54 protein-coding genes, 21 tRNA genes, 2 rRNA genes, 1 riboswitch and 1 other annotated feature (1 of these 79 cut by a window edge) are annotated in these 57289 nt (G+C 42.3%); of the genes, 23 read left to right on the top strand and 54 right to left on the bottom strand.

The features are described from left to right. Positions 1 to 4230, bottom strand: the 5' portion of a protein-coding gene (gene gltB / locus LQ203_RS13190) for a glutamate synthase large subunit (protein ID WP_230158794.1). The gene continues 315 nt to the left of window position 1, outside the view; the window shows 4230 of its 4545 coding nt (coding positions 1-4230); the start codon lies at positions 4228 to 4230; its stop codon lies beyond the left edge, outside the window. Positions 4231 to 4363: 133 nt separating this feature from the next. Here gltB and LQ203_RS13185 point away from each other — a divergent pair, with 133 nt between their 5' ends. The 4 genes from LQ203_RS13185 (at position 4364) to LQ203_RS13170 (ending at position 7139) form a co-directional block, all read left to right on the top strand. Continuing rightward, positions 4364 to 5266 (top strand): LysR family transcriptional regulator, encoded by a 903-nt coding sequence (locus LQ203_RS13185; RefSeq protein WP_230158793.1) that lies wholly within the window; start codon positions 4364 to 4366, stop codon positions 5264 to 5266. 282 nt (positions 5267 to 5548) lie between these two features. After that, a complete protein-coding gene (locus tag LQ203_RS13180) occupies positions 5549 to 5989 on the top strand; it encodes a spore coat protein (protein ID WP_230158792.1) in 441 nt (146 codons plus the stop codon). 123 nt (positions 5990 to 6112) lie between these two features. Then, a complete protein-coding gene (locus LQ203_RS13175; protein WP_230158791.1) occupies positions 6113 to 6712 on the top strand; it encodes a hypothetical protein in 600 nt (199 codons plus the stop codon). 319 nt (positions 6713 to 7031) lie between these two features. Beyond that, positions 7032 to 7139 (top strand): hypothetical protein, encoded by a 108-nt coding sequence (locus LQ203_RS13170; protein ID WP_230158790.1) that lies wholly within the window; start codon positions 7032 to 7034, stop codon positions 7137 to 7139. 77 nt (positions 7140 to 7216) lie between these two features. Here LQ203_RS13170 and LQ203_RS13165 read toward each other — a convergent pair whose 3' ends face one another. The 5 genes from LQ203_RS13165 to LQ203_RS13145 all read right to left on the bottom strand — a co-directional run bounded on the left by LQ203_RS13165 (position 7217) and on the right by LQ203_RS13145 (position 14860). Continuing rightward, positions 7217 to 7735 carry a hypothetical protein gene (locus LQ203_RS13165; protein ID WP_230158789.1) on the bottom strand — a complete coding sequence of 173 codons (519 nt, stop codon included), beginning with the start codon at positions 7733 to 7735 and terminating at the stop codon, positions 7217 to 7219. Between the two features lie 147 nt (positions 7736 to 7882). Further along, on the bottom strand, positions 7883 to 10804 hold the full coding sequence (locus LQ203_RS13160) for a S8 family serine peptidase (protein ID WP_230158788.1): 2922 nt from the start codon (positions 10802 to 10804) through the stop codon (positions 7883 to 7885). Positions 10805 to 11139: 335 nt separating this feature from the next. After that, entirely contained in the window at positions 11140 to 13554 is a 2415-nt protein-coding gene (gene leuS, locus LQ203_RS13155; protein WP_230158787.1) for a leucine--tRNA ligase, read from the bottom strand. Between the two features lie 53 nt (positions 13555 to 13607). Next, positions 13608 to 13839: a binding site (T-box leader), on the bottom strand. A gap of 154 nt (positions 13840 to 13993) precedes the next feature. Further along, entirely contained in the window at positions 13994 to 14257 is a 264-nt protein-coding gene (locus LQ203_RS13150; RefSeq protein WP_230158786.1) for a DUF2524 family protein, read from the bottom strand. 96 nt (positions 14258 to 14353) lie between these two features. Continuing rightward, positions 14354 to 14860, bottom strand: coding sequence for an SMI1/KNR4 family protein (locus LQ203_RS13145; RefSeq protein ID WP_230158785.1), 507 nt, complete (start codon positions 14858 to 14860; stop codon positions 14354 to 14356). Between the two features lie 169 nt (positions 14861 to 15029). Between LQ203_RS13145 and LQ203_RS13140 the strand changes: the two genes are divergently transcribed. The 3 genes from LQ203_RS13140 (at position 15030) to LQ203_RS13130 (ending at position 17094) form a co-directional block, all read left to right on the top strand. Continuing rightward, a complete protein-coding gene (locus LQ203_RS13140) occupies positions 15030 to 15986 on the top strand; it encodes a TIGR01212 family radical SAM protein (RefSeq protein WP_230158784.1) in 957 nt (318 codons plus the stop codon). Position 15987: 1 nt separating this feature from the next. Next, positions 15988 to 16560, top strand: coding sequence for a class I SAM-dependent methyltransferase (locus tag LQ203_RS13135; RefSeq protein WP_230158783.1), 573 nt, complete (start codon positions 15988 to 15990; stop codon positions 16558 to 16560). Positions 16561 to 16698: 138 nt separating this feature from the next. After that, positions 16699 to 17094, top strand: coding sequence for a hypothetical protein (locus LQ203_RS13130; RefSeq protein ID WP_230158782.1), 396 nt, complete (start codon positions 16699 to 16701; stop codon positions 17092 to 17094). Positions 17095 to 17166: 72 nt separating this feature from the next. On the opposite strand, the gene LQ203_RS13125 is transcribed toward LQ203_RS13130, so the two are convergent. Then, complete coding sequence (locus LQ203_RS13125; protein ID WP_230158781.1) at positions 17167 to 17970, bottom strand: alpha/beta hydrolase; 804 nt, start codon at positions 17968 to 17970, stop codon at positions 17167 to 17169. Between the two features lie 211 nt (positions 17971 to 18181). Here LQ203_RS13125 and LQ203_RS13120 point away from each other — a divergent pair, with 211 nt between their 5' ends. Continuing rightward, a complete protein-coding gene (locus LQ203_RS13120; RefSeq protein ID WP_230158959.1) occupies positions 18182 to 18700 on the top strand; it encodes a gamma carbonic anhydrase family protein in 519 nt (172 codons plus the stop codon). A gap of 44 nt (positions 18701 to 18744) precedes the next feature. Here LQ203_RS13120 and LQ203_RS13115 read toward each other — a convergent pair whose 3' ends face one another. Continuing rightward, positions 18745 to 18975 carry a hypothetical protein gene (locus LQ203_RS13115; RefSeq protein ID WP_230158780.1) on the bottom strand — a complete coding sequence of 77 codons (231 nt, stop codon included), beginning with the start codon at positions 18973 to 18975 and terminating at the stop codon, positions 18745 to 18747. 149 nt (positions 18976 to 19124) lie between these two features. After that, positions 19125 to 20318, bottom strand: a complete 1194-nt coding sequence (gene metK, locus LQ203_RS13110) for a methionine adenosyltransferase (protein WP_230158779.1) — start codon at positions 20316 to 20318, stop codon at positions 19125 to 19127. Positions 20319 to 20481: 163 nt separating this feature from the next. Beyond that, a riboswitch (SAM riboswitch) is annotated at positions 20482 to 20645 on the bottom strand. Positions 20646 to 21061: 416 nt separating this feature from the next. On the opposite strand from metK, the gene pckA reads away from it, so the two are divergent. Further along, complete coding sequence (gene pckA / locus LQ203_RS13105) at positions 21062 to 22648, top strand: phosphoenolpyruvate carboxykinase (ATP) (protein WP_230158778.1); 1587 nt, start codon at positions 21062 to 21064, stop codon at positions 22646 to 22648. 285 nt (positions 22649 to 22933) lie between these two features. Here pckA and LQ203_RS13100 read toward each other — a convergent pair whose 3' ends face one another. Genes LQ203_RS13100 through LQ203_RS13090 form a run of 3 tightly spaced genes read right to left on the bottom strand, consistent with a single transcriptional unit; the run spans position 22934 to position 26817 of the window. Continuing rightward, the gene (locus tag LQ203_RS13100) at positions 22934 to 24235 is read right to left on the bottom strand and encodes a nucleotide sugar dehydrogenase (protein WP_230158777.1); all 1302 of its coding nucleotides are present in this window, start codon (positions 24233 to 24235) and stop codon (positions 22934 to 22936) included. Positions 24236 to 24276: 41 nt separating this feature from the next. Then, positions 24277 to 25593: a glycosyltransferase gene (locus LQ203_RS13095; RefSeq protein ID WP_230158776.1), complete on the bottom strand. Its 1317-nt coding sequence runs from the start codon at positions 25591 to 25593 to the stop codon at positions 24277 to 24279. 18 nt (positions 25594 to 25611) lie between these two features. Then, on the bottom strand, positions 25612 to 26817 hold the full coding sequence (locus LQ203_RS13090) for a glycosyltransferase family 4 protein (protein ID WP_230158775.1): 1206 nt from the start codon (positions 26815 to 26817) through the stop codon (positions 25612 to 25614). Between the two features lie 196 nt (positions 26818 to 27013). On the opposite strand from LQ203_RS13090, the gene wecB reads away from it, so the two are divergent. Next, a complete protein-coding gene (gene wecB, locus LQ203_RS13085; protein WP_230158774.1) occupies positions 27014 to 28150 on the top strand; it encodes a UDP-N-acetylglucosamine 2-epimerase (non-hydrolyzing) in 1137 nt (378 codons plus the stop codon). A gap of 230 nt (positions 28151 to 28380) precedes the next feature. On the opposite strand, the gene LQ203_RS13080 is transcribed toward wecB, so the two are convergent. From LQ203_RS13080 to LQ203_RS13070, 3 genes are read right to left on the bottom strand one after another with little or no spacing between them, the layout of a single operon-like run. After that, positions 28381 to 29721: an MATE family efflux transporter gene (locus LQ203_RS13080; protein WP_230158773.1), complete on the bottom strand. Its 1341-nt coding sequence runs from the start codon at positions 29719 to 29721 to the stop codon at positions 28381 to 28383. A gap of 25 nt (positions 29722 to 29746) precedes the next feature. Next, positions 29747 to 29983, bottom strand: a complete 237-nt coding sequence (locus LQ203_RS13075) for a hypothetical protein (RefSeq protein ID WP_230158772.1) — start codon at positions 29981 to 29983, stop codon at positions 29747 to 29749. 45 nt (positions 29984 to 30028) lie between these two features. Beyond that, positions 30029 to 30247: a TetR/AcrR family transcriptional regulator gene (locus tag LQ203_RS13070; RefSeq protein WP_230158771.1), complete on the bottom strand. Its 219-nt coding sequence runs from the start codon at positions 30245 to 30247 to the stop codon at positions 30029 to 30031. A 239-nt stretch (positions 30248 to 30486) separates the two neighbouring features. Here LQ203_RS13070 and LQ203_RS13065 point away from each other — a divergent pair, with 239 nt between their 5' ends. Beyond that, the gene (locus tag LQ203_RS13065; RefSeq protein WP_230158770.1) at positions 30487 to 30894 is read left to right on the top strand and encodes a VOC family protein; all 408 of its coding nucleotides are present in this window, start codon (positions 30487 to 30489) and stop codon (positions 30892 to 30894) included. Between the two features lie 111 nt (positions 30895 to 31005). Here the strand turns inward: LQ203_RS13065 and LQ203_RS13060 are convergent, their stop codons facing one another. The 4 genes from LQ203_RS13060 to LQ203_RS13045 form a co-directional block, all read right to left on the bottom strand. After that, positions 31006 to 31776, bottom strand: a complete 771-nt coding sequence (locus LQ203_RS13060; RefSeq protein ID WP_230158769.1) for a TSUP family transporter — start codon at positions 31774 to 31776, stop codon at positions 31006 to 31008. A 40-nt stretch (positions 31777 to 31816) separates the two neighbouring features. Next, complete coding sequence (locus LQ203_RS13055) at positions 31817 to 32281, bottom strand: DUF523 domain-containing protein (RefSeq protein ID WP_230158768.1); 465 nt, start codon at positions 32279 to 32281, stop codon at positions 31817 to 31819. 161 nt (positions 32282 to 32442) lie between these two features. Continuing rightward, positions 32443 to 32685 carry a DUF2584 domain-containing protein gene (locus LQ203_RS13050; protein WP_230158767.1) on the bottom strand — a complete coding sequence of 81 codons (243 nt, stop codon included), beginning with the start codon at positions 32683 to 32685 and terminating at the stop codon, positions 32443 to 32445. 47 nt (positions 32686 to 32732) lie between these two features. Further along, the gene (locus LQ203_RS13045; RefSeq protein WP_230158766.1) at positions 32733 to 33563 is read right to left on the bottom strand and encodes a prolyl oligopeptidase family serine peptidase; all 831 of its coding nucleotides are present in this window, start codon (positions 33561 to 33563) and stop codon (positions 32733 to 32735) included. A 141-nt stretch (positions 33564 to 33704) separates the two neighbouring features. Between LQ203_RS13045 and LQ203_RS13040 the strand changes: the two genes are divergently transcribed. The 3 genes from LQ203_RS13040 to LQ203_RS13030 are packed head-to-tail and all read left to right on the top strand — an operon-like array spanning position 33705 to position 36239. Further along, positions 33705 to 34661: an ABC transporter substrate-binding protein gene (locus tag LQ203_RS13040; protein WP_230158958.1), complete on the top strand. Its 957-nt coding sequence runs from the start codon at positions 33705 to 33707 to the stop codon at positions 34659 to 34661. A gap of 26 nt (positions 34662 to 34687) precedes the next feature. Beyond that, the gene (locus LQ203_RS13035; RefSeq protein WP_230158765.1) at positions 34688 to 35458 is read left to right on the top strand and encodes an ABC transporter ATP-binding protein; all 771 of its coding nucleotides are present in this window, start codon (positions 34688 to 34690) and stop codon (positions 35456 to 35458) included. Further along, a complete protein-coding gene (locus tag LQ203_RS13030; protein ID WP_230158764.1) occupies positions 35448 to 36239 on the top strand; it encodes an ABC transporter permease in 792 nt (263 codons plus the stop codon). Before LQ203_RS13035 ends, LQ203_RS13030 begins: the two co-directional genes overlap by 11 nt. Positions 36240 to 36397: 158 nt before the next feature. Here the strand turns inward: LQ203_RS13030 and ytkD are convergent, their stop codons facing one another. Next, positions 36398 to 36868, bottom strand: a complete 471-nt coding sequence (ytkD, locus tag LQ203_RS13025) for an RNA deprotection pyrophosphohydrolase (protein WP_290370581.1) — start codon at positions 36866 to 36868, stop codon at positions 36398 to 36400. 122 nt (positions 36869 to 36990) lie between these two features. Next, positions 36991 to 37341 carry a hydrolase gene (locus LQ203_RS13020; RefSeq protein ID WP_230158763.1) on the bottom strand — a complete coding sequence of 117 codons (351 nt, stop codon included), beginning with the start codon at positions 37339 to 37341 and terminating at the stop codon, positions 36991 to 36993. Positions 37342 to 37576: 235 nt separating this feature from the next. Between LQ203_RS13020 and LQ203_RS13015 the strand changes: the two genes are divergently transcribed. Next, positions 37577 to 37834: a DUF6154 family protein gene (locus LQ203_RS13015; RefSeq protein WP_230158762.1), complete on the top strand. Its 258-nt coding sequence runs from the start codon at positions 37577 to 37579 to the stop codon at positions 37832 to 37834. Positions 37835 to 37942: 108 nt separating this feature from the next. On the opposite strand, the gene LQ203_RS13010 is transcribed toward LQ203_RS13015, so the two are convergent. Continuing rightward, positions 37943 to 38383, bottom strand: coding sequence for a DNA starvation/stationary phase protection protein (locus LQ203_RS13010; RefSeq protein ID WP_230158761.1), 441 nt, complete (start codon positions 38381 to 38383; stop codon positions 37943 to 37945). Between the two features lie 124 nt (positions 38384 to 38507). Here LQ203_RS13010 and ytzI point away from each other — a divergent pair, with 124 nt between their 5' ends. Beyond that, positions 38508 to 38663, top strand: a complete 156-nt coding sequence (gene ytzI, locus LQ203_RS13005; RefSeq protein WP_230158760.1) for a YtzI protein — start codon at positions 38508 to 38510, stop codon at positions 38661 to 38663. Between the two features lie 46 nt (positions 38664 to 38709). Here the strand turns inward: ytzI and LQ203_RS13000 are convergent, their stop codons facing one another. Then, the gene (locus tag LQ203_RS13000; RefSeq protein ID WP_116821104.1) at positions 38710 to 39183 is read right to left on the bottom strand and encodes an S-ribosylhomocysteine lyase; all 474 of its coding nucleotides are present in this window, start codon (positions 39181 to 39183) and stop codon (positions 38710 to 38712) included. A 176-nt stretch (positions 39184 to 39359) separates the two neighbouring features. Here LQ203_RS13000 and yidD point away from each other — a divergent pair, with 176 nt between their 5' ends. The 3 genes from yidD (at position 39360) to LQ203_RS12985 (ending at position 41232) form a co-directional block, all read left to right on the top strand. Beyond that, on the top strand, positions 39360 to 39599 hold the full coding sequence (gene yidD / locus LQ203_RS12995) for a membrane protein insertion efficiency factor YidD (RefSeq protein ID WP_230158956.1): 240 nt from the start codon (positions 39360 to 39362) through the stop codon (positions 39597 to 39599). A gap of 124 nt (positions 39600 to 39723) precedes the next feature. Further along, positions 39724 to 40659: a zinc ABC transporter substrate-binding protein gene (locus tag LQ203_RS12990; RefSeq protein ID WP_230158759.1), complete on the top strand. Its 936-nt coding sequence runs from the start codon at positions 39724 to 39726 to the stop codon at positions 40657 to 40659. 216 nt (positions 40660 to 40875) lie between these two features. Next, positions 40876 to 41232: a hypothetical protein gene (locus LQ203_RS12985; RefSeq protein ID WP_230158758.1), complete on the top strand. Its 357-nt coding sequence runs from the start codon at positions 40876 to 40878 to the stop codon at positions 41230 to 41232. A 60-nt stretch (positions 41233 to 41292) separates the two neighbouring features. Here the strand turns inward: LQ203_RS12985 and LQ203_RS12980 are convergent, their stop codons facing one another. Next, a complete protein-coding gene (locus LQ203_RS12980; RefSeq protein ID WP_230158757.1) occupies positions 41293 to 42357 on the bottom strand; it encodes a DctP family TRAP transporter solute-binding subunit in 1065 nt (354 codons plus the stop codon). Between the two features lie 141 nt (positions 42358 to 42498). Here LQ203_RS12980 and LQ203_RS12975 point away from each other — a divergent pair, with 141 nt between their 5' ends. After that, positions 42499 to 44109 carry a sensor histidine kinase gene (locus LQ203_RS12975; protein ID WP_230158756.1) on the top strand — a complete coding sequence of 537 codons (1611 nt, stop codon included), beginning with the start codon at positions 42499 to 42501 and terminating at the stop codon, positions 44107 to 44109. Beyond that, positions 44102 to 44797, top strand: a complete 696-nt coding sequence (locus LQ203_RS12970; protein ID WP_230158755.1) for a response regulator — start codon at positions 44102 to 44104, stop codon at positions 44795 to 44797. The genes LQ203_RS12975 and LQ203_RS12970 overlap by 8 nt, the downstream gene beginning before the upstream one ends. A 51-nt stretch (positions 44798 to 44848) precedes the next feature. On the opposite strand, the gene LQ203_RS12965 is transcribed toward LQ203_RS12970, so the two are convergent. The 7 genes from LQ203_RS12965 to LQ203_RS12935 form a co-directional block, all read right to left on the bottom strand. After that, positions 44849 to 44995 carry a hypothetical protein gene (locus LQ203_RS12965; RefSeq protein ID WP_230158754.1) on the bottom strand — a complete coding sequence of 49 codons (147 nt, stop codon included), beginning with the start codon at positions 44993 to 44995 and terminating at the stop codon, positions 44849 to 44851. Positions 44996 to 45336: 341 nt separating this feature from the next. Further along, positions 45337 to 46440 carry an o-succinylbenzoate synthase gene (menC, locus tag LQ203_RS12960; protein ID WP_230158753.1) on the bottom strand — a complete coding sequence of 368 codons (1104 nt, stop codon included), beginning with the start codon at positions 46438 to 46440 and terminating at the stop codon, positions 45337 to 45339. Next, positions 46437 to 47918: an o-succinylbenzoate--CoA ligase gene (locus LQ203_RS12955; RefSeq protein WP_230158752.1), complete on the bottom strand. Its 1482-nt coding sequence runs from the start codon at positions 47916 to 47918 to the stop codon at positions 46437 to 46439. Before LQ203_RS12955 ends, menC begins: the two co-directional genes overlap by 4 nt. A gap of 85 nt (positions 47919 to 48003) precedes the next feature. After that, positions 48004 to 48822, bottom strand: a complete 819-nt coding sequence (menB, locus tag LQ203_RS12950) for a 1,4-dihydroxy-2-naphthoyl-CoA synthase (protein WP_230158751.1) — start codon at positions 48820 to 48822, stop codon at positions 48004 to 48006. Next, positions 48823 to 49644, bottom strand: a complete 822-nt coding sequence (gene menH / locus LQ203_RS12945) for a 2-succinyl-6-hydroxy-2,4-cyclohexadiene-1-carboxylate synthase (RefSeq protein WP_230158750.1) — start codon at positions 49642 to 49644, stop codon at positions 48823 to 48825. Continuing rightward, a complete protein-coding gene (gene menD / locus LQ203_RS12940; protein ID WP_230158749.1) occupies positions 49641 to 51392 on the bottom strand; it encodes a 2-succinyl-5-enolpyruvyl-6-hydroxy-3-cyclohexene-1-carboxylic-acid synthase in 1752 nt (583 codons plus the stop codon). The genes menH and menD overlap by 4 nt, the downstream gene beginning before the upstream one ends. After that, positions 51385 to 52794, bottom strand: a complete 1410-nt coding sequence (locus LQ203_RS12935) for an isochorismate synthase (protein ID WP_230158748.1) — start codon at positions 52792 to 52794, stop codon at positions 51385 to 51387. The genes menD and LQ203_RS12935 overlap by 8 nt, the downstream gene beginning before the upstream one ends. Positions 52795 to 53093: 299 nt before the next feature. Between LQ203_RS12935 and LQ203_RS12930 the strand changes: the two genes are divergently transcribed. Then, positions 53094 to 54014, top strand: coding sequence for a 1,4-dihydroxy-2-naphthoate polyprenyltransferase (locus LQ203_RS12930; RefSeq protein WP_230158747.1), 921 nt, complete (start codon positions 53094 to 53096; stop codon positions 54012 to 54014). 140 nt (positions 54015 to 54154) lie between these two features. After that, the gene (locus tag LQ203_RS12925) at positions 54155 to 54904 is read left to right on the top strand and encodes a TraR/DksA C4-type zinc finger protein (protein ID WP_230158746.1); all 750 of its coding nucleotides are present in this window, start codon (positions 54155 to 54157) and stop codon (positions 54902 to 54904) included. Between the two features lie 41 nt (positions 54905 to 54945). On the opposite strand, the gene LQ203_RS12920 is transcribed toward LQ203_RS12925, so the two are convergent. The 23 genes from LQ203_RS12920 to LQ203_RS12810 form a co-directional block, all read right to left on the bottom strand. Then, positions 54946 to 55017 (bottom strand) — tRNA-Glu (locus LQ203_RS12920). A gap of 3 nt (positions 55018 to 55020) precedes the next feature. Further along, a tRNA-Ser gene (locus tag LQ203_RS12915) sits at positions 55021 to 55111 on the bottom strand. Between the two features lies 1 nt (position 55112). Beyond that, a tRNA-Asn gene (locus LQ203_RS12910) sits at positions 55113 to 55187 on the bottom strand. Positions 55188 to 55199: 12 nt separating this feature from the next. Further along, positions 55200 to 55276: transfer RNA gene (locus tag LQ203_RS12905), tRNA-Ile, on the bottom strand. Between the two features lie 5 nt (positions 55277 to 55281). Next, positions 55282 to 55355 (bottom strand) — tRNA-Gly (locus tag LQ203_RS12900). Positions 55356 to 55359: 4 nt separating this feature from the next. Next, positions 55360 to 55435: transfer RNA gene (locus tag LQ203_RS12895), tRNA-His, on the bottom strand. Between the two features lie 16 nt (positions 55436 to 55451). Continuing rightward, positions 55452 to 55527 (bottom strand) — tRNA-Phe (locus LQ203_RS12890). Positions 55528 to 55548: 21 nt separating this feature from the next. Further along, positions 55549 to 55624: transfer RNA gene (locus LQ203_RS12885), tRNA-Asp, on the bottom strand. A gap of 6 nt (positions 55625 to 55630) precedes the next feature. Next, positions 55631 to 55704, bottom strand: a tRNA-Met gene (locus tag LQ203_RS12880). Positions 55705 to 55809: 105 nt separating this feature from the next. Beyond that, positions 55810 to 55902: transfer RNA gene (locus LQ203_RS12875), tRNA-Ser, on the bottom strand. A 22-nt stretch (positions 55903 to 55924) separates the two neighbouring features. Continuing rightward, positions 55925 to 56001, bottom strand: a tRNA-Ile gene (locus LQ203_RS12870). Positions 56002 to 56011: 10 nt separating this feature from the next. After that, a tRNA-Met gene (locus LQ203_RS12865) sits at positions 56012 to 56088 on the bottom strand. Positions 56089 to 56116: 28 nt separating this feature from the next. Continuing rightward, positions 56117 to 56192, bottom strand: a tRNA-Ala gene (locus LQ203_RS12860). A 17-nt stretch (positions 56193 to 56209) separates the two neighbouring features. Further along, positions 56210 to 56286 (bottom strand) — tRNA-Pro (locus LQ203_RS12855). 11 nt (positions 56287 to 56297) lie between these two features. Next, positions 56298 to 56374 (bottom strand) — tRNA-Arg (locus tag LQ203_RS12850). A gap of 9 nt (positions 56375 to 56383) precedes the next feature. After that, positions 56384 to 56472: transfer RNA gene (locus LQ203_RS12845), tRNA-Leu, on the bottom strand. 12 nt (positions 56473 to 56484) lie between these two features. Next, a tRNA-Gly gene (locus tag LQ203_RS12840) sits at positions 56485 to 56559 on the bottom strand. A gap of 8 nt (positions 56560 to 56567) precedes the next feature. Beyond that, positions 56568 to 56649, bottom strand: a tRNA-Leu gene (locus tag LQ203_RS12835). Positions 56650 to 56657: 8 nt separating this feature from the next. After that, positions 56658 to 56733 (bottom strand) — tRNA-Lys (locus LQ203_RS12830). A 21-nt stretch (positions 56734 to 56754) separates the two neighbouring features. Beyond that, a tRNA-Thr gene (locus tag LQ203_RS12825) sits at positions 56755 to 56830 on the bottom strand. Between the two features lie 10 nt (positions 56831 to 56840). Continuing rightward, positions 56841 to 56916: transfer RNA gene (locus LQ203_RS12820), tRNA-Val, on the bottom strand. 10 nt (positions 56917 to 56926) lie between these two features. Continuing rightward, positions 56927 to 57042, bottom strand: a 5S ribosomal RNA gene (rrf, locus tag LQ203_RS12815). Positions 57043 to 57162: 120 nt separating this feature from the next. Next, positions 57163 to 57289 (bottom strand): 23S ribosomal RNA (locus LQ203_RS12810); the annotation flags it as partial.

Raw genomic sequence — 57289 nt, 5'->3', positions numbered from 1 at the left:
TGCATCATCAGCTAGTACATAAGCGATACCGCCTGACATGCCTGCTGCGAAGTTTTTGCCGACGTCGCCCAGAATGACCACACGTCCGCCTGTCATATACTCACAGCCATGGTCTCCAATTCCTTCAACGACAACATTGACTCCACTGTTCCGGACCGCGAATCGTTCTCCAGCACGGCCATTAATGTAGGCCTCGCCGCTTGTTCCGCCGTATAAGGCGATATTTCCTGCAATTACATTGTCCCCGGCCTCAATCTGATTCCCAGCAGGTGCCGTGATAACGATTTTTCCGCCAGATAAGCCTTTCCCAACATAGTCATTGACATCGCCCGTCAAATACATCGACATCCCATTTGGAATGAAGGCACCGAAGCTCTGGCCCGCCGATCCCGTAAAACGAAGGATGATCGTATCTTCAGGCAAGCCCAATTCTCCATAACGCTTGGATACTTCACTGCCGACAATCGTTCCAACAACACGATTCACGTTTGTAATCGGGAAGCTGACATCCACTTGGGTTTGATCATGTAAAGCAGGCTGCACCACAGGTAAAATCTCACGGATATCCAAGGATTCTTCAATTTTATGGTTTTGCGGAAGTTGGTACGTACGTATTCCCTCCGGTTGGAAAAGAAGTGTCGTCAAGTCCAGATGCTTCGCTTTCCAATGGTTTTGTGCCCGCTCGCTCACTTGTAAAACATCAGTACGGCCGACCATTTCTTCCAGTGTTCTAAAACCAAGCTCAGCCATCGTTTCCCGCACTTCCTCAGCTATGAAGCGCATGAAATTAACGACATGATCCGGATCTCCAGTGAATTTGCTGCGAAGCTCAGGGTTTTGAGTAGCTACCCCGACTGGACATGTGTCCAAATGGCAAGCACGCATCATGACACAGCCAAGGACCACAAGCGGTGCTGTAGCAAAACCGAATTCTTCCGCTCCAAGGATTGCTGCCATGACCACATCGCGCCCCGTCATTAACTTACCATCCGTTTCAAGGATTACACGGCTGCGCAGGCCATTCAGCATCAATGTTTGGTGTGCTTCGGCAAGGCCCAGCTCCCAAGGAAGACCAGTATGTTTGATACTCGTTTTTGGTGATGCACCCGTACCGCCATCATATCCACTAATAACGATGACATCCGCGGCACCTTTGGCGACACCGGCTGCAATCGTGCCTACTCCAGCTTTTGAGACAAGCTTGACGCTGATCCTGGCATCACGATTCGCATTTTTCAAATCATGGATCAGCTGTGCCAAATCTTCAATTGAATAGATATCATGATGTGGAGGCGGTGAAATCAGACCAACACCTGGTGTGGAACCACGGACCTCTGCGACCCAAGGATATACTTTGTTCCCGGGCAGCTGGCCGCCTTCGCCCGGCTTTGCACCTTGTGCCATTTTGATTTGAAGTTCATCGGCATTAACAAGGTAATGGCTTTTCACACCAAAACGACCAGATGCAATTTGTTTAATTCCGCTGCGGCGGTTATCGCCGTTTTCATCCACTTGGTAACGGCTAGGGTGCTCCCCGCCTTCACCACTATTGCTTTTTCCGCCTAAACGGTTCATTGCTATCGCTAATGTTTCATGTGCTTCCTGACTTAGTGAACCGAATGACATCGCGCCCGTTTTAAATCGGCTGACGATGGATTCAACGGATTCGACTTCATCTATCGAAATGCTTTGGCGCTTTTGATCGAACGAGAATAAATTCCGTAAAAACCCGAGTCTTTCTTCATTCGCCAAGTTTGAATATTGTTTAAATAAATTATAATCGCCTTTGCGGCAAGCCCATTGTAGCGTATGGATCGTTTTAGGATTGAAAGCATGATGTTCCCCTGTTTTTCTCCACTGAAAATCGCTTCCGCTTTCAAGTGTTTGGTCATAAGAATCAGCTGCAGCCTTCCTATGGCGAATCAACGCTTCATCCGCGATCGTTTCCAAATGGATCCCACTAAGCTGCGATGCCGTACCGCTGAAATAGCGTTCGATCACATCAGCACCGATTCCGACCGCTTCGAAAATTTGTGCGCCGCGGTAACTTTGAATCGTGGAAATCCCCATTTTCGACATCACTTTTACGATGCCTTCTGTCAACGAGCGTACATACTTCCTTACCGTTTCTTCGTAGCTGATGGCTAAACTGCCTTCCAATACAGCCTGCTTATATGTTTCATAAGCAAGGTACGGGTAAATCGCATCCACTCCATACCCGATTAGGGATGCGTAATGATGGACTTCCCTTGCTTCCCCCGATTCAACGATAATGCTCACTTTCGTACGGTTCCCATGACGGATCAGCTCTTGATGAAGGGAGCTAGCAGCCAGCAGGGAAGGAATCGCAGCCTTATCTTTGCTCATATCCTTGTCAGATAGTATCAAAAGGCTGACACCATCAGCGATCGCTTGTTCCGCTTCACGACAGATGCGATCAAGTTCGCTCTCTAAATCTTCTGAAAATAAAGTGTGAATGACTTTGCTTCTGAATTCCGGATAGGCATTTTCTTTCAACTGCTGCATTTGACCTGGCGTCAAAACAGGTGAATCCAATTGAATGCGGCGGCTGTTCGTTTCATCCGGTTTCAGCAAATCTCCTTCCGCACCCAGAAATGTCATCGTTGACGTGACGATTTGTTCACGAAGCGAATCGATTGGCGGGTTGGTTACCTGTGCAAAGGATTGCTTGAAATAGTTGAATAGTGATTGCGGGCGATCAGATAAGACCGCTAACGGAATGTCATTCCCCATGCTTCCCAGTGGATCTTTACCTTCGTTAATGACCGGCAGTAAATATTTTTGGACATCTTCATATGTGTATCCGAAAGCTTTTTGCCTGAATAATAAATCATTCAATGGCTCCCCTTTGAATACTGGTTCTTCGTCACATAATTGAACAAGCTGTTCGTCCAGCCATTGCTGGTATGGTTTTTCCTGAGCCATTTCCGACTTGATTTCTTCATCGGAAACAATACGGCCTTCCTCTAAATCTATTAAAAGCATTCTGCCTGGGCTTAAACGATCTTTATATAATACATTCTCCGGCTCCACATCGATCACGCCGACTTCAGAGGAGAAAATGATGTAATCATCTTTTGTCACATAATACCTTGCAGGCCTTAGACCATTTCGATCCAGGATGGCACCGATTTGCTTGCCATTCGTAAAGGATATGGCTGTCGGTCCATCCCATGGCTCCATGAGCATGCTATGATATTCGTAAAATGCCTTCTTTTCCTTCGTCATATGCGGGTTTTCCGTCCACGGTTCAGGAATGAGCATCATGGCAGCATGTGCCGGTTTACGACCAGCAAGCACGAAGAATTCAAGTGCATTATCAAGAATCGAAGAATCACTTCCGTCTATATCCAAAATAGGCAGGACCTTTTGCAGGTCATCTCCGAATGCTTCCGAAACAAACTGCTGCTCACGCGCCTTCATCCAATTCACATTGCCTCTAAGCGTATTGATTTCGCCATTATGGATCAGGTAACGGTTTGGATGTGCCCGTTCCCAACTAGGAAAAGTATTCGTGCTGAAGCGGGAATGCACTAAAGCGAAGGCCGAAACGAAAGCCTCCTGTTGAAGGTCAAGATAAAAAGCGTCCACCTGCTCTGGCGTCAACAATCCTTTGTATACGATCGTAGCACTTGAAAGGCTGGCAAAATAAAAACGATTGCCACGTTCACGAGCCCAGTTTTCAGCTTGTTTTCTAATAATGAACAATTTACGCTCAAAAGCTAAATCATCGGTAATCCCAACGCTTGCCCCGATGAATACTTGGCGGATCGTCGGACATGTCTCCTTGCCGACCTCCCCAATTTTAGTTGCATCAACAGGAACCGTTCTCCAGCCTAATAGCGTTTGGCCCTCTTGTTCGATAATTGCATTCAAACGAGCTTCTATTTCATTCCGTTCATCATCATTGTTAGAGAAAAAGAGCATGCCTACACCATAGCGTCCTTTTGCCGGCAAGTTCATTTCCGGGCATGCCAGCCTGAAATATTCATCAGGAATCTGCACCATTAATCCTGCGCCATCTCCTGTAAGAGGATCACTGCCCTGTCCGCCGCGATGATCTAATTGGCACAGCATATTCAGTCCTTGTTTGACGATGTCATGTGTAGCAAGCCCTTTTAAATGAGCGTATAAACCGATCCCACATGCATCATGTTCAAATTCAGGATGGTAGAGCCCTTGTGCCTTTGGTATTTGGTTGTATGTCATATTAATCGCCCCCATCGTATTCTTACACCGTTATGTCACTTACATTTATTCTAGGTTTTCAAATCGATATAAACAATATATAATTCTAATAGAATCTATCTCAATTTGAGATGAATGGCAGGAGGATGAATAAATGGAACTACGGCAATTACGTTATTTTGTTGAAGTCGCCGAGCGAGAACACGTCTCTGAAGCCGCAGAGCACCTGCATATCGCACAATCAGCAATCAGCCGGCAAATCTCCAGACTGGAAGATGAACTTGGCGTTCTTTTATTCGAAAAGGTGGGTCGAAATATTCAGTTAACCCCAATCGGTAAAATATTCTTGATTCATGCAAAGACGGCGATACAGGCGATAGAATATGCCAAATACCAAATTAAGGAATTTTTGGATCCTGAACACGGAACCATTAAGATCGGGTTTCCAACCAGCCTTTCCACCCATTTGCTGCCTACCGTCATTTCCGCTTTTAAAGATGAGCAGCCTAATATTGCGTTCCACTTAAGACAAGGTTCTTATTCCGCTTTAAAGGAAGCTGTCAAAAATCGCGAAATCGGATTAGCCTTTCTTGGACCAATACCGACAAACGATCCCGACATAGAAGGGCATATCCTATTCACGGAAAGCCTTTCCGCTTTACTGCCCATCACTCACCCATTAGCTGAAAAGAAGAGTCTGCGTCTCAATGACTTACGAAATGATCCATTCGTCTTGTTTCCAAAAGGATACATCCTTCATAGTATCGTCATCGATGCATGTAAGGCAGCAGGTTTCACACCGAACATTGCATCGGAAGGTGAAGACATGGATTCCATTAAAGGGCTCGTATCAGCAGGAATAGGAGTCAGTCTGCTTCCTGAAAGTACCTTTTATGAAGTCACTCCAAGACTGACTGTCAAAATCCCGATCGATACACCCGAAGTCAAACGGACTGTCGGCATCATCACACCAAAAAACAGGGATCTGGCACCATCCGAAAAGGTTTTTTACCAATTTGCGAAAAAGTTTTTCTCTGTTCTCGAGCAATATCAATAATTCATGGTTTGTGAATGTTCCATTCGTCCGTCCTTAATGCACTCAGCCCCATCAGTGAATTTGAATGATGATGTATATGAAAGAATGGAGCGTTTGCCCTACCCCTCTTTCAGAAAAGTTGTGGACGAATTTTGGAAAGCTATATCCATAAATGATTTCACTAGACAACTTACAAATAGTCCACTGTTCGAGTAACGTATCAAGATTATTCGTTCAGGAGGATTTTAAATGAAACCCACTCATCCACATCTTGCTTAGCATGAAACACTCAAGCTTCATGAGTTGGTCACGGCCCAGTCCAATGCCCTTATGAAATTTAAAAGAGCTTATCCAAAAATAAAAGACCCCATTTTAAAAACGATATATAGGCAAACGATTGATGCCCTTACCCAAAACATCACGGAGCTGCTGCAATTTTACCCATTGACGCCTAAGACAGGTCGGGATGACGATGTATTAAAAGATGACGCATCGGCCGCTGCTGCCGGGGAATTACTGGGCTTTGCCAAAACATCCATCAAAAGTTATGCCCTTGCCATTACTGAAACAGCCACCCCTTCTCTTCGAAAAGTATTTAAGAAACATTTAAATGGAGCCATCGATACCCATGCCAAGATTTTCAACTGCCTATATGAAAGAAACCTCTATCCTGCTTACGACTTAAACCAATTGCTTCAAAATGACGTCGATGTTGCCAATAAGGCTCTTTCCCAACCATTCTAAATGCAAAAAAGGCAAGCATATAGATTGCCTTTTTGCCGTGTTCCGATTCCGATTTTTATTATAATGTTATAATATATAAGAATTGGTTTTAATTAGGTTAAAAGTATTCAAGAGGTGAAAATCATGAAAAAGATCTTTTTGTCCATCATCCTATCCCTACTCTCACTTTCTTTAGTCGCCTGTAAGGCTAATGATCCAAAATCCGAGAATAACCTTTCAGTTCCTGAGCTGACAGCAAGGGAAAAGGCCATCTTGGAGAATACAGCTGAACATTCCTTTCTTATCGATTTCAATGTAGATGATACATACAAGGAGATGTCCGTCTGGGTCGAAAAATATGAATTTGGCAAACTAGTCGAAGATGAAAAAGGCCGAATGACAACTGGGATTGAAAAAAATGGGACGATCATCTTCACCACATCCAAAACGGATGAGGAACAAGACCAATCGATGTTCAATATCAGCATTCAAAATGATGATGGTACGACTACAGCGACGTACCCTGAAAAGATTGAGAAGATGGCTGCAAGCGTATCGGGCAGTACAGGTAAGATCGATATACATACCACAAACAAGCCTGTATTGGCGAGCATTTGTTATTCAAGCGGAGATGAAGGCATACATTCACTTTCCACTGATTTTTACAATGATATGGATAGACATATCGACGAATTAAGGGAATACGATGTTGTCTACCTTTTGAGAAGTGAATTTACAAAATGAGCGAACGGTGTAAGAAAGGAGCCTGCGGGGGACTTTAATGCTAATCTATCAAGAAATCTTAGCCGGCTTATCATACGATATTGATAGGTGGGGTAATGAGGATTCCAGATAAGGTTTATCTTGCATGGATGATAACCACAAAAGCAGCCATTGCTCTTAGAACATGGCTGCTTTTCCCTGATGAGGGGTATGCGTTCATTTTAATGAAGTAGCAGATATGTTTGTGACGTTTTTTCAACACCTGTAACAAGCCTATTGAAGGAAGAGAAATATCGGTGTAACCTTTTAAAATGAAAAAAAGAGAAAGAAGATTATTGAATTGAAGAAAATCATCCTTCTCTTTGCAGCAGTAGTCATTGCCAGCTCTCTCGGACATCAAATAAACAGCGGATATAAGGCCCCACGTAAATTCCGTCCTAAAGTATAGGGAAATTCATTTTAAATAATTAGATTGAGAAACCTTACTAAATAAAAAAGAGAAAGGGATTCCCCTCTCTTAACATGTTAAAAGTCCTTCACTTCTAAATTAATTCCATCTACTTGATCATTATAGATAAAAAATGAAATGAATATATCATTATCCCGATCAATATATTCAATTATTTTGTCAGTTTGATCACTTGAACGCTCTATATAGTTTTCCCCATAGATATTAATAAAATCCTTTACAGATGTACCAATTGAAACATTTTTGGAAGTCTTGGAGCTAGAATCGAAAGTTTCAATTCTATATATACGTTTATTTTTTTTACTCTTATCTACAGTAATACGTTTATTTATGTTTTTATCAATGTTATACATTTTATAGCCAGGATGGCTAACATCTTTAGCGATAGAAAAGAAATGGTTCTTTCGATATTTATCCATAGTTTCCAATAGATAAATATGATCTATATTTTCTTTTGATAGATCAGTCGTTTTTGTTTTATATTCATAAAACTGAAACCCTACAACAAAACTGAATACTGCCAATATGATTATGGTAAATAAGAAAACAACGTTTACTTCTTTTATTTTTTCCAATTATCGATACTCCTAAACGAAAGTTTTGCAAGTGAAACACGAAGGGCTCAGCACGTTCTAGTCAATGTAGCTTGCATTATTTATACCCTTCTAAGCTAATGGACAAAAAAAGACCGCTTAACAATTAAGTTAAACGGCCTTCACCACTTACTTTTTAGATTTCTTAACGGTTACTTTTGTTGCTTTTCCTGTATTGCCCGCTTTGTCTTTTGCTGAGACATATAATACGGATCCCGCTTTTTTCTTGCTGATTTTGATGGAGAAGTTCCCCTTCTTATCAGCTTTTGCCGTTCCGATGTTTTTATTGTTGTACTTCACTGTAACTGATGAACCCAATTCGGCTTTACCAGTTACTTTTGTTGCTTTGTCATTTACTTCATTCACTTTCGGTGCTCCTGGAGCGGTTTTATCGAGAACAGTTACGGTTGCCGCCTTGCTTTCACGTTTAGCTAAGTCTGTAGCTGTGACTGAAAGTTTAGTACCAGCCTTTTGCTTGCTGATTTTCACTTTGAAATTCCCTTTGCTGTCCGTGTTACCTGAACCAATCACTTTTTTTGCGCTATTTTTGATTGTGATTTTCATGTCTGCTTGTGATTGACCCGTTGCATACGTATCTTTGTCACTTACCGCTTTAACAGTTGGCTTATTGGGCGTTTGACCCTTCTTCACATATACTTTAAATGAAGTTATTGCTAGTTTTGAAGAATCAGAGATATTCACAGTAAGCAGTTGCTCCGCTTTTTGGACCGGAATAGTAACGGTGAACGTTCCGTTAGCTGCCGCCGTGCCTTTACCGAGCGTTTTGTTTCCGCTTTTCACTTCGATTACTGAACCTTTTTTAGCTGAACCAGTCAGTTTTGTTTGCGTATCCATCACAAGATTGACTTTAGCTTGTAAATCCACTGCACTAAGTGCACTGTAAGCATTCAGTCTTCCAAATCCAGATACCAAATCTTTTCCGACAGGCAGTTCTTCTTCTGGGATTATAATCTCGCCATCTTCAGGTTGATAATCCTCATAAGGGTCTACATTATCTTCTTCTTCAAACGCGACATATTCCGATGTCTGATGAAGGATTTCCCTTACTTCATTCACTTTCAACCCGGGATTCCCTGACAACAACAAGGCTGTAGCTGCCGCAACATGCGGGGCTGCCATTGATGTTCCATCCATGTAAGTAACATTCCCATTAGGTACAATGCTCGGAATGCCTGTCCCTGGAGCGACCATGTCCAATTTCGATCCATAATTGGAATAATCGGATACTAAATCAAGGGCATTGGTTGCACCGACGGATATCGCGTATTTAGATGAAGCAGGATAAGATAGACCATCCATCCCATCATTACCACTTGCTACGACAACCATTACATTCTTGGCGGCGGCATGTTTCAAGGCGTATTCAATCGTTCTGCTATATTCTCCGCCCAAGCTAAGGTTTATTACCTTTGCACCATGATCCACGGCATATTTAATGCCTAGTGCAATTTTCTCATTGTCTCCATATCCTGAAGAATCCAAGACCTTCACAGGCATGATTTTAGCTATTGGATTGATTCCTTGCATGGAATAACCATTATCTGCTTTGGCAGCGATAATTCCGGATACATGTGTACCATGGCCATTGTCATCGATTGCATCTACTTTCTTATCAATGAAATTCTTGCCTAAGTCCATGCGAACCGTATCTTTCAAATCCGCCAGTGAATCATCGACACCTGTGTCGATAACCGCTACTAATGTTTCCTTTAAATTACGTTTCTTAATAAGGGCCTGCAGTTTTTCGTTATCGATGTCTGCCCCCTTAATGCCTTCTTCTCCACCGGCATTATTTAAAGACCATTGATACGGTGACTGAATATCGGCTGAAAGTGCTTTATACGTTTTTACCGGTTCGATATATTCCACTTCTGGAAGTTTTTCGATACTCGATAGAGCTGCTGTGCTCATTTTAGCTTGATTCTTTAACTCTACGACATACATATCATCATACAGAACCTCTTGTTTCTTAGGTGTCGACAATGTTCCATATCCTTTTCCGCTGACCTTGGATTGGAGCGAGCTTAATGACTTCCCAGGTTTAAGTTTGACGATATATTTGCTTTTTGTATTTTTTGAAGCTGGCAGTTCCATTCCTGCTTTGCTTGCGATATCTACGATTCTCTCACCTGCAAGCTTATCAAGATTGATTTTCTTTGCCATGTCTTCCATATCCTTTTTCAATCCAGCTGGAGCGACACCTGCCGACTTAGTGAACAAAGCTTTAATCGCTTCTTGCTGTTTGTTGCTAATGACCGCTGTACTGCTTGCTCCATTTTCATTAAGATCCTCAATAAGGGGCTTAATCTCGACTAAGTGATTATAAACAGCTTCCCGTGCCGTTTTATTACCGGCAAGATGAAGTGCCAGGAAGGGGGAAGCCTTATAGTATAAAGAAGAAAGGGTTCGTCCCTCAGACGACTTCGTGAGAACTTCATCTCTAAACACGCGGAGTGTTTTCAACATCGATTCTCCCGTTTTCTTATCATTTACACTAACTTCGACCGGACATGATTCAAGATCCATCTCTTCATCCCCAGCAGATGGCGGCAGTGCTACTGAATGAGCATTGATGGAGTATTCCGATTCATTTTTAGCATCTGGTATAGGATTCCCCTCATCATCCATTTCGCCAAAATATTCAACTTTAACATAATACGTACCTTCCCATGCATAGGGGAAATCGATTACGGCTTTTTCATCCGGATAAGAAGAGCCAAAATAAATGCCCTCATCTTTTTCGGCTTTTTCTTTATCTTGATAAACGGAAATATTCAAGATTTTATCAGAATTGACCTCGAACTCAATATGGGAGAATTTTTGTATTTCCTCTTCTGACGGGGTGATTTGGTACCATTGAACATCGGGTTTTTCAAACTTTCCGTCCAAAGTGTCCCCATTTTTAATGGTTTTAACATTTTCAATAGGTGTTACTGTTGCAGCTTGAGCGTTTTGTGGAACCATCAAACTGACAATCAGTGCAAAAATAAGTAAAAACGCCATAAATCTACTTACATTCTTAAATTTCACAGTTTCCCCTCCAATAATTGGTTAAAAAATAATAGTACTATACCAAACTATCACACTGTAAAATTTTATCCAACTAATATTTCCCTTTTTATATAGAAAATGCTTGATACAATTGAACATCTAGCCGAAAAATGATTCGCATGTACCAATTAAGCAAGATATTTAAGGTCTAATGGACATCCCATAATACCTGTCGATGCCTATTGATAGATTCACCGCTAATGGATTTAAATTAGTGAAAATACTACCATGACCTACTCTCTACATTCATCCAATGCCGAAGCAAAAAAAAAGCTGTCCCTGCATGAAAACATGCGGAACAGCTCTCATTCGATTCAGTTTGCGACGATATTGACTAATTTGCCTGGTACGGCAATGACTTTACGGATGGTTTTCCCATCGATTTGTTCTTTGATGGCATCATCACCCATCGCAATTTCTTGCAGTTTTTCTTTCGTAGTGTCTGTCGGCACCATTAATTTCGCTTTTACTTTTCCGTTGATTTGGATGACTATTTCTACTTCGTTGTCCACCAACTTCGCTTCGTCGAAAGCCGGCCAAGTTCCGTACGTGATGCCCTCTGAATGACCTAGTTTAGACCAAAGTTCCTCGGCGATATGCGGTGCAACAGGTGCAAGCAATTTGATGAAGCCCTCAATATATACTTTAGGAAGCGAATCTGCTTTATAGGCATCATTGATGAATACCATCAATTGTGAAATCGCCGTATTGAATTTCAATTCTTCATAGTTCTCGGTCACTTTTTTAACCGTTTGATGATAGACTTTTTCTAGCTTACCTGTATCATCCGTTTCGGTCATCTTATCTGTGATCGTACCTTCTTCGTTTACTAATAAACGCCAGATACGGTCCAGGAACCGGCGCGAACCATCCAATCCGTTAGTAGACCAGGCAATCGATGCATCCAATGGTCCCATGAACATTTCGTACATGCGAAGTGTATCGGCACCATGGCTTTCAACGATGTCATCAGGGTTCACTACATTCCCTTTGGATTTACTCATTTTTTCATTATTTTCGCCAAGGATCATCCCTTGGTTAAATAGGTTTTGGAATGGTTCCTTCGTTGGAACGACACCGATATCGTACAAGAATTTATGCCAGAAACGTGCGTACAGCAAGTGAAGCACCGCATGCTCAGCTCCACCAATATAAATGTCGACCGGCATCCATTCTTTTAATTTTTCAGGATCTGCAAGTGCTTCCTTGTTATCCGGATCAATATAACGAAGGAAATACCAGCTGCTTCCAGCCCATTGTGGCATGGTATTTGTCTCACGGCGCCCTTTTCGTCCGTTTTCATCCGTTACGTTTACCCATTCCGCAATGTTCGCAAGTGGCGATTCACCTGTACCTGAAGGCTTGATATCCGTCGCTTTCGGTAAAATCAATGGAAGTTCTTCTTCCTTCACTGCAGACATGGTGCCATCTTCCCAATGGATGATTGGAATCGGTTCGCCCCAGTAACGTTGACGGCTGAATAACCAGTCGCGAAGACGGTATGTGATTTTCTTCGTACCGATTTCTTTTTCTTCGAGCCATTTAATCATGGTTGAAATGCCTTCTTCTTTATTCAACCCATCAAGGAATTCAGAATTCACATGAAGACCATCGCCTGTATATGCCTCACTTTTCACATCTCCGCCAGCTACGACTTCCTTGATCGGCAAGTCGAACTTGACTGCAAACTCATAATCGCGCTCATCATGCGCAGGAACGGCCATGATGGCACCAGTTCCGTAGCTGATCAACACATAATCAGCAATCCAGATCGGCATTTTTTCACCGTTTACCGGGTTAATCGCATAAGCCCCTGTGAACACGCCTGATTTATCCTTTGCCAAGTCTGTTCTTTCCAAGTCGCTTTTATGTTTCACTTCATCTAAATAAGCTTCAACTGCCGCCCTTTGATCAGCCGTCGTAATTTTATCGACAAACTGATGTTCAGGTGCCAATACGGCATATGTTGCACCGAATAATGTATCCGGGCGGGTCGTGAACACCGTGAACGTATCTTGGTGACCATCGATATGGAAAGTAACCTCCGCTCCCTCTGAACGGCCAATCCAGTTACGTTGCATATCCTTGATGTTTTCAGGCCAATCCACATCATTCAAATCGTCGATCAAACGGTCTGCATAAGCTGTGATTCGAAGCATCCATTGTTTCATCGGGCGGCGTTCAACCGGATGGCTTCCACGCTCACTTTTTCCATCGATGACTTCTTCGTTCGCCAATACCGTCCCAAGTGCCGGACACCAGTTAACGGCCACTTCATCAATATATGCAAGGCCCTTTTCATATAATTTCAAGAAGATCCATTGCGTCCATTTGTAATAGTCTGGATCTGTCGTGTTTATTTCGCGATCCCAGTCATAAGAAAAACCAAGGGCTTTGATTTGGCGGCGGAACGTGTTGATGTTGTGCTCCGTGAATTCAGCTGGATCATTTCCCGTATCGATCGCATATTGCTCTGCCGGAAGTCCAAAAGCGTCCCAGCCGATCGGGTGCAATACATTATACCCCTGCGCCCGTTTCATCCGTGCTAGGATATCGCTTGCCGTATAACCTTCCGGGTGCCCAACATGAAGACCGGCCCCTGAAGGATATGGGAACATATCCAGTGCGTAGAATTTACGTTTACCGCTTTCTTCACCCGTTTTGAATGTTTTATTGCCTTCCCAATACTTTTGCCATTTTGTTTCTATGCTTCTATGGTCAAAACTCATTTGATTTCCTCCTAATTTCCGTATAAAAAACAATAAAAAACCCCTCATCCCAAAATAGGGACGAGAGGATTATGTATATCTTCCCGCGGTACCACCCACATTGGCGATAGCTAAAATCCGCCCAGCTTAAAACATCCGTAACATGGATTTAAACGCCAGGCATTACTTTTTACCTTCACACCCGGGACTCCAAGGCGAGTTCACGACCATCCCAGGTTGACTTGCACCATCCGTCAACTCTCTTTACTGGTTTAAACCGCTACTATTCCTCATCATAGTCTTTATGAGAATATTGCATTATATTTCATTCTAGTCAATTTCACCGATAATTGCAATAGCCGTACATAAACATTATCGACAGGTTTTTCATTATATATGCGAATTCAAGAAAATTCGTGCAAAAAAGGGAGCTATGCATGCATAGCTCCCTTGCTTCCCTTTAATGTCGCAGTAAAATCATTTCATTTTTCAAATCATTCAACTGCTGCTGCATCCGAGAAAGCATATCCCGTTGTTGGGCATTAGCACTGTTATATAATCGTTCCATATCCGTCAATGCCTCTTCGATATACCTCTGCGAATTTTGAAATTGTTCATCATCATAATGCTCCTGCCGTGAGGCTTCGTTAAATTCATACTCTGCAAAATGGAGAGCTCCTTCACATTGCTCTAAAAAATGATCGACGGATTGTCTGGTTGCCATTTCAAACCCTCTCCTTCGCGTCTCATTTGGATGATTCGGGATCATCTTGATTAGTTTGAGCAATTAACGAGTGGATTATCATTTTTTTTGAGGAATTCATCCTTTATCCCAAAACTTTTCCCCTTGATGTGAAATGAATTGCTCGATCCATTCGGCAAAACCCATATGGAGTTTCTCGCCTTCTTCAAAATCATCGATATGGCCTTTTACCATTAAGTACTCCTTATCGCCTTTAGCAACGGCTTCCCCATCGATCACGATATTATCTTGATAAATGCAGGCCACTTTATAGCGTCCTTCATAGGATTCTTCATATGTGTAATTAATTATGTCATCCAGGCTGTATAAATCATTTTCCCCACCTGATTCTCGTGTTTCGAACAGACGGCATCCGTTCGTTATTTTCAAAAACTCTTTATAATCATCGGGCAGAAGCAGTCCGGTTTTTTCTTCAAAGGAATGAATTTGTTCATCCGAAGCAGGGGAATTGAAGGTGCAAGTGGCTTTGTATATAAACCCATCTTCATTTACTTCGATCACCTGATTATTTTCGGCTAATCTCTTTTTCATTTGTTTAATCGCTTCTTCAACTTGACCGGTCATGTCCATCAGCTCCCGATTGGATATAGTCATTCACTAGATATACTGGCCTTAGCAGCTAAACCTTTACCCTTCAAGTATACAGTATACGCTTTTTTTTCGAAAAAAGACCTAGCTGCCAGAATGTTGTATAATATATGATGCGCTTTATTATACTTAGGAGGTTGCTGATTTGAATCAAGCAAACCCGTTTATATATGCAACGGATAACAAAAGATATCACACATGGAATTACCACTTGAGAAAACATTTTGGACATAAGGTTTTTAAAGTTGCCCTGGATGGCGGTTTTGACTGTCCGAACCGTGATGGCACCGTCGCACATGGAGGCTGTACCTTCTGCAGTGCCTCAGGCTCGGGTGACTTTGCAGGCAATCGGGTGGAGCCGCTCGAAGTCCAGTTTAAAAAAATCAGCGAACGGATGCATCATAAGTGGAAAGACGGAAAGTATATGGCCTATTTTCAAGCGTTCACAAATACGCATGCACCCGTGGCAGAGCTTCGCGAGAAATACGAAAGTGTTCTGACCCAGGAGGGTGTCGTTGGACTCTCCATAGCTACACGCCCTGATTGCCTGCCCGATGATGTAGTCGAGTATTTGGCAGAATTGAATGAACGCACATACCTATGGGTGGAACTTGGTCTCCAGACGGTGCACGAAAAGACCGCGACGATGATCAATCGTGCCCATGACTTCGATTGCTACAAAGAAGGCGTCGATAAACTGCGCAAACATGGCATTCGCGTATGTTCCCATATCATCAATGGCCTTCCTCAGGAAGATTACGATATGATGATGGAAACAGCCCGAGAAGTAGCCAAACTCGATGTACAGGGCATAAAAATCCATTTACTTCATCTCTTAAAAGGGACACCGATGGTCAAACAATATGAAAAAGGCTTGCTTGAATTCCTGGACCGTGATGATTATGTCAGCCTGGTCTGTGACCAGTTGGAAATCATTCCAAAAGAAATGATCGTTCATCGCATAACAGGTGATGGTCCGATCGATTTAATGATTGGTCCAATGTGGAGCATCAATAAATGGGATGTCTTGAATGCCATTGATGACGAATTGAAACGCCGCAACAGCTGGCAGGGGAAAAATCACCATACGGAGGTACAATAAGATGAAGCTTGACCGCATTTTGCCATTCGCAAGAATTCTGCTTGAAAAAGCGGTCCACCCTGGGGACATAACCGTTGATGGCACGATGGGCAACGGTTTTGATACGACCTTTCTTGCAGGGCTTACAGGTAAAAACGGACATGTCTATAGTTTTGACATTCAGAAAGAAGCCATCCAAATAACAGGTGCCAAACTGAAAGAAGAACATTTACTTGAGCATTGCACTCTCATTCACGACGGGCATGAACAAATGAGCAAATACATCAAGAAAGAACATTTTGGAAAAATCACAGGGGCCATATTCAACCTAGGCTACCTTCCTGGCGGAGATAAATCCATCATCACCCAAGCCGATTCGACGATATCGGCCATTGAACAGCTTTTCGAGATGTTGGCACCAGAAGGGATCATCATCCTCGTCATCTACCATGGTCATCCAGGAGGATCGGCAGAACGTGATGCATTGATGGATTATGTACAGGACTTCCCTCAACAAAAAGCACATATCCTGAAATACGGCTTCATCAACCAAGCCAATAATCCGCCATTCATTGTCGCAATTGAAAAGAAATGATAACTTTTGACACCGTTCTATCCGAACGGTGTTTTTTCAATTCACACTCGCATACAGCAGAATTACCAATCATAACTTTTTGAATTTTGCGTCTATAATGATTATAATTGATAGAAAATAGATAAGAGGGTGCAGAAAATGGAACATTTGCCTACTTCATTACTGACAGATATATTGACTGAAAAAATCAAAAGGGATTCAAGTGTACAATACGGGGATTTTGTCAGCTCGCTTAACTCGTTGACAGAAAAACAAAAAAACATGGAGGACCTCAAACAATTCGATCAACTTTTTGATAAGTTCCTGCCACAGCTCGATTTAATGATTTCCACACAAAACCATGAAGCGATCATGAATATGAAAGCGACGCTTTTGGACCTATTCGCCAATGACTTAACCTTCAAATCCATTTATCTCCTATCCACTGCATTATCCAATAAAAAAGAACTTACACACTTGAACCAATTTATGTACCCGGTTTCTTTCTGGGCACCGGTCATCAAGTCGAACGAGTTGCTTAAAAACGCAGGCTGATCCAAATAAAAAAAGCTGCCGAGGTCTAACTTCGGCAGCTTTTCATTATATATCCTGACAGTATGTACTGATTCAGACGACATACCCTAATATCTTTAAACGGTTTTCAACAAAACTCAGAGCATATTGAAATACATCATCACGCTCTGGTTCGTTGAAGATTTCATGATAGAGTTTTGGCCATTCCTTATACTGCTTTTCACTGGCCAAGTTATAATTAAACCACTCACGTACCGCCTTTTTATTCACGATTCGGTCATCTCCGCCCTGCATGACCAATAGCGGCACATCCTGAAATTCAGGTATCTCTTCAAAAGCATCCTTCATTGCCTGTGCAAGTTCACGATACCAGCGAACTGAAACCTTAGTGATGTATAATGTATCGTTTCTATCGGATTCACGAATTTCTGAACTTCTCGTTGCCATTTCAGGTGTTAATCCGGAATCTACCCTGAACATAGGCATCACGAGGTTCAAACCATGCGAGATGGTAGTCAGGAACTTCGGCGGCTTCGTCATGAGACCTAGACATGGTGAAGATAAAATCACCCCTGCAATGTCCCATTCCTCTTCCTGAAGAAGACGTATCGAAATTAAACCACCCATGCTGTGTCCAAGTAAAAAGACCGGCAGTGAATATTCGTAGGCTACTTCTATCCAGCTTTTCACTTCGTCTAAATATTCATCAAAGGAATCGATATGTCCCCGGTAGGCGCGAGTTGTCATTCCCTGCCCAGGAAGGTCGCCCATCACGACATGGTATCCCGCTGAAAGCCACATTTGTGTTACCCACTTATAACGGCCATGATGTTCCATTGCCCCATGAATGATGACAATGACGCCTTTTGCGTCTCCTTCAGTCTCCCATTTCCACATTCGAAATCCCCCTTTCACTTTTCACTTGTTGTTTCCGTTCCTTGATAGTTAAAAATAATATATATAAATTATAACCATATTCATGTTTTTCGACAAAAAAGAAATCTAACAAGTTGTACATTCGTATTATAAATAGCCAAGTGTATTTGCATACGGTATATTAAAATAATACATAAAAACATTCACTTCGGAAAGGAAATGATTGAAAATGATTATTTATCCGTTTAAAGGCAAAGAACCCGAAATTGCTGAAAGCGCTTATATTGCAGAAAATGCTGTCGTGACGGGTGATGTGAAAATTGGTGACGAATCGTCGATTTGGTTCAATTCCGTCATTCGTGGTGATGTAGCCCCAACCATCATTGGAAAAAAAGTCAGTATACAGGATAACAGCGTCCTGCACCAAAGCCCGAATAATCCATTGATCATCGAGGATGAAGTAACCATTGGCCATCAGGTCATTTTACATAGCTGTAAAATTCGTAAAGGCGCTTTAATCGGCATGGGATCGATTGTACTTGATGCAGCCGAAATCGGCGAAGGAGCTTTTATCGGTGCAGGCAGTCTCGTTCCCCAAGGAAAAGTCATTCCGCCAAACATGTTAGCATTCGGACGCCCAGCAAAAGTGATTCGCGAAATCAATGAGGAAGACCGTCAGGATATGGAACGTATCGTACGCGAATATGCCGAAAAAGGACAATACTATAAAAATGCAGAGCGAATAAAATAAGTTCACGAATATCGGCCCGAAACTTACGAGTATAAAGCTGAGATTCATGGTAACGACATACTCACGAGTATTTGCTCGAAACTCACGAGTAAACGCTCCAAATTCACGAGTAAACGCTCCAAATTCACGAGTATTTGCTCCATACTCACGAGTAAACGCTCCATACTCACGAGTATTTGCACCAAATTCACGAGTAAACGCTCCAAATTCACGAGTATTTGCTCCAAACTCACGAGTAAACACTCCAAACTCTCGAGTAAACACCCAAAACTCACGAGTAAACACCCAAATTCACGGTAACGACATACTCATAAGAAAAAACTCAAATCTCAAAATGGGATTTCTTGAATTATTCCCTCTGCAAGCGAAATTAATCCATAAAAAAAGGTGCCCCGCTAATGCGAGGCACCTTTACTTTTATGGATTATGCTTGTGCTTTTAACGTTTCTGCTTTATCTGTGCGTTCCCATGGTAGATCCACATCTGTACGGCCAAAGTGTCCGTAAGCAGCAGTTTGTTTGTAGATTGGGCGACGAAGATCGAGCATTTTGATGATTCCAGCTGGACGAAGGTCGAAGTTAGCGCGAACTAGGTCAACAAGAACTTCTTCGCTAACTGTACCAGTTCCGAATGTATCAATCGAAATGGATACAGGCTCTGCAACACCAATTGCGTAAGCCAATTGTACTTCCGCTTTGTCAGCAAGGCCAGCTGCCACGATGTTTTTCGCAACGTAACGAGCAGCATATGCCGCAGAACGGTCAACTTTCGTAGCATCCTTACCAGAGAATGCACCGCCGCCGTGACGAGCATATCCGCCGTACGTATCAACGATGATTTTACGTCCAGTAAGACCAGCATCCCCTTGAGGTCCGCCAATTACGAAACGACCAGTCGGGTTGATGAAGTACTTCGTTTCAGTATCGATCAATTCAGCTGGAACAACTGCTTTAATGACATGTTCTTTTAAATCCGCTTGAATTTGCTCAAGCGTAATTTCTGCATCATGTTGTGTAGAAATGACGATTGTATCTACACGCACAGGACGGTTGTTCTCATCATACTCCACAGTTACCTGTGTTTTACCATCAGGGCGTAAGTAAGCAAGCGTTTCGTCTTTACGAACTTGAGCCAAGCGGAATGAAAGTTTATGTGCCAATGAAATCGGAAGCGGCATAAGCTCCTCCGTTTCATTACAAGCGAATCCGAACATTAGACCTTGGTCCCCTGCACCGATTGCATCGATTTCTTCCTCTGACATGTTTCCTTCACGAGCTTCAAGAGCTTTATCGACGCCAGCTGCGATATCGGCAGACTGCTCATCGATGGAACTCAATACAGCACAAGTTTCAGCATCGAAACCGTATTTCGCACGTGTATAGCCAATTCCTGCAATCGTATCACGAACGATACGCGGAATATCCACGTAAGCGGATGTTGTAATTTCACCAGCAACAAGTACAAGACCTGTTGTTACACTTGTTTCACACGCAACACGTGCATTTGCATCCTTAGCAAGGATAGCATCTAAAATGGAATCTGAAATCTGATCACAAATCTTGTCCGGATGGCCCTCTGTAACAGATTCAGAAGTAAATAGACGTTTCTTTGACATCATATTTCCTCCTTGGAAGTTAGTATGTTGTAGGCATAAGCCTGATTTTTTACGGAACTCGTTTCCCTCATTAGTTTCAACTATAGACACAGAATTACTTTAAAAAACACAAAAACCTTCCCTGGCAAATGAGGAAAGGTTTAACATTCTGTCTTCTATCCTTTCACTCTTATCGTTCAAGGGTTTTTTACCTTGCTCAGGTTAGCACCATCACCACTATTCCTTGAAGAACCATCGCTTTATTTTCGGCGTTTGGTCTTGGAGTCAAGTTCAATATGGCAGGTTGCTGGGTTTCAAAGGGCCTGTCCCTCCACCAACTCGGGATAAGAGAATCCGTACAATTTAAGATAATATCGTATTTGGTCGGAATTTGTCAATGCTTTTTCTTAAAAGAACAATTCCCTCCCAAACAGTGTTCACGTAAAAAACGTGCTGAATCAACGTCCTTAAAGGGTTTTAATTTAAAAAATGCCAATATAAATGTTGAAAATTCCCATTAATTCATAACTTCCGTATTATATGAAATACTATGCTTAATTACTTCCTATTTAATTAAAGGAAAATTTACTTACTTTAGAGTATATGCGATAATATTGACTCGGTTCCTGCCGATTTTCCCGGTTTAAAATGATGAACGGAACCAGCTGAAATTTATCACAAAACAAAATAAATAGTATAGACTATTTAAATGAATGTGTTATACTAATTGTAATATAAAAACTTAAACAAAGGAAGGTACCTCATATATGAATTCTGTAGATGTTTCTAATGAGTTACACCAATTATTAACAGGAAACAATGTGTACACTCAACTTTCAGTACCTCAATTGGTCGAAAAAGTATTAAGCAGACATGAAGGAGTATTAACATCAACCGGCGCAGTAAAAGCTGAAACAGGCAAATATACTGGTCGGTCACCTAAAGATAAATATATCGTGGAAGAAGCATCCGTTAAAGATAAAGTCGATTGGGGTTCAGTGAACCAGCCAATTTCTGAAGATGTGTTCAATAAACTATATAATAAAGTAGTTGATTACCTAAAAGCAAAAGAAGAGCTTTTTGTTTTCAAAGGTTTCGCTGGTGCAGATGAATCATCACGTCTTCCAATTCGCGTTGTTAATGAATATGCTTGGCATAATCTTTTCGCCCATACTTTGTTCATCCGTCCAAACGAAGAGGAACTAAGAGGTCACGAAGCAGAATTCACAATTCTTTCGGCACCTAATTTCAAAGCGGACCCAGAAGTGGACGGAACGAAATCCGAAACTTTCATCATCGTTTCATTTGAACGCCGTACCATCCTGATCGGCGGAACGGAATATGCCGGAGAAATGAAAAAATCGATCTTCTCAATCATGAACTACCTACTTCCAGAGGCAGGAATCCTTCCAATGCATTGCTCTGCTAACGTAGGACGTGAAGGGGATGTCGCTTTATTCTTCGGATTGTCTGGTACTGGTAAAACAACTTTATCTGCAGACACTAATCGTAAACTGATTGGTGATGACGAGCACGGCTGGTCTTCTAATGGTGTATTCAACATCGAAGGCGGCTGCTATGCAAAAACGATCAACCTTTCTCGCGAAAAAGAACCGCAAATTTTCGATGCCATCCGTTTCGGTGCCGTATTGGAAAACGTAGTTGTGGATCCTGAAACACGTGAGGCAAACTACGATGATAGTTCATTAACCGAAAACACTCGTGCTGCATACCAAATGCAAGCGATTGATAACATCGTGAGCCCAAGTATCGCAGGACACCCTAATACGATCATTTTCTTAACAGCTGATGCTTCAGGCGTACTGCCTCCAATCAGCAAGCTTTCCAAAGAACAAGCAATGTTCCATTTCCTAAGTGGATACACTAGTAAATTGGCTGGTACTGAAAGAGGGGTAACTTCACCGGAAGCTACATTCTCGACTTGCTTCGGTTCACCATTCTTACCGCTACCTGCTCAACGCTATGCTGAAATGCTTGGTGATAAAATTGACGAGCACAATTCAAAAGTATACCTTGTCAACACTGGCTGGACCGGCGGAGCATACGGAACTGGTAGCCGTATGAAACTTGCTTACACTCGTGCAATGGTACAAGCGGCACTTGAAGGTGAATTATCGAACATCGAAACGGTCAAAGATGATATCTTCGGTCTGGATATTCCACTTCATGTTCCTGGTGTTCCTGATGAAGTGCTTCAACCAATCAAAACTTGGGCAGACCCTGCTGCTTATAAACAATCAGCAACAGCCCTTGCCGCTCAATTCCGTGCAAACTTCAAGAAATTTGGAAGCGTTCCAAGTGAAATCGAAGAACTTGGCGGACCGATTGCTTAATATATTGAATACAAAAGGACCAAGCTCATGCTTGGTCCTTTACAGTTTGTAGCAAAAAGGTTAGGTACGAGACTCCTGCGGGAATACGCGTCTAAGGGAGACCCCGCAGGAGTCTCCCAGACCGCCCGCTGAAAGCGAGTGCCTGGAGCGGAAATCAACGGTCAGATTTTTTTATTGCGATATCCCTCCTGACTTCGACTCAGAAATCCATTCCCATACAGCATCAAAAAAGGCACTGACTTTAAGTCAGCACCCTCCTCATTCCTACCCTATTACCATTTGGATTTAAATGATCGCTTTATTCCTAGCTTTTTTCATGGTGTTCGTTTTGTATTGATAGATATTGCCCAAGTTGGCAACCGGAATACCGATTTTAGTTGTATCAATGCAATTCCGTGTATCCAAAATCATTTTATTGGCCATAAGATTCGATAGCTTATCATAATCCATCATTTTAAATTCATCATGGTCAGTCAGGACAAGGATCAAGTCCGCATCGGTTACAGCGTCTTCCACGGAAACGACTGGCATCTTTCCAGATTGAACATGCGGGTCATGCAAGGCTACATCCACATTTTCCATCCCCATCAAGATATTGACGACATCAATGGCGGGACTTTCACGAATATCATCTACGTTTCCTTTATATGATAGACCGAAAACCGCTACCTTTGGATGGTGGATTCCCTCGAGCATCATCCTTACGCTATTGACAATGTAATAAGGCATCGATACGTTCGTATCACGGGCCAATTTAATGATTCTCGCATACTCTGGTGACTTTGCAACGATGAAATAGGGATCGACCGCTAAACAATGTCCGCCGACTCCTGGTCCCGGTTGGTGAAGATTTACACGTGGGTGCTTATTTGCCATCGATATGACATCTAAAACATTGATGTCCAGCTGGAAGCAGACCTTCGCCAGCTCATTTGCAAGGGCGATATTCACATCCCGGAAAGTATTTTCCATCAGCTTGGACATTTCCGCCGTTTTCGCATCGGTTTGAATGATCTCCCCTTGAACGAATGTTTTATAAACAAGGCTTCCTTTATAAGAACATGTTTCCGTGATTCCTCCGACGATACGATTATTATGAACTAACTCTTCAAGAATCCTTCCTGGTAATACACGTTCCGGGCAATGAACGAGGAAGATGTCTTTACCGATCGTGAATCCAGTCATTTCAATCATGGGTTTGATATGATCATCCATGCTTCTTGGCGCTATCGTCGATTCGATAATGATGATATTTCCCTTTTTGATAAAAGGAAGAATGGTGGATGTCGCTTCCAAGACATAAGTTAAATCACATGATTGATGCATGTCCTCTTTATTTGGAGTTGGGACCGCAATAATGAAAACATCTGCATTTTCCGGGCTTAAAGCAGCTCGGAACTTATTGGAATCAAGTACTTCCTGCAATACCTGCTCAAGTCCAGGTTCTTCGATATGGAGCTTACCACTATTCAAATTTGAAATAACTTCAGGCTGGATATCCACACCGACAACATCGACACCGTGTTTCGCAAACATTAAAGAAGTTGGAAGCCCTATATAACCAAGTCCCATTGTACAAAGTTTCATATTAACCACTCCTATCATATTTTTCTGCCACTCTCGTTTTGTTAGGCAGATTGATAAATATCGATAAAGATTTCTTTCTCTTGTTTCCAATTGTATTTTTGTCGTGCATTCAAGCAGTTACTGCTCATTTCCGCCCTTTTTTCAGGATGTTTCAATAGGTAATTGACACCTTCTGCAATTGACTTGGGATCATGCGAATCGACACAAACGCCAATCTGTTCCGTATCGACCACCTTTTGAATTTCTGGAAAGCTGCATGCTACGACAGGTACACCGCTCATCATGTATTCAAACAATTTATTGGAAGAAGCGGAGTAATGATTAAAGCAAACATTATTCAATACCTGAAAACCTAAATATGCATTTTTTGTATAATGGAGCAACTCATCAACAGGAACCTTCGACAAGAACTTCACCCGATGCTCCAAATTCATGTCACTTACTTTCTTCATCAAATCATCCTTAATTCTTCCATCTCCTATAAAAACGACCGTCCCAGCCTCGATCATCGGTACAGCATCAACCAATTGCTCTAACCCCCTGCCCATTTGAACACCGCCTTGGTATAACAATATCGGTTCATCCTGTGGCAAATCGAGCAGCTCATGCAAATTCACTGCCGTACTTTCCTCCGGATTGGTTGGAATCGGGTAGTTATGGACCACATTGGGATAAAGTCCATATAAGTCTTCGTTATACTTAGCTCTCGTATGGTTTTCGGCAATCATTTCATCGACAAAATATAATAGGGACTTCTCCATCATCCCGTAAATTCGGCTATTATATCCCGTTCTGCTCGTTTGTACTTCATGCGAATCATAAATCAGTTTTTTTCTTCGCAGCCATTTACTGCTGATCAGGCCCTGCATTAGCGTATTCAAGTCATTCGAATGATAAAAATCATATTTCTTTTTCCGGCCATGATAGATCATTTGACCAAAAATATAGCTTCTTGTTAATAAGGTCGGCAGCTTCGTTTTAGTCATGATCAGGGAGCCAATGGCAAGTAGTGCAAGTGAACCGAACAGGATTCCCGACCCTACCCAGCTAGTGATCAAGTTAAAGTCCATCAACGTGTTCCAAACCAATAAGGTCAATAGGACGATTTCAAACTTCTTTTTCTTCAATTTGCTTACGACCCTGAGAATCCTATTAAGTGCCTCCCAGCGGTTATTCACCCTAGTGACAGTAAAACCATTTCGATGTTTCTCCTTTTTGGGTAAATCCTTGATCTTCCAATTATGAATGGCAATTAAATCAACTTCATAACCCACTTCAGTAAGTGCAGTGCACTCTCTTAGAACCCTTGCATCGTTCGTAAAGTGATTCCATACAAACATACATACCTTCTTCGTCATGTTGTCCTCCACTTCTTTTCAGCCCGACGCTTCCATCACATTGATGAGACCTTTAATATTTTTAGACCATAGGAAATGTTGTTTCGCATACCGGTAACCATTTTCTCCTAGTTCTTCACGAAGGGTTGGATCAAGGGCCATCGTCAAAATATGCTGACTGATTTCATCAACACTTCTGCTATGCGCTACAACCCCGCATTCTGCTTCCGTGATTATTTGCTTGGCCCTTCCTGAAACATCAGCGACAATGGGCTTTCCGACACACATATAATCGATGATCTTTCCAGGCAGTACCTTATTGAATACATCTTTTTCAACCAAGCTTACATACGCAATATGGGAGGTGGATACTTCATGTAGAGTCACCCTTCTATTCATCGCATTAATGACCTTAATATTGGTCAAACCTTTAGAGCCGATTTCCTTCTCTACATCGGATATCCGGTATCCATATCCGATAATCGAAAACTCGATTCGCTTATGTTCACGTAGGTTTTCGGCTACGTCTATCAATTTTTTCAAATCTTGAGCAAGTCCAATATTTCCTGTATAAACGACTTTGATTATTTTTTCCGATACGGGCGAAAGCAAATTCTTCAAAGTCAGCTCGTCCGCTGTAAGCGAATTGGGAATGAATTGAATGTTATCTTCCTTGACTCCCTTTGCAACGATATAATCCCTGAAGCCAGGACTATTGATGATAATGTAATCTGAATGCTGATAGAGTTTCTTTTCCAGGAAGAAAGCGATTTTCAAAACCCATTTATTAGTGAATACTCCAACTCCTATCAACGATTCCGGCCATAGATCCCTGACATCTGTAATGAGTTTCGCCTTCATCTTTTTCTTGGCGATCAGCGCGGCCAATGTCGGGAAAATCGGCGGGGTCGTGGCAAATACATAATCATACTTTTTTTCGAGACGGATGATCGTATAAATGAAAAGCCACATCGCTTCAAAATAATGAAGCAAGCGCCTTCCCATATTGCTTGTATAGCGCTTCACTTTATCAGGTTTTATCCTGATGACGTCTTCTTCAATGCTTTCTTCATCCCAAAACTTTGTATCTTGATATAAACTTTGATTAGGATAACTCGGCTTCAATGTGATGACCGTTACCTCAAATCCGTTCTTTTTCAAATGGAGATATATATTTTTCATTCTATTTCCCGCACTTCCGATTTCCGGATAAAAGTTCTGTACGATCATCAGGACGCTTTTCATGTTCGCCTATCACCTCTATTCTTCGTATGCTGTGCTCCTGCTTTATATTGTAAATGCCCGATATTAATTAAAGGTTAAAGAAATATAAAGACCTTATTAACGTTGTAAATATTCTGTTAATTTTCGTTTCAATTTTATTTTTCCCATGAACTTCTCGTTATAATGGTGAGGACATATAGAAGGGGAGGCAATGAGCATGACTAAACAACGTTTAAAAGTCATGACCGTATTTGGGACAAGACCAGAGGCGATCAAAATGGCACCAGTCGTATTGGAACTGAAAAAGCATCAAGAAGAAATTGAAACGATCGTAGTGGTCACTGCCCAGCATAGGGAAATGCTCGATCAAGTCTTGCAACGCTTTCAAATAAAACCTGATCATGATTTGGATATGATGAAGGACAGACAAACATTAGAAGAAATTACAACTCGAGGCATTGAAAAGTTGAGTGCACTAATGAAAACGATCAAACCGGATATCGTCCTCGTTCATGGAGATACAACGACGACTTTCATCGCAAGTTTGGCTGCTTTCTATAATAAGATACAGATTGGTCACGTTGAAGCTGGTCTCCGTACTTGGAATAAGCATTCACCGTTCCCTGAAGAGATGAATCGACAGTTGACTGGAGTCCTGGCTGACTTGCACTTTGCCCCGACAAAGCAGGCGTCTGAAAATCTCCTCTCGGAAAATAAAAACAATGATTTCATCCATATTACTGGCAATACTGTCATCGATGCTTTGAAAACAACGATACAGGAAGACTACATGCATCCAATCCTCAATGGGTTGAATGGTGATAGGATGCTATTGATGACCGTACATCGTCGTGAAAATATCGGAAAACCAATGGAAGGAATATTCCGTTCCGTGAAACGCCTTCTGGACGAGCACGGGGATATCCAAGTTGTTTTTCCTATTCATAAAAATCCAGTCGTTCGCGAAATCGCTTATGAGATTTTCCAAAATACGGATCGTCTGCATTTAATCGAACCCCTAGAGGTGATTGATTTCCATAATTTCGCGGCTCGATCCCATCTAATCTTGACAGATTCCGGAGGAGTACAGGAAGAAGCCCCGTCACTCGGTGTTCCCGTTCTAGTGTTGCGCGATACGACCGAACGCCCTGAAGGAATCGAGGCCGGCACTCTTTTATTGGCAGGGATTGAGGAGGAACGCATTTACCAATTGACCAATAATTTGCTTACGAATGAAGATGCTTATAGAAAAATGGCGACAGCCTCCAACCCATACGGAGATGGATTTGCATCAAAACGGATCGTCGAAATCCTCTTAAAGCATTGTGAAATGAAATCTCCTCTTTCTTTATGAGAAAGGGAGGGTTTTTCAAGAAAATGAAAAAAGTCTGCTACTCCTTGTAAAGGACAGGTAAAAAAAACTAGCCTGTTTTATGATGATGACCTCTGTATTGAACAGGGGTCATCCTTTTTTTATTTCATGACCATATATACATACCCCTATAATGATCAACCCTTGAGACCGTTCAATAAAGGATTTCCTTGCAAAAAAAAGACCACCAAAATTGGTGGTCTTCATCTTATTTAATTGATTTGGGCTTTCCTTTTCATATAAAGAAGAACGGTTAAGAATATGACCGCCTCTGATAATGGAATGGCCAGCCATGCTGCATTCGTCCCGAATATTAGCGGCAATGTCAGCAAGAATATAAGCATGAAAATGAATTCGCGTCCAATCGTGATCCAAGCAGCCATCTTCACTTTCCCTATGGATTGGAAATAGGTCATCATGACGAAGTTGACACCCATTAGGAGATAGCCGCTAAAAAAGATCCTAATCCCAATTGTTGCAAGTCCTTTTACATCACTTGAAAAATCACCGAATAAATTCACGATGATAGGTGCCGCTACCTGTCCCAGGAGGGTAATGGATATGCCTGCACCTATTGCAGTGAAAATGGCAATGCGAACCGTTTCGCGCTTCCTCTTTTCATCTTTTGCACCATGATAATAGCTTACGAGAGGCTGGATCGCCGACCCTATGCCGAGAAACATCAACAGCATGACACTATGGGCATAGTTCACAATCGAAAATGCAGCTAAACCGTCTGTGCCTGCAAGGCGGGAGAACGCATTATTATGAGCGATAGTAAAGACGGATACACCTATTTCCGCTAAGAAACTCGGAAAGCCGATCATCATCGTCATCATGAAAAGGGATTTTTCAAAACGGAACTTGACGAGACGAAGCGTGTTCTTCTTCGTGAAAAAGTGCATGCTGAGAATCAGTATTCCTAACGCAGCTGCAATAATCGTTCCATAAGCAGTCTCTCGCACCCCTAATTCAAGAACGTAAAGGATTATGAAGTTCAAAACGAAATTGGAAAGTGCTGTAACGATTAGTGAAGCCATGGCCAGATTCGGATTCCCATTGTTCCTAACGAAAATGCTTAAGGTGTTTTCCAGTGTGAATACAAACCCCAGCATCAAGAATACATTCATATAGTCCGTTGCAAAGGGAGCCGTTGCCTCATTGGCTCCTAGTGCATATACAAGCTGATGGTGAAATGCATAGGCTATCAGACCAATGATTACCGTGAATATCGTGATGAGAATGATGGAATGGGTGAAAATAAAGCGCGCACGATCATAATCCTTCGCCCCCATGCTTTGTGAATAAAGCGTCGCGCCGCCTACTCCGATCCAAATCGACATCGCTACAAAGATTGTATATATGGGACCTGCAATATTAACTCCTGCAAGGGCAACGGAACCAAGTTTATTGCCGACCATCACACCATCGACAACAAAGTTCAAAGCCATCAATACCATTCCAATCATTGAAGGGATCAGATACCGCAGAAAGACCCTCCCCGTCGATTCCATCTCCAGTAGATTTTGTTGTTGTTTTTCTCTTAATGACATATATACCATCTCCTGCTATTCGACCTTACCTTGAAATCCCTCTCCAAAAAATGGTCCATGACGACGCAGGTTTTTCTGCAACCCGCTCAGGATTATCGCCATAAACCAGTTCAACCATAATGGCCACGATGACGCCGGAATAAGCCAATGTCAGGGTTCTCGCATCCCCTGAAATTACCCCCCTCTGATATCCATGTTTCGAAGAACTTTTCAAGGTTTCCTGTTGAACCAGAAGGTCATCCGTCTCTTTTTTGAATTTCATTGTATAAGTGTGTTGGTGGAAAGAATCCCATGTGAAGCCAGAACTTTAAACTCTCGACCTCTTGAACATCTTGATCATTTCTTCCAAAAATCCGTATAACGGCTTTTCCGGATCACTTCTTTGCATGATAGTGAAATACTCTACGTAAGCCGAAAGCTTCATTTCCTTTGCGTCTTTATGGACAGATAAAAACAGATCATCTTTCCCTTTAAAGTGAGAATAAATCGCTTCTTCCGCAATTTTGGGAAAGTGATATCCCCTCATAACCATGAATCGTTAAATATTAAAGTGCTGCTTTTTTCATTTCATCGCTTTTCATAATAATGTTCACCTTTCATTGCCGAATATTCTTTTTCTATTTACGATATGCTCATCATAAACTAACGAACGTTCGTTAGGCAAGTTTTTTATAGAAAAAACACTCGAATGTTATTCCCAATGAATAAAGGAGGATAATATCCGCATGGCGAAATGATAGTGATGACAAAAAAAGGAGGATTCATATGAAGCAACAGGCTACCCCTTATTTAATATTTGATAGACAAGCAAAGGACGCATTATCTTTCTATAAAGAGGTATTTCAAGCAGAGGTTTCCGACCTACAAACATACGGAGAAGCTGATTTCCCGACTCCTGAAGAGGCCAATGACCTTATTCTGCATGCCAAAATCCAAAAAAACGAATTGTTGATCATGGTATCTGATACGTTTCCGGGAAATCCCCTTGAATTCGGGAATAATGTTTCACTGGTTCTCGAGTGTGAAAGCGAAGCGGAAATCCAGCAACTATACGATGTCATGTGTGAAAAGGGATCATCGTTGATGGAACTGCAAGATACCTTTTGGGGAGCTAAGTATGCCAAGGTTAAGGATCAATTTGGTGTTCAATGGGACTTGAATTTCACAAAATGAATTCAAAAATGGCCGCAAATACGATTTGTATTTCGGCCATCTTTTATACGGATTTTCTGAGGCATCGCCGAGAACAATCATGCACCTTCAATAGTCGATGAACCCCTTCCTTCAAAGTACATGAAAATAATTCAAGACATTCTTGCCAATCAATAAAACAGTGACGCAAATGAATAATATACGTACATAGGAAGAACCTTTCTTAATGGCGAAGTTCGTTCCGACCAATGCCCCCAATACCATTGCAAGACCCATCGGAATTCCATAGGCAAAATTGACGGTCCCCATGGATAAGAAAATGATAAGTGCGGCTATATTGCTGCCAAAGTTCAAAATCCTTGCATTCCCAGCGGCTTGGACAAAGTCAAACCCGATAATCAAAAAGGAAAATAATAAAAAAGAACCTGTGCCTGGTCCAAGAAAACCATCATAAAAACCTATGGAAAATATTATGACAATCAGCAGAAGCATTTTCTTCCTCTTCAGTCCCTTATACTTTGCCTCTTTCCCCCAATCCTTTTTTACCATCGTATAGATCGCGACAATGACCAATAGAATCAAAATGAGAGGCTTCAGTATCTCTGCGGAAACAAAATGTACAACATAGGCTCCCAATGCCGCTCCAATCACGGTAATCGGAAACAGCTTAATGACGAAATTGAAATTAACTTTTCCAGCCCGAATGAATGAAATCGTACTGGTTAAAGACCCCATCGTACCCGCCAGCTTATTAGTCGCTAAAGCAGCTGAAGGTGAAATCCCCGTGAACAATAAAGCTGGTATGGCTATTAACCCGCCCCCGCCCACAACGGAATCGATAAACGCAGCAATAAAACCGGCTAGTATTAAAAATAGCAAAGTATAGAGATTGATATCCTCCATGTATTCCCCTTCTTTCAAAAGCACACTTAAAATGCATTACTCATCTTTCATCTAGATAATTCAATAACCTTTCCTCTGAAGTTACCGTGAACCCATGCCGTGTAAGTAAAGCCGCAGTCACGCCATTCCCAGCTCTCTTCTCCCCATTGAATTCACCGTTATAGATCATCGCACTTCCACAGGATGGACTATTTTCTTTTAAAATGACAAGCGTCGCGTCAACTTCCTGGGCTTTCCGTAATGTAAGATGGGCTCCTCTTATGTACAATTCCGTAACATCCCGTCCCGACTTTTCGATTACCCTCGCTTTTCCATCAAGGACATCCACACCGTCACCGCCAATAATCTCCGCTGGCTCCCGAGGTGTCGAAAAACCTCCAAGCAACTCAGGACATACAGATATTGCCTTTCTCTCTTCCAACAATTCCAGAATTCTATCATCCAAGCTGTTTGTACCGTCGTATCTCACCTCAAGTCCCGCTAAACAAGAACTCACCAAAATCATCAAATCACCCCAAACATCCTTGTACACAATTTTACCATTAGTTGATTATCATTTATTTAGAGAAATGAATTTCAGCTAAAATTTCGTGAGGTCGAATTCCATAAACCAAATAAAAAAAAGCGCTTGCAGCGGCTATTCCCGGCAAGCGCTCGCTTATCTATTTAGTTAGTTGAGTTCAATGATAGTAATTGGTACGTAATGATGGTTTTTTCGCTCGTCCATTCGACTTTTTGGATAACGGCAGTTCCGCTTGAGTCAGATTGAATCGTTTTACGGACATCGATTGGAATATCGATAGGATATAACCGGTAACCCTCCTTTGTCAGTCTAAAGATATTTTCTTGTTCACGAGTTTCGTTTCCTTTTGTAACGATCATGGTGTTGAGTTCCATAGGCATGCCCATGTGTATCTCCTCCTCTTGCCAATATACTTATAATATACTTCATTCTATCATTTTTCGGTTTTATTTTTCATCCAAGATGTTAAATCTTCAACTACTTTTCTGTTGACGGCTGGTGGGAAGTAATGTGTGAATTGGGGAAAATACCAGCTTTCCACCTCTTTGCCATGCATTTTCAACCTTTTCTCCAACCGGTATGCGTGTTCAATCGCAACATTATCATCTTTTTCACCATGAATGATCAGAACCGGTACATTTAAATCTTCAATTGCAAACAATGGCGTACGGTATTCATATTGATCAGGGCATTTTTTAGGTGTGCCGCCGATTACCCGTTTCATCATCCGACGCATATCGACCCGTTCGACATATGTTAAAAACATATCTGATACACCTCCCCAAGTTACAATCGACGCTGCATTCTTACAGTATATCCCCGTCCAAAGCGCCATGATGCCGCCACGGGAAAATCCAAGGATATGAATGTGCTCCTTGTTCACTCGAGGGTGCTGTTCAAGAAGATTGAACCCTGATATCGCATCGAACCGATCTTCGCCTCCAAAGTCCTCATCTCCCTCTCCGCCTTGATTCCCACGATAAAAAGGGGCAAAAACGATGAATCCCTCAACAGCATACTGCACAATCCTTGCGGGCCTCACCTTTCCGACATTTTTTATCCCGCCGCGTAAATATAAGAAGGCATCATGAACTTCACCATCGACCGGTTCAGCCAGTAACCCCTTTACCTTCAAGCCTTGTGATATGTATGTAACTGAATAAAGATGGATTTGTGGATGCGGTGATGGAAACCGCCGTTTTGAAATAATCGTTCCGTTCTCCAATTTCCACTCTCCTTTCTCCTTAATCTTATTGTAAAACATCCGCTTGTTTTTATCCCCTGATAGGCATTCACATTTTTCACTTCCGTTCATACGATAATGTAGGCAAAATACCTATATATCAAGGAGGAAGGAATTTTGAAAAAATGGTGTAAAGCAGGTGTCGTATTCTTACTTCTGTGCATGCTGGTTATCCCGCTCGGAGCATGCGGCAACAAGAACAAGGAAACAACGAAGGTCAGGGTGGCCGAAGTAACCCGCTCCCTTTTCTATACACCGCAATATGTAGCGATTGAAAAGGGATTTTTTAAAGAGGAGGGCCTAACCATTGATTTGAAAACGACGGCAGGCGGCGACAAGACGATGACCACACTCCTTTCCGATGGAGCGGATATTGCTCTTGTTGGCTCTGAAACATCAATCTATGTTCAAGCTCAAGGTCCGAACGATCCTGTCATCAACTTCGCTCAATTAACACAGACGGATGGAACGTTTCTTGTTTCACGTGAAAAAATTGACAACTTCAATTGGGATATGCTGAAAAACTCTACATTCCTAGGCCAACGAAAAGGCGGTATGCCGCAGATGGCCGGCGAGTTCGTATTGAAAAAACATAACATAGACCCGCATAATGATTTGAACCTCATACAGAATATTGATTTTGCGAATGTCGCAACTGCCTTCGCTTCCGGGACCGGGGATTTTGTTCAATTGTTCGAACCAACGGCCAGTGTATTTGAAAAAGAAGGAAAAGGCTATATCGTCGCTTCTTTCGGCACCGAGTCCGGGCATCTTCCCTATACAGTGTATATGGCTAAAGAAAGCTATTTGAAAGAGGACAAAGAGACCGTCGAGAAATTCACAAAAGCATTGAAAAAAGCACAGGATTGGGTTCAGGAAAATGACGCTGCCGAAATTGCCGAAGTCATTCAGCCGTATTTTGAGGATACCAATATTGATACGATGGAAACAGTTATCAACCGTTACAAAGAACAAGGATCCTTTGCCACCGACCCTATTCTTGATGAAGAAGAATGGAACAACCTGCAAAACATCATGGATGAAGCCGGCGAGCTTCCTTCACGAATAAGCCATGATGAACTGGTCAATACGGAATTTGCTGAAAAAGTTGCAAAATAGCTTAGCTAAGGTAAGGAGGATGTCAGATGAGCTTTTTAAAAATCCAAGACATTCACCATACTTATTTTTCAAATCAGACGGCAGCGACCGCACTCGCGGACATTTCCCTCGACATTGAAAAAGGTGAATTCGTCTCTTTTCTAGGTCCGAGCGGCTGCGGAAAGACCACTCTGCTTTCCATCATCGCCGGGTTATTTCCGCCCACTTCTGGAAAGATCCTGCTAGAAGACAAACCGCTGAATGCTGATAGTGATCTTTCAATCGGCTATATGCTGCAGCAGGATTATCTATTTCCATGGAAGACGATAGAAGAAAATGTTTTATTAGGATTGAAACTGATTAATAAGGATGAAGGTCTTGAGAGAATAAAAACGCTGAAACTTTTAAGTGATGTTGGATTGGGAGGCACCGGAAAATTATATCCGCGCGAACTCTCAGGAGGAATGAGGCAAAGGGCTGCATTGGCACGGACACTAGCGGTCGACCCCAAAATCCTTTTGCTTGATGAACCCTTCTCGGCTCTTGATTACCAAACGAAGCTGAAGTTGGAAGACCTTGTTTTTGAAACCCTGAAATCCTTCGGAAAGACAGCCGTGCTCGTCACCCATGATATCGGTGAAGCCATTGCAATGAGCGACCGCATTCATTTGTTTTCCGCGAACCCCGGAAGCTTGCACAAGACATTCGAGGTGCCCGATGAACTGCGCGAGCTGACGCCTTTCCATGCACGCAACCATCCACAGTATCAGATACTATTCCAAACGATCTGGAAGGAGCTTGAGAGCCTTGAATATTGAACAACTTCATAACCAATATAAAACCTCTTTAAAAAAGGAAAACAGGCTCATCCGTTTTTATCAGATCCTGATTTTCATTGTTTTTTTCAGCAGTTGGGAGCTTTTTTCACGGATGAAATGGATCGACCCGCTCATCTTCAGCTCCCCATCTAAAGTGTGGCATCTTTTCATACAGAAATTGGGCGATGGAACACTGCTTTCGCATTCGGGCGTGACGCTATTCGAGACCGTTTTAGGCTTTATCATCGGGACACTTCTTGGAACAGTCCTCGCATCCCTGCTATGGTGGTCACCAAGATTATCAAGGACACTTGACCCATATCTCGTCATTTTAAATGCCATGCCGAAAGTAGCACTCGGGCCCATCATCATCGTAGCATTCGGCCCTGGCTTTCCATCCATCATATCGATGGGGGCGATCATCTCCATCATCATCACCACCATCGTCGTCTACACCGCATTCCGAGAAGTTGATCCGAACTACCTGAAGGTGTTGCAGACATTCGGTGCCACAAGGGCTCAGTCCTTCCGGGAAGCCATATTACCAGCCTGCTTCCCAACCATCATCTCGACATTGAAAGTGAATGTCGGCCTGTCCTGGGTCGGCGTAATCGTCGGAGAATTCCTTGTCTCGGCAAAAGGACTAGGCTACCTAATCATTTATGGCTTTCAAGTCTTCAACTTCACCCTCGTCATGCTTGCCTTGATGATCATCGCCGTCTTTGCTACCATCATGTATCAACTTGTAGAACTGCTCGAGCGAAAACTAATCAAAGACTAACCTAACTGCCGATAACCCTCGGCAGTTTCATTTTCATTGCCAAATTTGTGGCATTACCCGCGGGTTTCTCGCGTTTACTCGTGGGTTCCGGCAATTTACTCGTGAATTTTAGTCATTTACTCGTAAATTTCGTCCATTTACTCGTGAGTTCCGGCAATTCACTCGTTTCTCAGCAAAAAGCCATCATCCAGCCTTGATATGCTCAACGGCACGATTTTATCTTTCATGATGAAACTAAACTCATCGCCAAGTACCTCAGGCAATATATCCAAGAAGATCGGACCGTCGGTTTCCAGGTAATCTTCTTTCTTTTCCACCTCACGTAAATTAGCAAAGTATATCGATTTAATGATTGGTTTTATCGGATCATGTACTTTATATTGTCCCAAAAATCGCAGTTGCCCAACCAATCCCCCCGTTTCTTCATACACTTCCCTTATAGCTGCTTCTTCAATCGACTCTCCTGCTTCTCGCTTACCTCCCGGGAATTCCAATCCCCGCTCTCTGTGTTTAGTCAATACCCACCTTCTCTTATACCTGCTGAGCACAAAAACATGCCAGGACTCCCCAAAAACGGGATCCTCGGAGAATTCCACCATATATCCGTTCTTATCAAAAAACCGGTTCATTTTTCCCCTTCTCTCCATATAAGAAATAATCATTAAATTTATTGGACTCATTACTCATTATATGGATAAAATAACCTACTATCTAGCAAGAATCTTCATCACATCGAAAAAACGATGGCCCCTCAATACTCGAGGCCATCGTCTGTTGGTTTTGCCTGTAAAATCCCCATACTTTCTATATGCTGTCTTCCTTCTTCAGTACCAAGTTGATAAATCATTTCGTAAATTTTTTGGAGTGTGATATCTTGTTTATCATTTTCGCGGTCAAAATGATATTGAAGGTATGGGACATGTGCCCGGTAAAAGTTTTCTTCCCCTATTGAATAATTATAATCAAATAACTCACGTAACTGGAGGACTTCGTTATCGGTGGCCTCAATCTCGAAATTCCACGGAGAACTTTCTCTATCTTGTGTTATCTGCCCATTCGGAAGCCAAATGTAATACTTTTTCCTTTTTTCAGACACATTCATCCACCCTTTCCAAATATCCTACGCTTATTTTTTCACGTAATTCCCCACTTCATACAATGGAAAATTTTGTTTATAGAAGGACAAAGTTGTTAAATAATAGATTAAAGTATCTTTCAAAGGGTAAAACATATAATAAGCCCAAGCATCCTTCAAATTTTTATATGCACCCAGAGGTTTTTTTGATAACCTACATATAAGGAGATAACGGATTTCTAAGAAATGTGAGGTGAAAGTTTTGAAGTTAATTGAAGAATTATACAATATGTACCGTAATAAGTTGACTGGCGATGAAGAGGATATTGATATGCTTACTTTTGCGGTTCTGGAACAACTGGACCGTAAGGAAATTTTCGAATTGCTTCAAGAGATGGATGATCAAGAACTAACTAATCTAATGGGCCTTTACATTATTGAAACATTAAAAGGGAAGTTCGCACAAAGTAGCATGAACGACACGAAACCTACACATTTTCCGCCTAGGAATATTCATTAATACATACTTTGTCAGGTGTCCCTCCTTTGATGGATGCCTTTTTTGTTGTTTTAATTTTCTTCGTCCATAAAAAAAAAGCCCTACCGAAGCAGAGCTTTTCCCTTAACCTTAATGTCCTAAGTACGCACGCAGCATCCAAGCATGTTTGTTTAAGCTTTTCTTCATGCCTGTCAGCATATCAGCTGTAACCGGATCTTCTTCTTCAGCCACTGCAATGATTTCTAAGAACTCTTCAGATAGCTTCTCGAAGTCGTTGATGACGCTTTGAACCATATCTTCAGTATTTTCGTTACCTGTTGCTTCTTCAATCGTAGTTAATACCATGTACTCTTTAAGGGTAGCAACCGGTTTTTCACCAATGGCCAATAGTCGTTCGGCCAATTCGTCATAATTGGATGTCACTTCTACATATAACTCTTCCAATTTTTGGTGAAGTTCAAAGAAGTGAGGTCCATTCACGAACCAGTGGTAATTATGAATTTTCGTATAAAGAACACTGAAGTTTGCAATTTCCTTATTCACTAAAGTTCCTAATTTTTTCTGGGCCATAAATATCTACCTCCGTAAGTTGGTTATACCTTTATGATTCCCTCTATTCAAAAATTGAAACATTTTCTGATCCTGTTCTTATGCTAAAATGAAACTAAAATGGAACCGATAGGAGCTGTAAAGTATGGTTACGGTTTTAGTGATCTCCATCATCGTGATTCTGATTGTATTGGCATTATCCGTTCTAACGATTGGAAAAGGTTACAGCTACAAGCATACAGTGGATCCTATTGATCCTTTGCCTGAAGATGACGCAAAAAATGAAGAGCCCGAAAAATGAAAAAAGTTCCTGTCAATTTAATGACAGGAACTTTTTCATTTTTTTATTAACCGAAAACTTTATGAAGATCTTCTTTATCTTGTGAAAGCCAGAAATTCATTAATTTCTTTGCTCCTTCAAGGTCATGCAATTTTGCTTGCCCGCATTGTTTTTCATTTGCTGCAGGAATTTCTGTAATTGTAACGGCATCCTTGAATGTATCTTCAAGAACATCGATTATTTCCGTTACTGTCGGCTCACCGCTGACCACAAGGTAATAACCTGTTTGACATCCCATAGGCGAAATATCGATAATATCAAAATGATCGTATCGTTCAGAATGCTTACGGATATTGAATGCTAGCAAATGTTCCAATGTGTGGATCGTATCAGGCTTCATCGCTTGTTTATTCGGCTGGCAAAAACGGATATCAAATTTATTAACAACACCATCTGTTCCTACCTTATGGACACCGCAATGTCTAACATATGGGGCTTTAACAGCGTTATGATCTAATTCAAAGCTTTCAACTGAAGGCATTTAATTCACTCCTTAATAGTATGTCATCTCCATTTTACCTTGAATAACAATATATTTCATCCTTTAAAATTAATTCTTATTATTCAGCTCGGATTTCCAATATGTTTACCTTATTGGAAATTTAGAAAATATGCTATAATTGGAGGTAGTGAATTTACTCGAAAAGGGATGAAAACATTTTGAAAAAAATATTAATGGGAATCATCCGTTTTTACCAAGTTGCCATTTCTCCATTAAAACCACCCACCTGCCGTTTTTATCCGACTTGTTCCCATTATGGATTAGAAGCGATAAATCGGTTCGGTCCGATAAAAGGAAGCTGGTTAGCCATCGTCCGGATTCTTAAATGTCATCCATTTCATCCAGGAGGCATTGACCTTGTTCCAGAAAAAAAGAAAAAAGGTGAAAATCATTAGAAAAAACCTTGCTTTCTTGTGTAATCTTTTGTATTATACAGAAGTCAAATCGGAATCATTTCGTTTTTAACATATAAAACTCAAATCGTAATCAATACGAATTATCTAATAAGGAGAGTTATACATGAAAAAAAGAGTACTACTCTCCCTTTTTCTAGTTACAGCGCTATTTCTTTCAGGCTGTGGCAATTTAAAGGGAGAAACTAACCATACTGATAAAAACATTTTAAACGTCTACACGACGGTTTACCCTTTACAATACTTCACGGAAGCTATTGGCGGGGAGTACGTAAACGTCGAAACGGTATATCCCCCCGGAACGGATGAACACTCGTTTGATCCCTCTCAAAAGGATATTGTAAAAATGGCTGAGTCAGACCTATTTTTCTATATTGGTTATCATCTTGAAGGCTTCGTAACCAAAGCTAAACCGATTTTAAGCAAAGAGGGCGTCACCACAGTCGCTGTAGGTGAAACGGTTCATCTAGATGAAAATGAACACGAACATGCACATGAAGAAGACGGTCATGATCATGGTGGCGTTAATCCCCATTTGTGGTTGGATCCCATCTATTCCATTGAAATGGCTAAAAGCATCAAGGAAGAATTAACGAAAAAAATGCCTGAACAGGAAGAATATTTCAACAGCCGATTCAACGAACTTTCCGAAAAGCTGAAGGCACTCGATAAAAAATTCGCGACGACAATCGAATCTGGCCGTACCAATAAGATCATCGTTTCGCATTCCGCTTATGGTTATTGGGAGGAACGATATGGACTTGAACAGATTGGTGTCACAGGGCTAACGTCTTCAAACGAGCCTTCTCAAAAGGATCTGGAAAAAATCGTTACCATGGCTAATAAAGAAAACTTGAACTATGTCATCTTTGAGCAGAATATCAGTTCAAAATTAACAGAGATCATTCAAAAGGAAATGGGAGCAAAATCACTTACGCTCCATAACCTTTCCGTATTGACGGATAAAGACATTGAAGCCGGTGAAGATTACTTCAGTTTAATGGAAAAAAATATCAAGACACTGCAAACTGCATTGAAATAGACGAAAAAGAAGCGGATCCCTCTGAATCCGCTTCTTTTTTGTACCCCGGCACTTTAAAGAGTTCATTTTCGTTTTGTCAGCTTTCAGCAATTTGGAGTTTCGGTTCTTGACAAAGCAAATTGATTGCTGATAGCCTCTTGTTCTTAAGTAACCTGTGATAAGCTTTAATTATTACAATTTATGAAATAATCAAATTAAGTATAGAGAGGGGAGAATATGAAAAAGATCATAAATGGAAGTTTAGTGCTTCTACTCCTATCAATGCTAGTTGCGTGCACGGATGAAAAAGATGATTTCGCTAGAATTCATCCGAATCTTTTGCCTAGTGAGGGTCATAAGTATTCGCTCCAAGCCGTTGGTAAAGAAATTACATTTGATTTACTAGAAGAGAGTAATATAACCAATGTGAGCCCAATTACAAATGAAGCATCTTACAAGTCATTGAATGAGCACTATCCAAAACTTGAATTAAAGAAAGAACCTGCATTCATCGTGTTCGATGAAAATGGTTTGGTGTTAAAAACATATGATTATGAAGAAATGATTGATTTTTTACAAAATCAAGACGAGTAATTCTATCGGGAACGATAAAGAAAAAGGGAACCCCTTTCAATGGGGATTCCCTTACGTTCGTTATTCTTTTAAATACTTCTCGCGAATTTTCTCCATTTTCCTCATCAATTCCGTTCCAATCGTAGCCTCGAATTCTGGATAGATGACCGTCATCTCATCCATCCACTCTTTCTTTTCTTCATCTGACAATGTATAAATGTCGATGTTAGATTTTTGCTTGATTTCCCGAAGTTGCTCCTGATTCAATTCATTTGATTTGATCCATAGCCATTTGGTTGTATCGTCCATTGCTCGTTGGATTTCCTGCTGAATATCCAGTGGAAGCTTGTCCCAAAACGGCTTGTTTATCATGACGACATACCCTAGATACCCGTGATCACTGATCGTTAAATATTTTTGCACCTCATATAATTTCTTGGAATAGATATTCGAGATCGTATTTTCCTGGCTGTCCGTCTTATTGATTTCAAGACTTTTAAACGTATCATTAAATTCCAGCTCCGATGTGGTTGCCCCAAAATGCGTGAATTGGCTTTCCAGGACTGCACTTGGCATGATTCTAAAATTCTTTCCTGCAAAATCACTTGGATGCCGTATCGGTTTATTACTTGTAATCTGCTTGTAGTTATTCGACCAGAATGCGAGACCCTCGATATCCATGGTATTTAAATGCGTAAGCAGCTCTTCTCCCACTTCTCCATTCAAAGCTTCCTGCAAGGCAGCGTCGGTAGGAAAAACGTAAGGAAGGTCCAAAAGCATCCATTTTTTTGATATGTTCGTAATTTTGGATGTAGTTGGAGCAATCATCTGTACCTTGTTTTCGTGTAACGCATCGATTTCTTCATGATCACTATATAAGGATTGATTAGGATAAACTTCAATTTTGACACGATGATCTGTATATTCATCCACAAGTTTGGCGAATCGGTTCGCAGCCAGCCCTTTAGGTGTATTTTCTGCGACGACATGACTGAACTTAATTACGATCTGATCCTCCATCCCCACCTGCTCCTCATCCTTCGGCAAATTGAAACCGAAGCTGGTAAAGAACGATTGAAACGATATATAGACGGCTATCAAAAGCCCCATGCCAATTAAAATGAAATACCCCCATAATGCACGCATATCGACAACTCCTTACCGCTCACTTCATATTATTTCTATTCTATCACAGCCATTTTACTGTCGTAATACAATGCGCGAAAAACAGCGAAAAGAGATAGAAATTCTGTTACTATAAAGTATAGAAGTAATGGAGGAAAAATAATGGATAAATCCTTTCATATGCCCATTCAATTCAAAATCACCCTGCTATCATTCGTAATCGTCGCTTTTTCGATACTTATAGGCGGGATTTTTATATTTGGAAATATCGTTTCAGTCAGGGAAGACGAAATCGGCAAACGCTCCATGATCACTGCCCACACCATTGCCGAGCTCCCTGAAGTTCAAAAATTTGTTCGCGAGCCCGAAGGCTGGAAGCAACTGAACCCGATGATTGAAAACTTAAGGAAATTCCATCAAGCAGATTATATAGTTGTGCTCAACAATCAGCATATACGCTATTCACATCCAGTGTTCAGTCAATTGGGGACCCCATCGAACAGCAACGACGAAAGCGCTGCCTTTGCTGAACACGAGTACATTTCAAAGGCGGCTGGCGAACTAGGCATTTCCATACGTGCCTTTGTCCCGATTCTTGATAAGGAAAACGAGCAAATCGGCGTTGTTCTGGTTGGGAATATCTTGCCGACAATCCCGGAATTAATCAAGGATTTGAGAGGCGAAATCGCGATTATCCTTTTTCTTACACTTCTATTCGGTGCATGTGGTTCATGGCTCATGGCCAGGCAGATAAAAAAAGAGACCTTCCAACTTGAACCACATGAAATTACACGGATGTTAGTCGAAAGGACCGCTGCCTTCAATGCCATGCATGAAGGGGTCATTGCCATAGATAATAATCAGACCATCACGATTTTCAATGAAAAGGCTAAGCAAATATTCAAAATTAACGGTGCGGTAATAGGCAAGAATATCAATGATATTATACATGATACCCGTCTCCCGGAAGTGCTCGACCGGACATCCCCCATCTTCAATCAGGAAATCTCGGTTCAAAACAGGAATATTGTAAGCAACCGGGTACCGATAAAGATTGCGGATAAAACGATTGGTGCCGTGGCCATTTTCCAGGATCGCACCGATGTGACGAAGCTTGCTGAAGAGTTGACCAGTGTCAAAGCATTCGTTGAAGCCCTGCGCGTTCAAAACCATGAGCATATGAACAAACTTCATACGATAGCAGGATTGATCCAGCTGGGGAATCTTGACGAAGCACTGCATTACATTTTTCAAATCACGGAAGAGCAAGAGGAATTGACCAGGTTTTTAACGAAGCATATTCACGATGATAATATTGTGGGGCTTATATTAAGCAAGATCTCTTTGGGACGGGAACTCGGAATCGAACTCATAATGGATAAGCACATGAAATTGGACCACTTTCCAACTGATATGGATCATCACGATTTTGTTTTGATAATCGGAAACTTGATCGAAAATTCTTTCGCCGCGCTAAAACATTGCGAAGAGGACATAAAACAGGTTTATCTATCCATCTACCAGGATGAACGACATTGTCAAATCGTCCTCGAGGATAACGGACCCGGTATTCCCGAGGACATTCATGAAGATATATTCGAATATGGTTTTACAACAAAAGGTGCGGAAGGATCAGGAATTGGCCTTTATTTAATAAATCAAATTGTAAAAAAAGCGAACGGCGAAATGAAATTCACGACACGGCATAACGAAGGGACAAGCTTTTTTCTTTCCTTTCCCATGCATGATATAGAGGAGAACCAAAATGACTAATGAAATTCGTGTACTTTTAATTGAAGACGACCCAATGGTCCAAGAGGTTAACAAACAATTCATCGAGCGCCTGCCTTCTTTTAAAGTCTTTGATACAGCTTCCAATGGACTTGAGGGTCTGGAAAAAATCAGGCAGTCTAAACCCGATCTTGTCATTTTGGACATCTTCATGCCTGCTTTAAACGGGGTTGATACACTCTATCAAATAAGAAAAGAACAAATGGATGTGGATGTCATCATCATTTCGGCAGCCAATGACCAGAAAACGATCCGAAAAATGATACAAAACGGGGCTTTTGACTATTTAATCAAGCCATTTAAATTTGAAAGGCTAAAGCATACGCTTGAACAATATTTTGCTTTTCGGATGGAGGTTGAACCGGACCATCAAATCTCTCAAAATCAACTCGACCGAATTCTCTTTCAAAATAAAACACCTTCTGAAACCAGTCCGAAATACGATGTTCCTAAAGGATTGAATGGTGCGACGCTTGAGCAAGTGACGAAATTCATAAAAACGATGCCTGGAGCCTTATCCGCAGAAGAGGTGGCCGATGGAATTGGAATTGCCAGAGTTACAGCCCGGCGCTATCTTGAATACTTACACGACGAAGATGTCCTTCAGCTTGACGTCCAATATGGAAGCATTGGCCGTCCGGTCAATAGGTACCGGCTAAAAAAACAGTAAAGCACATGGGGACCGGTCAGAACGTAAAAGCGGTTCCCTTTTAGTTTTCAATTAAGCACCCGTCTTTCGATTATATTGACCCCATTTTCTCTTCAAAAGAAACAGTTCACACTCCTCCAATGCCGTCAGTTCTTTAATGACATAGTCGGGCATACCCCTTCTTAATAGGATTTCTGCGATAAGGTACGGTTTTTTCATATACTCTCCCTCCCTTTTACTTAGTTTTTATACTTTCATCTCATTATACAAAATAATCCATTATAGAAAAAATAGACAAAGCCCCATTTTCCAAAAAAAATATTCATCATCGCGCCATTTAAAGGAAATGACATTTTATAAAAGCATTAGAGGGCCAATGTAAAATATTTGTTAGTATCCTATTAAAATCATTTACTAAAAGGGTGGGTTATCCGTCTAAAAAGCACTAAATGGGTGAAGAAATATATACCGAAGATTTAAAAGGCATGCAGCAGATAAAGCTGTCAGAGGAATATCATTACATTTAAAAAGAGGTGGGATATGCACCTCTTTTGATGTTTTCATTTGTAAATTTTACTATATGTAGTCAAATCTTTTAGCCGCTTTTCATTGATGGAAAAACCGATTCCGGCTTTTTTTGGAACCTGGATCATGCCATCTTCGACAATGACTTCCGGATTGATTATATCCCCTTCCCAATAGCGGGATGAGGATGATATATCCCCGGGAATCGTGAACCCTTTTAAAGTGGCAAGAGCGATATTATGGGCACGTGATATGCCAAATTCAATCATCCCCCCGCACCAAACGGGCACGCCATTTTCCACACATAGATCATGGACTTTGACCGCTTCCGTCCAGCCGCCGACTTTTGCCATCTTAATGTTGATAACCCCACAGCTCCTGAGTGACATCGCACTTTTGGCGTCATGATATGAATTGATGCTTTCATCTAGGCAAATAGGTGTCTGCAATTGTTTTTGCAAAATGGAATGTTCAACAATGTCGTCATGACCTAGCGGCTGCTCAATCATCATCAACTTAAACACATCAAGCTTCTGCAGATGTGGGATGTCATCAAGAGTGTACGCTGAATTGGCATCTGCCATTAGTGGGATATCGGGATAGGCCCGACGTATTTCCGCTAAAAACTCCAAATCATTTTGAGGATTGATTTTTATTTTATAACGCTGATAACCGAATCCGGAAAAATCCTCGATTTGGTGCATCGCATCTTCTATATCATTGGAAGCAACAACTACACCAGCGGCCACTTCACTTCGTTCGCCGCCAAACAGCCGTCCGAGATAGACATCCTTCTGCTTCGCATATAGATCAAGAATTGCCTGTTCTAGAGCCGACTTCGCCATTGCATTCCGTCTGATTCCGCTCCATAAGCCCGGCAGCTCATCAGGATGTCCAAACTGACTGGCCAATGTCAACGGTATTAAGAAATCACCCAACATATGAAAGCAGGTTTTGATCGTTTCCTCGGTATACCAAGGACTTGAAAAAGGAACGGCTTCTCCGTATCCAATCAATCCATCTTTATCCTTGGCCTCGACAATTATCACTTCCCGTTCACTTACCGTTTCGAGATGCGTCTTAAATGGCCGCTTCAAGGGGGCCTTAATGACCTTTAGGGAAATGGAGGATAACTTCATTGCCAGTCCCCCATTCTCTTCTTCAGTTCCCTTCTCAGCAGCTTGCTTGCACCATTCCTGGGAAGTTCCTCGCAAAAAATCACGTTCCTGGGGATTTTATAGGGTGCCAAGAATTCCCTGCAATACTCCAGCAGGTCGTTCTCTTTTTGATCCGCTCCTTGATGCAAGACGACAAAAGCAAGTGGTACCTGTCCCCATTTTTCATCTTCAGTCCCCGTCACTCCCGCTTCGAAAACATCAGGATGCTTACTAAGGACACTTTCAATCTCCGCCGGATAAACATTTTCTCCGCCGGATATGATCAGATCCGAGCGTCGGTCAAGCACATATAAAAAGCCTTCCTCATCTAGAAAACCAAGATCCCCGGTATAAAGCCATCCATCTGCAATCGCCTGCTGTGTAGCGTCCATACGATTGAAATAGCCTTTTGTCACATTCGGACCCGAAACCACGATTTCCCCCGCTGCACCGGGTTCACAAATATTGCCGTCCAGCTCTATCCGTAACTGCGAAGGGAACAATGGTTTTCCCGCTGATCCGATTTTTGTCATGCTATACTCCGGTGCCAGTGTCACAATCTGTGAAGACGTTTCGGTCATCCCATACGTCTGATAGACGGGAATCCCTTTCTCCTTACAAACTTCAAGTAAATGAACGGGAGCAGGGCCGCCGCCTAACAGCATACAGCGAAAGGCATCGGGATAGCTTGTCTCCTTCAAATCACGCAACAGCCTGTTAAGCATCGCCGTCACGACCGAGATGATCGTCACGCCATTCTCCTGAATGCTCTGGTTTGCTTCCCTTTCATCAAACCTCTCTGCCAAAACGACCTTCATGCCATAAATCACATTTTTCATCAAGATGGATAGTCCGCTAATATGAAAGATCGGAACGGCACAATACCAAGAATCATCCTCATGCAATCCAAGGTTTAAAACCGACCCGACGGCACTCCACCAATGGTTGCCGAATGTTTGGATCACGCCTTTCGGATTTCCTGTCGTACCCGATGTATACATGATCGTAGCCGTATCATCAAGATAAAACTCCTGCAAAATCTCTGCCGCTCCTCCTTCAGGCAATTCTTCCATTAAAAGAGGGTGTAAATCCGGAAGTATCTCGGCAACATCGGAGAGTTTGTCGGAGAAGGAACCTTCTGAAACCAAAAAGCCCGTCTCACTGTCCTCAATCTGCCAGGACAGCTCTTTTGCCGTTAATTTATTATTCAGCATCACAATTTTCACACCGAGATAAAATAGTGCATGGATCAAGACCACACCATCAATATGGTTACGGAGTAAAACCGCGCATGAATCGCCAGCCTTCAGACCTTTAATCGCTAGCTTTCCAGCCATCTTCTCTGTTAATGTATGTAGTTCAAGAAAGCTATACGTATGACCTTCAAACTCGATTGCCGGACGATCCGGTGAAAGATGCGCCCGATTTTTCAGCCAGTTCGGCAACTTTTCTTCTGCCATGGTTGCTTACCCTCCTATATTTAGATATAGAAAACAGCCCGGCGATTATCCGCCAAGCTGCAGTCTCATCGATTCACACGTTCCATTAAGGGAAACGAGGGAATTGCCCAAAGTCCGGATTGCGTTTTTCCTTGAATGCATCGCGGCCTTCTTTTGCTTCTTCTGTTGTATAGTATAAAAGTGTAGCGTCGCCAGCCAATTGTTGAAGACCTGCAAGGCCATCAGTGTCAGCATTCATTGCCGCTTTCAAGAAACGAAGTGCCGTTGGGCTCTTCTCAAGCATTTCTTCACACCATTTAACTGTTTCCGCTTCTAATTGGTCTAATGGTACAACCGTGTTGACCAATCCCATATCCAACGCTTCCTGAGCATTGTATTGACGGCATAGGTACCAGATCTCACGTGCCTTCTTATGGCCCACGATACGCGCTAAGTAGCCAGAACCATATCCTGCATCAAAGCTCCCCACATTCGGTCCAGTTTGTCCGAAAATCGCATTGTCAGCAGCAATCGTCAAGTCGCATACCACATTCAGGACATTACCGCCACCAATTGCATAACCTGCAACCATAGCTACGACAGGTTTTGGAATCACGCGAATCAAGCGTTGCAAATCAAGAACGTTAAGACGTGGAATGTTATCTTCACCAACATATCCGCCATTTCCGCGTACTTTTTGGTCTCCGCCTGAACAGAATGCTTTGCCGCCTACACCCGTTAAAATAATGACACCTATGCTCGAATCATCACGCGCTCTTGCGAATGCATCAATCATTTCAGCAGTCGTTTTTGGCGTGAATGCATTATGTACATGTGGTCGGTTGATGGACACTTTCGCGATCCCATTATATTTTTCATATAAAATTTCATCATACTCACGTATAGTTTCCCATTGTATCGTCATCTAAATTCCTCCTTGATTTCGTTTTAAAAACTCACTTATTATTTTACCAAACTTTTCTCCATCTTCCACATGAATCGCATGCCCGGCATCACTTATTATTTTCCATTCAGCCCGCTTTAGCTTTTTATTCATCATATCCGCTATTTCACAAAACTTTGGGTCGAGTTCACCTGTTATAAGGAGCACAGGAAAATCAAGGGTATCGAGTTCATCCCAGTAAGAAGCTTGACTGCCAGTCCCCATACCAAGAAGGCTATTTGAAAGACCAGTAGGGACATTGGCTAACCGCTGCTCCCTTATGGACAACCTTGTTTTGGATGATAGCCTTTTTTGGCTTTCAAACAGCGGGATGTTTTCCCATTGATCAACAAATGCTTCCATGCCATTTTCAAGAATCCGTTCGGCAAGCTTCCTATCATTTTGCCTTCGGATTTCCCGTTCCTCTTCTGTTAAAAGACCGGGTGAAGCGCTTTCCAAAATCAATGTATCGACAAACTCAGGATACAAACAGGCAAAACCCAATGCAAGCCTTCCCCCCATGGAGTATCCAAGGATATGGGTTTTCGGGAAATGCAGCTTCTCCAAAATATACTTGAGATCTTCAGCCACACGTTCCATCTCATATCGATGAAAATCCGCTGGTGCCGCAGACATGCCATGGCCAATAATATCGACCATGATCATGGTATATCTCTCATGTAAAAACGGAATGAGGAATTTCCACGTATCCCGATTTCCCGTAAATCCATGTAAAAGTACAAGCGGTTCTCCATTTCCCGTTATTTCAACAGCATAAGTGACATCCTTGCAGACAATATTCATGATATTTCCCTATCTAATACCATTTTTATTTCCTGGGAAACAAAACTCCACAAATTTCGATGCATCTGGACATTGGATTCTCTTTCTGTTGGTACTTCGATTATTTTCAAACCTTGGATTTCAAACGACTCTATAAATACCTTCTTTAACTCATCCCAATTTTGCACTTTGTTGTATTTACCGCCATAAAGCTGGGCAGTATGGGAAAAATCAAGCCCATGAGGCGTGCCGAATAGAGTTTCGAAATGTTCTCTGTCATTTGACTGCGGCAAGAAGGAGAATATTCCGCCTCCATCATTATTAATCAGCAATATCGTGATATTTTGTTTTTGAAGTTTTGCCGCAAGTAGGCCATTCATATCATGGAAAAAGCTTAAATCCCCGATTGCCAGCACTGTATTTTTCGATACCGTACTTACCCCAAGCGCAGTGGAAACGACACCATCAATGCCATTCGCTCCACGATTTCCAAAGGTTTTGATTCCTTTTCCATTATTCAAAAAGAACGTATCCAAATCACGTATCGGCATACTATTACCGACAAATAATGTGGATTCCATTGGCATCATATCCTGTAGGAGGGAGAACAGTTTGCCTTCACTTAACTCCTCTTCATCTCGAATGGAGGCTAACGCATTCTTTGTCGCTCCGTTGACTGTTTGCCATAATCCAAGCCATTCATCATCAGCGGCATCCGTAATTTTTTCACCAACACGTTTACAGAAATCTTTCTCATCGCAGTAAATCATGTTCGTTGCCAAGCCGGCTGGTTCGCGCCACCCCGCTCCGCCATCGACGACCAAAGTGATGGCTTGTTTTTGTTTTTTCATGAATAACAATAAAGGTTTAGAAACAGGCATTGCCCCGAAACGCAAGATCACGTCTGGCTTGAAAGCAGCCTTCGCGGCTTCATCGCGTAGAAACGTATCGTATGTATCAATAATGATGGCTTTGTCGTGACTCCCGCTTCTTAGCTGGGAAAGGGGGTCAGCCAGTAACGGAAAACCAAGTTTAGCCGCTAATGCGACGATGGCTTCCTTCATCTCTGGTTGCGGTAATTCCCCACACACTATGATGCCTTGCTTCGCTTGTGACAATGTAGCTGTCACAGCTTCTATTTGTGATGCGGACAGTGAACGTTCTCCACTATCGATCAACACGGCAGGTGCCAATTTATTTTGCCTATATGCCTTTGCTTCCTCCAGATTCGGAATCAGTGGTTCACGAAGCGGAAAATTCAAATGTACAGGTCCAGCAGGTTCAGTGGCCGCAGTAGCTACTGCCCTTGCACCGATCGTTCTCGCATACCGCATCATCTCATCTGTACTTTCAGGAAGTGCCATTTCGACAAACCATTTAACTTGCCTTCCGTACAGATGAATCTGATCGATTGCCTGTGGGGCACCGACATCACGCAACTCATGCGGACGATCGGCTGTAAGTACAATAAGTGGCACCCTTGAATAGAAAGCTTCAATGACGGCTGGATAAAAGTTCGCAGCCGCTGTACCGGACGTACAAAGAAGTCCGACAGGTTCTTTTAAGGCCTTGGCGAGACCAAGGGCAAAAAAAGCGGCCGATCGCTCATCCACATTAATATGAATCTTGATATCAGGATGTTCTACGAGCAACAAAGCGAGAGGCGTAGATCGTGACCCTGGGCTCACGACCACATGTTTCATCTCATTTTGTGCCAGCTCATCGACAAATGAAGCAGCATACGCTGTCAATGCATCTCGGTCATTCATTAAGGTTTCCTCCTAAAGCACTTAACATCGGATTGAATTTAATTCCCGTTTCCCGGAATTCACTTTCGGGAGTTGAATCCTCCACTACACCGCATCCCGCAAAAAGCGATGCCTCATTATTCTGTATTAGAGCAGAACGTATCCCTACAGCAAATTCTCCGTTCCCATACGTATCCACCCAGCCTAAAGGGCCCGCATAAAAGCCGCGTTCAAGACCTTCCATTTCCCGAATTCGGACAACAGCCTTTTCTTTTGGAAGTCCCCCCATAGCCGGTGTTGGATGGAGATTTTCCACGAATTGAAAAATAGTGACACCTTCTTTGGATAGACCATGTACCGGTGTATACAAATGCTGAATATGGCGGTTTTTCATAAGTTCCGGTTCGGCTGGAACCATTACCTTTTCACATACAGCATCGAAGGCCTTTGATATCATCGACACGACATATTGGTGCTCCTGCAAATTCTTTTGGTCATGAAGCAATTCTTCACCAAGACTAACATCTTCTTGCTCATCTTTCCCTCGTCCCATCGATCCAGCAAGACAGGTTGAAAAAACTTCATTTCCCTTTTTCTTAATTAATCGTTCAGGAGTGGCACCGACAAAACAGTCACCGCCCGCCTCCAAACTGAAAATATAGCTTAATGGCTGTTCAGCAATCAATTGCTCAAGCACTTTCCCAGAATCAATGGAACGCTCGAACTCAAGTCGTAGCTCCCTTGCCAAAACAATCTTGTCGAGATCTGTCGTCTTGATTTCCTCTACGGCCTCTGCGACCGTATGCTTCCATCCCTCAGGGTCGACCTCCCTCTGCTTAAGCAGGGAATTGGAACCCAATCCAGTGCCATCCAAGCTTTCAAAAAGGAAAGCTTCCCGTTCATTTATCATATCTATGAAGAGTTTTTCTGAATCATCAGGTGAACAAAGTAAGTTTGTCGTTAAGTAAGCTTGTTTCCCCACTATTGAAAGCATGAAGGCAGGTATATAAAACAGGTTATCCCCAAATTGATTCCAAAGGAGCGTACTGTTAGATTCATAATCAAAAGAAAAGCCCCCAAACAGTAAAGGACCGGTCGCTTCTACATCGGTCACCCCTGTTTTGACAGCAGTATTCTGCAGTTTGATCCAGCTCTTTTCGACTTCTCTATAACGTTCGGCATTTGATGCCGCTTTGATTTTCTTAACATTGCCTAAACCAGTGATGGTTATTTCCTTTGCAGGGTCCTCCCAGAAAAAGCGTTCACCCGCATACCGTTCTCTTCCAGCTTGATAAAATGAAAGGGGGTTCGTGCAATTAACTTTCTTAATATGACTGAATAGAACTTGATCATTCAAGTCCTTCGCCTGTTGTATAGCTGAAGCCAGCCCCTGAAACTGTTCAGTTTCTTCTGAGATAGCCAAAAAAATCCCCCCAAATGTACATTTTAAAAGCTTTTTTACCTATTTAAAGATACACCTCCCTTCAACCCAATGTCAATAAAACGCCCCTTTACCGAACGATTCATTCCTGCTTTTTTCCTTATTATATGAATCTTAGCGAATGAAGAGAAATATCCTTGTTTTTGGAAGTGAATTAACCTGGAAATCCAATTGACACCATTCCCGACTTTTCCTACACTTATTAGGATAACCTTTTGTGCAACATTTCAATATTTGTTATACTTTTGAGACAACCAATAATGATTTTGAGGAGAGAAATAATGCAAACAGAATACGACGAAATTCCCCTTAAACGGACCTGGAAGATTTGGTGGGAGTTAATTCGTCCACATACACTAACCGCTGCTTTTGTCCCAGTCTTACTTGGAACTGTGATTGCGCTTTTGGAAGATGGCGTAAATTGGCTGCTCTTCGCAGCCATGATGGTTGCAAGTATCCTGATTCAAGCTGCAACAAACTTATTCAATGAATACTATGATTTTAAAAGAGGCTTAGATACGAAGGAATCCGTCGGAATTGGCGGCGGAATCGTCCGCCATGGGATGACCCCTAAACTCATCATGACCCTAGCTCTTGGCATGTACGCCATCGCACTGATACTTGGAATCTATATCTGCGCTGCATCATCTTGGTGGCTTGCTGCAGTAGGACTCGTCTGCATGCTTGTCGGTTATCTTTATACAGGTGGCCCCCTGCCTATCTCATATACACCTTTCGGGGAACTTTTTTCAGGATTGTTCATGGGCTTTTTGATCATTTTGATCGCCTTTTTCATTCAAACCGGTTATGTTTCTTCAACTGCTATCTTAATTGCCATACCAAGTGGAATATTAGTCGGGCTGATCAACCTATCCAATAACCTCCGTGACCATGATGGAGATAAGGCACATGGCCGCAAAACGATGCCGGTGGTGATGGGCAGGAAAAATGCCCTTACATTCATGGCTATCATGTTTGCCTTCTCTTACCTATGGCTTGTTGGGCTAGTCCTTACTGGAAGTGTAACAGCGTGGGTTCTACTGGCATTCCTAAGCATTCCAAAAGCCATGGCAGCAATCAAAGGCTTCGTCGGTAAAACACAGCCGATCACGATGGTACCAGCAATGAAAGCCACGGCCCAAACAAACACCTTCTTTGGCTTACTTATGGTCATAGGATTATTCATCAGCTATCTTATATAATCTTCAAGGACTGAGCTCATTCCGCTCAGTCCTTTTTCAATCCTCCATTTGTTTTCCCTTACTCCGATTCGGGTAATAGATAATACGACCCTCTTACCCATATTAAATGTGTTAACGACTATAGAAGGAGTGAAATGGATATGGCAACAATACAGCAAACGCAAATGTTAAAACATGAACTGCTTAAAGAAAAAGATGAACTCAGAAATAGAATACAAAATGATGAACAATCGGTTCTGAATAAAAGCCAGACGGAATCCGTAGGGGAATTATCATCTTATGATAATCATCCGGCTGACCTTGGAACTGAACTATTCGAGATGGAACGGAATCAAGCACTGGATGAGCATGCACAAATTGAAATGGATAAAATCGAAGAAGCATTGAATGCTATAGAAGAAGGGTCATATGGACATTGTAAAACCTGCCATACAGAAATCCCTGTTGAAAGACTTGAAGCAATCCCAAGCACTCTATACTGTGTCGAGCATGCCCCAGAACGAAGAACTGTACAAGATCGTCCAGTTGAAGAGGACATACTGATCCCATCCAAGGGAGATCATTTTGAAAATCGTCATGGAAAAGATTTGGTCGATAAAGAAGATAGCTTTGGTGAAGTTGCCAAATTCGGTACATCCGAAACGCCTTCTGATTACACAGGCGATCATGACAATTATAATGATCTTTATAAAACCGAAGATGAAACGAATGGATTTCCTGAAGAATATGAAGGATTTGCCGCAAATGATATCGAAGGAAAAAATAGAGTAGATATTCCGAACAAAAAGCAAAGGGAATATGAAGATGCACTGACAGAAGAAAATGTAGATTCCCAGCTAGGAGACATCCCCTATAAACAAAAAGATAGTTATATCAAGGAAAAGAAATGAAAAAAAGAAGCATACATTGATGTATGCTTCCTTTTTTGTTATGACCCGTACGGGATTCGAACCCGTGTTACCGCCGTGAAAGGGCGGTGTCTTAACCGCTTGACCAACGGGCCAAATGGCGGAGAAGGAGGGATTTGAACCCTCGCGCCGCTCGCGCGACCTACACCCTTAGCAGGGGCGCCTCTTCAGCCTCTTGAGTACTTCCCCATGGCTCCGCAGGTAGGACTCGAACCTACGACCGTTCGGTTAACAGCCGAATGCTCTACCACTGAGCTACTGCGGAACAATATGAATATGGTGGGCCTAAATGGACTCGAACCATCGACCTCACGCTTATCAGGCGTGCGCTCTAACCAGCTGAGCTATAGGCCCATATTTGGAGCGGGTGAAGGGAATCGAACCCTCATCATCAGCTTGGAAGGCTGAGGTTTTACCACTAAACTACACCCGCGAAATGGGGCGACTGATGGGAATCGAACCCACGAATGCCTGAACCACAATCAGGTGCGTTAACCACTTCGCCACAACCGCCGTAATTTGAAAAATATGGTGGCTCAGGACGGAATCGAACCGCCGACACAAGGATTTTCAGTCCTTTGCTCTACCGACTGAGCTACTGAGCCACGTATGTATTAAATTGAAAATGGCGGTCCCGACGGGAATCGAACCCGCGATCTCCTGCGTGACAGGCAGGCATGTTAACCGCTACACCACGGGACCTAATAATTGCGGGGACAGGATTTGAACCTGCGACCTTCGGGTTATGAGCCCGACGAGCTACCGGACTGCTCCACCCCGCGACGGTAATAATGAAACGATTTGCATCAAGTTTTCGTGTATACTTGTTTATTCCGCTTCCTCTATGTAAGGTTGTTTCAAAACAACTTGCTGCTTTTTTGAAAAAATGGAGGAGGTAGAGGGATTCGAACCCCCGCGGGATTTGACTCCCCTGTCGGTTTTCAAGACCGATCCCTTCAGCCGAACTTGGGTATACCTCCACGGCTTGTAAAAAAATGCATATGGTGGACCTTGTAGGACTCGAACCTACGACCGGACGGTTATGAGCCGTCTGCTCTAACCAGCTGAGCTAAAGGTCCTTATATTTATTGGTAGCGGCGGAGGGGATCGAACCCCCGACCTCACGGGTATGAACCGTACGCTCTAGCCAGCTGAGCTACACCGCCAAAATAATATAAGTGTTTGAGTGAAAAATGGTGGAGCCTAGCGGGATCGAACCGCTGACCTCCTGCGTGCAAGGCAGGCGCTCTCCCAGCTGAGCTAAGGCCCCATTCATTAAAAATCACGTGGTCGGGAAGACAGGATTCGAACCTGCGACCCCTTGGTCCCAAACCAAGTGCTCTACCAAGCTGAGCTACTTCCCGCAAAAAAAACATGGTGCGCCCGGCGGGAGTCGAACCTACAACCTTCTGATTCGTAGTCAGATGCTCTATCCAATTGAGCTACGGGCGCACATTATAATGGTGCCGAGGACCGGAATCGAACCGGTACGGTAGTCACCTACCGCAGGATTTTAAGTCCTGTGCGTCTGCCAGTTCCGCCACCCCGGCACATACGAAAAGTGGAGCGGAAGACGGGATTCGAACCCGCGACCCCAACCTTGGCAAGGTTGTATTCTACCACTGAACTACTTCCGCATGTAAGATGCGGGTGAAGGGACTTGAACCCCCACGCCTTGCGGCGCCAGATCCTAAGTCTGGTGCGTCTGCCAATTCCGCCACACCCGCATATAAAATGGTGAGCCATGAAGGATTCGAACCTTCGACCCTCTGATTAAAAGTCAGATGCTCTACCAACTGAGCTAATGGCTCGTGCTTGTACTACCTAAAAGATGGTGCCGGCAAGAGGACTTGAACCCCCAACCTACTGATTACAAGTCAGTTGCTCTACCAGTTGAGCTACACCGGCAGGTGTAAAATGGTGGAGGATGACGGGATCGAACCGCCGACCCTCTGCTTGTAAGGCAGATGCTCTCCCAGCTGAGCTAATCCTCCATATATAACTGCTTGGCGACGTCCTACTCTCACAGGGGGAAACCCCCAACTACCATCGGCGCTGAAGAGCTTAACTGCCGTGTTCGGAATGGGAACGGGTGTGACCTCTTCGCTATCGTCACCAAACAATGTTAACATTTTTTCAAGACATATATTATTATAACGTCTTTTTGAGAAAATGCAAGAAGAAATTTTCATTCCTTCAAAACTAGATAATATCAGAAGGTATATCATTTTTTTAAAGCGTTGGTTAAGTCCTCGATCTATTAGTATCAGTCAGCTCCACATGTCGCCACGCTTCCACCTCTGACCTATCAACCTGATCATCTTTCAGGGATCTTACTAGCTTGCGCCATGGGAAATCTCATCTTGA

Origin of the sequence: Peribacillus sp. Bi96, assembly GCF_918698115.1 — a bacterium.
Lineage (GTDB): Bacteria > Bacillota > Bacilli > Bacillales > DSM-1321 > Peribacillus.
The sequence above is the reverse complement of the archived record's forward strand: the minus strand, read 5'-3'. Positions and strand labels throughout refer to the sequence as shown.

Coding starts and splice junctions, on each gene's coding strand:
- LQ203_RS13185 (WP_230158793.1), top strand. CDS start 4,364: ATGGAACTACGGCAATTACGTTATTTTGTTGAAGTCGCCGAGCGAGAA.
- LQ203_RS13175 (WP_230158791.1), top strand. CDS start 6,113: ATGAAAAAGATCTTTTTGTCCATCATCCTATCCCTACTCTCACTTTCT.
- leuS (WP_230158787.1), bottom strand. CDS start 13,554: ATGAGTTTTGACCATAGAAGCATAGAAACAAAATGGCAAAAGTATTGG.
- LQ203_RS13150 (WP_230158786.1), bottom strand. CDS start 14,257: ATGGCAACCAGACAATCCGTCGATCATTTTTTAGAGCAATGTGAAGGA.
- LQ203_RS13145 (WP_230158785.1), bottom strand. CDS start 14,860: ATGACCGGTCAAGTTGAAGAAGCGATTAAACAAATGAAAAAGAGATTA.
- LQ203_RS13135 (WP_230158783.1), top strand. CDS start 15,988: ATGAAGCTTGACCGCATTTTGCCATTCGCAAGAATTCTGCTTGAAAAA.
- LQ203_RS13130 (WP_230158782.1), top strand. CDS start 16,699: ATGGAACATTTGCCTACTTCATTACTGACAGATATATTGACTGAAAAA.
- LQ203_RS13125 (WP_230158781.1), bottom strand. CDS start 17,970: ATGTGGAAATGGGAGACTGAAGGAGACGCAAAAGGCGTCATTGTCATC.
- metK (WP_230158779.1), bottom strand. CDS start 20,318: ATGATGTCAAAGAAACGTCTATTTACTTCTGAATCTGTTACAGAGGGC.
- pckA (WP_230158778.1), top strand. CDS start 21,062: ATGAATTCTGTAGATGTTTCTAATGAGTTACACCAATTATTAACAGGA.
- LQ203_RS13100 (WP_230158777.1), bottom strand. CDS start 24,235: ATGAAACTTTGTACAATGGGACTTGGTTATATAGGGCTTCCAACTTCT.
- LQ203_RS13095 (WP_230158776.1), bottom strand. CDS start 25,593: ATGACGAAGAAGGTATGTATGTTTGTATGGAATCACTTTACGAACGAT.
- LQ203_RS13090 (WP_230158775.1), bottom strand. CDS start 26,817: ATGAAAAGCGTCCTGATGATCGTACAGAACTTTTATCCGGAAATCGGA.
- wecB (WP_230158774.1), top strand. CDS start 27,014: ATGACTAAACAACGTTTAAAAGTCATGACCGTATTTGGGACAAGACCA.
- LQ203_RS13080 (WP_230158773.1), bottom strand. CDS start 29,721: ATGTCATTAAGAGAAAAACAACAACAAAATCTACTGGAGATGGAATCG.
- LQ203_RS13075 (WP_230158772.1), bottom strand. CDS start 29,983: ATGAAATTCAAAAAAGAGACGGATGACCTTCTGGTTCAACAGGAAACC.
- LQ203_RS13070 (WP_230158771.1), bottom strand. CDS start 30,247: ATGAGGGGATATCACTTTCCCAAAATTGCGGAAGAAGCGATTTATTCT.
- LQ203_RS13065 (WP_230158770.1), top strand. CDS start 30,487: ATGAAGCAACAGGCTACCCCTTATTTAATATTTGATAGACAAGCAAAG.
- LQ203_RS13060 (WP_230158769.1), bottom strand. CDS start 31,776: ATGGAGGATATCAATCTCTATACTTTGCTATTTTTAATACTAGCCGGT.
- LQ203_RS13055 (WP_230158768.1), bottom strand. CDS start 32,281: ATGATTTTGGTGAGTTCTTGTTTAGCGGGACTTGAGGTGAGATACGAC.
- LQ203_RS13050 (WP_230158767.1), bottom strand. CDS start 32,685: ATGGGCATGCCTATGGAACTCAACACCATGATCGTTACAAAAGGAAAC.
- LQ203_RS13045 (WP_230158766.1), bottom strand. CDS start 33,563: ATGTTTTACAATAAGATTAAGGAGAAAGGAGAGTGGAAATTGGAGAAC.
- LQ203_RS13040 (WP_230158958.1), top strand. CDS start 33,705: ATGCTGGTTATCCCGCTCGGAGCATGCGGCAACAAGAACAAGGAAACA.
- LQ203_RS13035 (WP_230158765.1), top strand. CDS start 34,688: ATGAGCTTTTTAAAAATCCAAGACATTCACCATACTTATTTTTCAAAT.
- ytkD (WP_290370581.1), bottom strand. CDS start 36,868: ATGAACCGGTTTTTTGATAAGAACGGATATATGGTGGAATTCTCCGAG.
- LQ203_RS13020 (WP_230158763.1), bottom strand. CDS start 37,341: ATGAATGTGTCTGAAAAAAGGAAAAAGTATTACATTTGGCTTCCGAAT.
- LQ203_RS13010 (WP_230158761.1), bottom strand. CDS start 38,383: ATGGCCCAGAAAAAATTAGGAACTTTAGTGAATAAGGAAATTGCAAAC.
- ytzI (WP_230158760.1), top strand. CDS start 38,508: ATGGTTACGGTTTTAGTGATCTCCATCATCGTGATTCTGATTGTATTG.
- LQ203_RS13000 (WP_116821104.1), bottom strand. CDS start 39,183: ATGCCTTCAGTTGAAAGCTTTGAATTAGATCATAACGCTGTTAAAGCC.
- LQ203_RS12990 (WP_230158759.1), top strand. CDS start 39,724: ATGAAAAAAAGAGTACTACTCTCCCTTTTTCTAGTTACAGCGCTATTT.
- LQ203_RS12985 (WP_230158758.1), top strand. CDS start 40,876: ATGAAAAAGATCATAAATGGAAGTTTAGTGCTTCTACTCCTATCAATG.
- LQ203_RS12980 (WP_230158757.1), bottom strand. CDS start 42,357: ATGCGTGCATTATGGGGGTATTTCATTTTAATTGGCATGGGGCTTTTG.
- LQ203_RS12975 (WP_230158756.1), top strand. CDS start 42,499: ATGGATAAATCCTTTCATATGCCCATTCAATTCAAAATCACCCTGCTA.
- LQ203_RS12970 (WP_230158755.1), top strand. CDS start 44,102: ATGACTAATGAAATTCGTGTACTTTTAATTGAAGACGACCCAATGGTC.
- LQ203_RS12965 (WP_230158754.1), bottom strand. CDS start 44,995: ATGAAAAAACCGTACCTTATCGCAGAAATCCTATTAAGAAGGGGTATG.
- menC (WP_230158753.1), bottom strand. CDS start 46,440: ATGAAGTTATCCTCCATTTCCCTAAAGGTCATTAAGGCCCCCTTGAAG.
- LQ203_RS12955 (WP_230158752.1), bottom strand. CDS start 47,918: ATGGCAGAAGAAAAGTTGCCGAACTGGCTGAAAAATCGGGCGCATCTT.
- menB (WP_230158751.1), bottom strand. CDS start 48,822: ATGACGATACAATGGGAAACTATACGTGAGTATGATGAAATTTTATAT.
- menH (WP_230158750.1), bottom strand. CDS start 49,644: ATGAATATTGTCTGCAAGGATGTCACTTATGCTGTTGAAATAACGGGA.
- menD (WP_230158749.1), bottom strand. CDS start 51,392: ATGAATGACCGAGATGCATTGACAGCGTATGCTGCTTCATTTGTCGAT.
- LQ203_RS12930 (WP_230158747.1), top strand. CDS start 53,094: ATGCAAACAGAATACGACGAAATTCCCCTTAAACGGACCTGGAAGATT.
- LQ203_RS12925 (WP_230158746.1), top strand. CDS start 54,155: ATGGCAACAATACAGCAAACGCAAATGTTAAAACATGAACTGCTTAAA.